This window comes from Salinigranum sp., from assembly GCF_041641895.1.
Taxonomy (GTDB): domain Archaea; phylum Halobacteriota; class Halobacteria; order Halobacteriales; family Haloferacaceae; genus Salinigranum.
In genome coordinates this window covers 1-55,140 of record NZ_JBEPXO010000006.1, presented here as the reverse complement: position 1 = coordinate 55,140, position 55,140 = coordinate 1, and the positions used below count along the sequence as shown (strand labels likewise).

Genomic DNA, 55,140 nt, shown 5'->3' with positions numbered 1-55,140 from the left:
TGCATCCCGTGTTCGCGGAGGTACGCCATGACGTCCTTGCGGGGTTCAGTGAGCTTCGCCGCGCGCTCTTCGGCCTCGGCGAGCGTGTCGAGCCACTCGTCGTCGAACACCTGTCTTCGAACTTCCTCGGAGATGTTCATCGCGTCGAGGCGCTTGCGGAGGTCCTCCGGCTGGGTGCGGGTCCGCCCCTCGCCGGCCTCCTCGAACGCGCGGTGCTGATCGATGGTGTCCTCGAGAGTGAGGACGGCGTCGATGAACGTCTCGACCTCCTCGCGGTCCACGTCCGGGTCGTTCATGTACGCCGCGATGGCGTCCGCGTGGCGCTCGAGCATCGCCGCCGCGTCGGGGTCGTCGCCCTCGCCCAGGAACAGCCCGAACCACTCGTTGTTGGCGAAGAAGTCCGCGTGCGCCTCGACGTGCGTGATGACCGCCTTCTGGTCCGTGAGGGCGTTCGAGAGCTGGAGGAAGGCGTGAGAGGGGTTGTCGTTGTTGACGATTTCGAACGCCTTGCCCATCCCGAACTGTCCCTGCTTGCGCTGACGGTCGTACGTCATCCCCCACCGCCAGTGGGGGTAGCGGCGCTGGAACCCCCCGTAGGCGATGAGCTCGTTCATCTCGTCGTAGTCGACGATCCAGTAGTTCACCGGGTACGGCTCTAACCCCAGCTTCCGGGCGAGGTTCCCAGCCTCACGGACCGGCTCCTCCAGGGACTGTGCCTCGCGCTGCTTGTCGACTCTGTCTGAGTTGCTCATTCTCCGTCCTCCGTGCTGAGTATCTCGTAGATGGCGTCGACGACGTCCGCCGGCGAGGAGACGTACGTGACGACGACGTTGCCCGTGTCGCCGAGCGCACGGTCGACTTCCTCGGCGTGGGTCGCGTTGATGGCCGTCCCGCCCGGTTGCGTCTCGACGTACGCGTGGAGGTTCGCGGGAATCTCCTCGATGAGCGGGATGACGTTCTCGGTGGTGTCGTTCGACGAGTTCTCCGAGTCACCCGCCGCGAACACGTAGCGGTTCCACTCGCTCCAGGGGTACTCCTCCTCCAGCACCTCCTTCGCGAGTTCGTACGCGCTGGAGATCTTCGTCCCGCCGCCCGACCTGATGCCGAAGAACTCCTCGCGTTCGACCCGCCACGCCTCCGCGTCGTGGGCGATGTAGACGAACTCCGCGTTGTCGTACTTCCCGGTGAGATACCAGTCGAGCGGGGTGAACGTCCGTTCCACGAGTTCGCGCTTCTTCTCGCGCATCGACCCGGAGACGTCGCGGATGTTCACCACGACGACGTTCTTCTCCTTCTTCTCGATGATCTCGGGGTGGCGGTACCGCTCGTCTTCCCGTCTGAACGGGACCTCCTTGAGGCCGTCGCGGCGGATACGCTGTATCGCGGTGGTGCGTTCGACGTTCTCCTCGATCTCCTCGAAGGAGGCCCATTTGCCGCGTTCGTCCGCGACCTCCTCGAAGGCGTCTTCGACCCACGGGAGGCTGACGAGGATGTGCTGCTCGCGGCACCACTGGAAGACGTCGCGAGCGTCCACGCCGGCGACCTTGCACGCCTCGCGGACGTAGTCCTCGTCGAAGTCCATCGAGAGCTTCCGCTTCAACCCCTCTTTGAACAGCTTCTCGAAGTCCAGCGTCGAGTTGGGACCCGACCGCGTGATGTCGGTGAAGTCGCCCTCGATCTCCTCGATCACCTGCTTCCCCTTGGGCTCGAGTTCGAGGCCGAGTTCCTCGTCGAGTTCCTCGGCGAACTCCTCGGGGTCCATCTCGTAGTACTCGTGCTCCGCTCCCTCTTCTCCGGGTTCGCCGTCCTCGTCACCGTCGCCGTCCCCGTCTCCGGGCTGTGGCTGGCCGACCGGCTGGCCCACGTCGGGCGTGCCGCCCTGGCCCTGGCCGACGCCCCCCTTGTCGAGCTGGTCGTACTCGAACGACGGGAGGTCGACGACCTTGATGGGTATCTTGATGCTGTTGGGGCCGCTCCCCCCGAGGTCACCGTAGGTGATGAACTCCTTGAGGTCCTCACGGCGCTCCTCGCCGACCTCGCGGAACCGTTCGACGTCGTCTCTCAGTCCCATTGGTAGCTCACCTCTCGCATCACGTCACGACTCACGAGCTCGGCCGACGCCGGCGTGTATCCGTTCTCGGTCATGTGTTCGATGGTCCGGGCTTTGATCTCCTCCGTCTCGGTGTTCGCCGGCGGGTCGGCCCACTGGTTCGGGTCGAGGTCCGGAAACAGCCTGCGGACGTCCTCCCAGTCGTGGGTCTCGAGCACCGCACGGATGACGGGGATGTCCGAGAAGTCCACGTCGGTGATGGAGAAGTCCTCGTCGCGGTTCTCCCACGCGTAGCGGTTCAGGGCGCTGATGACGCGCTCGCGGCGGAACTCGACGACTTCCTCCGACGGGTCGTTCCCCGCGTAGTCGTCCTCGCGGAAGCGACCGAGGTGTTCCGTCTCGAACAGTCGCATCAGGAGCGGGTCGGGGTCGACCGGCCCGCGCTCGGTTTCCAGTTGGTCGTCGCTAGCCCACGCGTACACGTGTTCGATGTACTCCTCGACCGTCTCGGCCTCGACGCCCTTGTCGGCCAGCAGCGCGTCGAGGACGTCCGCCTCCTGGCGCTCGTAGACGTGGTCCTTGACGATGGCCAGTCGCGACTCGTACTCCGTGGTCTCCGCGCGGGAGAAGACGGGCGCGTCGGCCAGGCCGCTCGCCATCGCGTCGAGGACGTCCATCGACGTGATGACGCGCTCGACGGGGAGCGACTCGTGGCGCCGCCCGGTGTCCTCGTGGAGGAGGTCAGCGATGACGTCGCGCGTGAAGGTGACGGGGATACCGTGGGTCCCGTCGCCCGTCCCGACGAAGTCGAACGCGTCGGCGTCGACCCGCTCGTCCCCCTGCTGGAGGTAGCCCTGGTCGTACAGCAGCGCCTTGTCTACTAGGTCGAGGCCGGCCGAGAGGTCCTCGGCGTCCAGTCGGGAGACGACGGAGTACATCGCCGCGGCCTCGACGGCGTGCGGGGCGAGTTCGCGGTCGGTGAGTTCGCCGGCGCTGTCGCGCACCTCGATGACGAGGCCCTCGCGGATTCGGTCGGCGACCTCTTCTTCGGACTCACTGTCCCACACGGTCGTCTCGTTCGTCAGTTCGCGGCGGATGAGCTCCGCCTCCAGCGAGTAGTTCGTCAGGTAGCGGAACTCGTGTTTGTTCAGCCGCCGTTTGAGCGCCTTCAGCGGGTCGCGCCCGTTGCGGTCGGCGTACTTGTCGAGTTCGGCGTCGAGGTCCGGGTTCGAGATGATGACCAGCTGCGTGTCGATGTCCATCCCGATGCCCTTGTCGAGTTTGACGTGTCCCTCGTCGGGCACGTTCAGCAGCTTCTGGAGCAGGTCGGCGTGCTGGGCGGCGTCCTCGACGATGGTCAGCAGGCTGTTACCCTGTGAGAGCACGCCGTCGTAGGAGAACGCCTGCGGGTTCTTCCGCCCCCGCGAGTCGAGTTCGCGGAGCATGCCGGGCATCCACGACCCCACGAGTCGTTCCTTGGGCGAGCCGTCGTCCTCGGAGTGGAGGATGCCGATTCCCTTCCCGACGTCGACGACGTAGTTCTTCACCCGCAGGTGCCGCTCGTCGGTCACCTCGCTGAAGAGGTTCTGCTTGCCCGCGCGGCGATACTGCTCTTCGAGGTGGGTGTACGCCTCGCGGCAGAACGGGTCGAGGTCCTCGTCGACCGAGAGCGGGATGTGGTCGCCCGAGGCGTCGTTGAGCGCGCGGACCACGTCGCGACGCACCTCCAGCGGGAAGACCGTGAGTGGGTGTGCCTGCACCGGCGACTCGTACCAGTCCTCCTCGTGGTCCACCTCGTCGCCGTACGACAGCCCCCGCGTGTCGGAGACGTTCGCGATGTTCCACTCGACCGTGTAGCGACGACCGGCGTCGGTCTTCGAGTACTCGCGGAGGCCGTTGACGAGACACCGCTTGAGTTCTGACTTGCCGGTCGCGGTGGGGCCGTCGAACCAGATGAGCTTCTCGGCTTTGCCCCGGTCGGCGGCGATGGTTCTGAGGTCGTCGACGAAGTCGTTCAGAATCTCGGTGTTGCCGAGGACGGCGTGTTCGCCGTCGTTCGCGGGGTCGTCGAAGAACCGGTAGCGCTCGCGCTCCTCCCCTTCCTCGACCACCGTGCGCGTCCCCATCGACTCGATGGCCTCGAGGAGATACTTCGAGGCGTGCGAGGCGATGGAGGGGTGCTCGAACGCCCGGTCGAGGTAGGTCTCGAGGCTCATCGGCTCCTCGTACGTCCCCCGGAGTTCCTCGTCCGCGGCGCGGACGAAGTCGGGTCGTTCGGGCGGAGTGTTCTGGCGCATTCGCTTCAGGTCACTCCTTCTCGAGTTCGCTCTTGGCCACCTCGGCACCGGCGAACTCGAGGACCTCCCTCGCACCTTCGCGCGAGTAGCCCTGGTCGACGAGTGCGTCGATCCACGCGTTGCGTTCGTCGTCGTCCAGTTCGTTCGCGCTCACCAGCGCCGAGAAGTTGATGTTGTGCTTCTTGTCCTCCCACAGTTTGCGTTCGAGGGCGCGGCGGAGCCGGTCGTTGTCCTGCGGGTTGAACGACGTTCCCTCCCGGGCGCGCCGCGACACCCAGTTCGACACCTCCTGCCGGAAGTCGTCCTTGCGGTCCTCGGGGATGGAGAGTTTCTCCTCGACGGAGCGGAGGAACTTCTCGTCGGGTTCCTGCTCTCTCCCGGTCAGTTCGTCCTCGACAGTCGCGTCGTCGATGTACGCCATGACGTGGTCCATATACTTCTCGCCCTGTCGCTGAATCTCGTCGAGGTCGTACGCCAGCGCGTGGCGGACGTCCTCGATGGCGCGCTCCTTGTACTCCTCGCGCACCATCTCGAGGTAGCGGTGGTAGCGCTCGATGTTCTCTTCGAGGATGGAGCCGTGCGACTCGAGGTTGCGCTCGAAGTGGTTGAACACCGTCAGCGGCGAGAGGTAGTCGCGCCCCCGGTGGGTCGAGTCCATGATGGCCTCCGCGATCTCGTCGCCGATGAAGCGCGCCGAGACGCCGTCCATCCCCTCGGCGATGTCGGCTTTCGCCTCGCCCTCCTCGCGGAGTTTCTTCACGTCCAGGTCGTCGCCATCGTCGACTTCGCCGTTGTACGCCTTGGCCTTCTGGACGAGGGTGACGTTGCCGCCGTCGGGTTCCGTGATGCGCGTGAGGACGCCGAACAGCCCCGCCATCTCCATCGCGTGGGGTTCGATGTGCATGTCGGGGACGTCCGCGTTCCGGAGCATCTTGCGGTAGATTTCCGCCTCCTGCTCGTACTCGAGGACGTACGGGAAGTCGATGCGCTTCGTCCGGTCGTTGAACGCCTCCATCTTCTCGTCGCCCTTCTTGTCCCGGTACTCGGGCATGTTCGTCCGGCCGACGATGACCTGGTCGATGTCGATGCGCGGGTTGTTCTTCGGCTTGATCGTCTGTTCCTGCGACGCGTGCAGGAAGTCGTAGAGGAACTCGCGCTGGAGTTTCAGCAGTTCCTCGCCTGAGAACAACCCTCTGTTCGCGTTGCAGAACGCGCCGGAGTAGTCGAACGCGCGCGGGTCAGACTCGCCGTAGACGGCGAGTTTCGAGTAGTTGACGTCGCCCGTGAGTTCGGTCTCGTCCTGGTTCTTCTTGTCCTTCGGCTCGAACGTCTCGATGCACTGGCGCTTGTTCTCGCTGGCGACGAGACGGACGATCTCGATGTGGTTCTCCATCACCGACTGGAGGTCGTCGTCGTAGTGCGCCAGCAGTTTGTCCATGTAGAACTCGCTGGCGGGGTCGAGCGACTGCTCGTTGCGGATGGTGTACGGCGCTTTGAGGTCGCCGTTCAGGCGTTCGAGGACGATGTCGCGCTGTTCCTGCGGGAGGAGCACGATGGGGTCCTGGTGCATCGGCGAGGTGACCGTGTCGTCGGCGGGGTCCTGGTCGCGGATGACGTCGCCGAGGTTGGTCCACCGGAAGGTGTACATCCGGCCCTCGTCGCGCATGGTGTAGTCCTCGAAGTAGCGGCGGACCATCCAGTCGAAGTGAGACTTCCCGGAGCCGACGGGCCCCAGGAGGAGTTTGATACGTTTCTCCGGGCCGAGTCCACGAGCGCCCGACTTCACCTTGTTGACGAACTCGTGGATTGACTCGTGGACCTCCCGGCCGTAGAAGACGTTCTCGCCGTCGTGCAGCGGGTCTTCGGAGGCCATGAGGTACTCCACGATGCCGGCGTCCTCGTCGTAGGTGGTCCCGTAGTGGTCGAACATGTCCGCGACGCGCTGGTGAGCGTTGCGGGCGACCTTCGGGTCGTCGTACACCTCCGAGAGGTACCAGTCGAAGCTCTTCGCCTCGCGGAGGTCCGCGGGCACGGAGTCTTGGTAATGCTTGCTCAGGTCTGCTAGGGTCTCGAGTTCACTGCTCATTGTTCGATGTCGGAGTTTCCGGACCTCGTGCGCCGAGAACGGGGAACTGTGCGCGGCGAGCGCCGAGCGCGGCCGTCAGTGGGAGTGTGGGGTCTGTTCGTGGCATGCGTTTTCATACCACCCGTTCCGCGCGGCGACACGAGTCTTCGGCGGTTCCTGCGAGAACGACGGTACCAGCTGACAGTGCACGGGGGCGGCGACTCGGTCCGATATCCGAGGCTACTTGAGTGGTGAGGTTCCGATACAAATAAGCCTTCCCCTAAAGTGTGATACGAGCGCCATGTTTTCGACGCACGGCGACGCCTCGCCTGCGTCGGCACCGACGGGACCGTCGCGCTCTTCACGCCGGGCATCCTCCCCGGACGCATGAGCTACGACGCCCTGCCGGAAGGGTGGCAGGTGTGGGCCGACGAACACGAGGGGCGGAGCGTCCTCACCTTCCGTCCGGACGTGTTCAACACGAAGGACTTCCCCGCGCCCTGTCTCCCGACTATCTACGTCACGAACGGGTCGCGGAAGCGACGCCCCGGCGCCTCCCAGGTGCCGACCGACACCTGGCACGTGTCGCTGTTCCTCGAACCGGAGGTCGAAGGGCCGGTCGAGAAGTACGACTCGCGCGAGGACGCCGTCGCGGGCGCGACAGACCTCGCCGACCGGTTCGTCCGGGGTGACGTCGACTACCGTGGCCTGTATCAGGTCCCGCGGGAGGCGTATCTGGCTCGCCTCGACGAACTGGTCGGCGGGGACGGGGTGGACGACTGACGCGAGCTGTCGGGGACGGGTCCGGCACGTGACCGGAGGCTCGGTGTCGGGCGTTCGAGGCGACGAGGAGCCGGGCTCGGTCATCGTATCGGGTCGGTGAGGGTGTTCGATAGCGGGAGACGGGACGCCACGCGACCACCGCCTTCTCCGAGCTACCCACGGAGCTGTACAGGTCACGCCCGCCTGATTGCGAACTCGCTGTTCGTCACGACGAGACACCCCCGGGCTCTCACGACCCGCCGGCGCGACACTTAACCGACGCCGCGGCGAATCTGGAGCCATGTCACAGGTCACGCTCGTCGGTTCCCGGCTCGCGACGGAGGGCCAGGAGTTCGTCTACGAGGGGGAGTCGACTGCGTGCGAGGGCTGTCCCTACCGACAACAGTGTCTCAACCTCTCCGAGGGGACCCGCTACCGAATCACCGACGTCCGCGAGAACGCCCAGACGCTCGACTGTGCCGTCCACGACGTCGGCGTCCGCGCCGTCGAGGTCGAACCCGCGTCGATTACGGTGAACGTCGCCTCGAAGGGCGCCTACGCGGGGAGCAAGGCGAAGCTCTCCGGTCCGTGTCCACACACGGAGTGTCCCAGCCACGCGTACTGCGTCCCCGACGGTGCGGAGTTCGACACCGAGTACCGCATCCAGACGGTCCACGGCGACCCCCCGCACGACTTCTGCTTCCTCGACCGGTCGCTCACCCTCGTCGAAATCGAACCGCCGGAGGAATGAGCGGGGAGTCGGCCTAAACCGTCCGACCGACGCGGCCTACGAGAGCGTCCCGACGCGCTCGGCGACGTAGCCGAAGATGTCCTCGTAGCCGTACGCCGAGAGCAACACGGGGTAGAAGTCTCGGTCGGCGACCAGGGGTGACCCGTCGGTCGCGGCGAATGACTCGCCCGCCGCGACCGGCTGGAAGTTCGCCGCGAACACCTCGTGTTCCCCCGTCGGCGTCTTCGGGATTGGCTCGAGGAGTCGGTAGACCATCACGTCCTCGTCGTCGTGGGTCGTCGCGCGCGACGCGCCCGGGAGTCGTTCGTCGTCGGCGTCGAGGACGTCCGTGGCGTCGAGGAACGCGCGGACGAGGTCGTACGCGTTCTCGGCCGCCTCGTCGCTCCCCTGCAGGCCACACTCGACCTCGACGGTGTGGGCGTGTTCGATGAGGCGACCGCCGGTGAACCGGTCCGTCTCAACTACGACGCTGACTGGGAGGCGCGGACAGATACGGCGAGTGACGTCGTCGACCCGGTCGACGAGGGCGAACGGTTCGGCGAACGACTGCGTCGAGTGCAGCGAGAGCGTCGTACAGTCGCGGACCTCGCACGTGAGGCGCGCGGCCAGTCGTCGTTCGTGGGAGTCGGCGTCGGGGTCCCCCGGGAACGCGCGGTTGAGGTCCTCGTCGAGGTAGCGGTCGCCCGCGTCGAGCGCCTCCTCGTTGGCCACGACGAGTTTCACCGGACGGCGGACCGGCGGGGACTCGGCGACGAGTCGCTCGATGGCCACCGGGCCACAGGGCTCGTCGCCGTGGATTCCACCGACGACCGCGACCTCGGGCGTCCCCTCCCCGAGTTCGTTGATTCGCATCGTCACACGGTGCGTGTCGAGAACGGAAATCGGTTCGGAATCGGAGACGAACGGCCGCTCAGGTGCGGACGGCCGGGAGCGCGGCGACGACCAGCATCGAGAGCGCACAGACCACGGCCCACAGCGTCGGCGAGAGGAGTTCGAAGCCCGGAACGCCGGCGACACCGGCGAGTGCGGCCACGCCGACGCCGGCCAGTGCGGACGACTCGACCGGGACACCGGTCGTCTCGTCGCCGTCCGCCGCCACCGTCCCGGTGGTGCCGACGTCTGCCTCGGTGGTCCGGGCGGCGTTCTCCTCGGCGTCGAGGTACGGGTAGAGCTGTGCGGCGAGGTCGTTCAGCTGGATGGTCCCGCGATTCTTGTCGTAGTCGACGACGCCCGCCTCGGCCATCTTCGGGAGGTGACACTGGTAGAGGCCGATGTAGACCCGCTTGCGCTGCTTCGAGTTGATGCCCTCCAGAGGCAGGTCGTTCTCCTTCGCCGCGATGTGCTCGGCCATGTCCGACAGCGTCGCCCATCCGTCGTTCGCCTTCAGGTATTCGAGGGCGTCGCGGCGGCGCTGGTTCTTCAACAGCTCGAAGAGCGTGTCCCGCGCCAGTTCGGGTTCGACGTCGTCGGGGACCACCGCCACGACCGACTCCGTCTCGTTCTGTGGTTCGGGGGCGGCGACGACCGTCGCGTCTCGCTCGATCCCGTCCGCGTCTCCGAGGGTCTCGGTGAATGTCTCGCCAGTCATGATTGTATCCGAACGGAGCACGGTTCGCAGCGACTGTCTCACCGACCCGGTCGCGGACGCGAACGTGTGTCCCTGATCAGTTTATCAATTACGTCCCAAACATATAAAACTTTCAGATATTGTAAATTTACAAATAATCGTGTATGTAAGAATATCCCGTCGGCGGGCGAGACCGGCGGACGGGGGCCTCAGTGGTCGTGTTCGAGGTGTTCGACGTAGTCGTAGTCGGCGGGGTACGCCTCGGGACGGTGGTCGTCGAGCGTGATCTGCCAGCCGTCGAGGGCCGACGGGTCCGACAGCGCCGCCCCGAGCGTCTCGCGCACGTCGACGACGTCGACGCCGTAGAAGTCGCGCGGCGTCCCCCGCAGGTACGAGAGCGCCGTCTCGAACAGCGACCGCATGCCGTCGTCGTCCTCGAAGTCGACGTGTTTGTACGCGCCGGCGGCGACCTGGACCATCCCGTGGAGGAACGCGCTCTCCGTCGTCCCCGACCCGTAGTTGTACCACTCGTCCTCGAAGCAGTCGTGCGCCTCGTGGTACTCGCCGGCGTTGAACAGGCGCACGCCGTGTTCGGTGGCACGCCGGAGCGTCGCGTGCTCCCACTGCCGCCGGTCGCGGTGCCACCCCGTCGGGTTGCCGAGTGGCGGCGCGACGCTCGGGTCCCGTGTGTGGTCGTCCATTCGACCGATACTACTGTCGACCACGGCCTGAACCTGTCGGTCACGCGGGCGTCGCGGGCAGGGCGGGATGGGACGAAATCGGTGATTTAAACCCGCACGGGGGGTACTACTCTACCGCGCGAGGGTGGCCGAGTCTGGAAAAGGCGGCGGACTCAAGATCCGCTCTCGTAGGAGTCCGTGGGTTCAAATCCCTCCCCTCGCATCGCTTCTGCGAACGTCAGTGAGCAGAGCGACGCGGACGGAGGATTCGAACGGCACCCGGTGGGTTGCGCGGATGTAACGAGCACGACGGTCGCCCGCCTACCGTATCACTGCTGAGAACCGGGTGCCCACGCTTTTACCGCCGCACCGTGGGGGCTCATACATCGATTCACCGTGAGCCGTATTCAGGACCGCCGAGACGTCGAGACGTGCCGCGTCCTCCACGTCGACGACAACCCCGACTACCTCGCGCTGGCAGCGGAGTTCCTCGGGCGCGTGGCTCCACTGGACGTCGTCTCGGAGACGGACACCGAGGCGGCGCTCGAGCGGGTGCGAGACGGAGCGGTCGACTGTGTCGTCTCTGACTTCGACATGCCGGAGACGGACGGTCTCGACTTCTTCGCGCAGGTCCGTGCCGTCGACTCCGCGGTGCCGTTCATCCTGTTCACGGGCAAGGGGAGCGAGGAGATTGCCGCCGAGGCTATCTCCGAGGGTGTCACCGACTACGTCCAGAAACGCGGCGGCCGCGAACAGTACGAGGTCCTCGCGAACCGGATCGAGAACGCCGTCGAACGGGCGCGGGCCGCCGCGAGGAGTCGCGACACCGTCGACCGCCTCCACGAGACGTTCGACCGTATCACCGACTCCTTTCTCGCCGTCGACACCGACTGGCGTATCACGTACGTCAACGACCGCGGCGCCTCGTTCCTCGGCGAGTCGGTCGACGACCTCCTGGGCCGTGACCTCCGCACGCTGCCGGCGAACGGGGCCGCGCGGTTCCACGAGGAGTACCAGCAGGCGTTTCGGACACGGGAGCCAGTGTCGTTCGAGGCGGAGTCGCTCACCAACCCGGGCCGGTGGCTCGACATCCGTGCGTACCCCGCGGCGGACGGCCTCTCCATCTACTGGCGCGACGTCACGACGCTTCGCCAGCGCGAACGAGTGCTCGCGGCCCTCTACACCGGCGCGCGCGACCTCCTCTCGTGCGAGACGGCCGAAGACCTCGCCGCGCACGCAGTCGAGTTGACCGAGACGGTGCTCGGCTTCGACGAGGCGGCGCTGTACACCCGCTCCGAGGGGGAGGAGACGAGCGCCCGGGCGACCACGATGTCGGCCGGCACGGTGCCGACAGCGACAGACGCGGGACTGCACGCGCTGGCAGACCGTGTCGAGGCGGCCGACGGGCCGGTCGTCGTCGACGACCGGGAGTCTGCTGGCGTAGACGTCGCGCCCGGCGTCTACGTCGCGGTCGGCGAGGACCGACTGCTCGCGGCACGGGACGTTGCAGCTGGCTTCGACGAGTTCGAGGTCCGCTGCGTCCAGTGGCTGGCGGCGACGGTAGAGACGGCCCTCTCCCGAACCCGACGCGAACGAGAACTGGAGGCGAACCGCAACGTCGTCCGCGCGCTCCACGGGTCGGTGATGAAGTTTCAGACCTGCGAGAACGTCGACGAGGTCCTCGACGTCGCCGTCCGCTGTGCCCGGGACATCGTCTCCTTCGACCGGTGTCTCTTCGCACAGCACCGAGACGGCAGGCTGGAACGGGTCGCTCAGTCGAACGTCCTCCCGGGCGTCGATCGGAGCCTGTCGACCGACGTCGGCGTCTCTGGACGGGCCTACCGTACCGGGGAGACGCTCGTCGTCGACGACGCCCGGCAGAACGACGAGGTCCGCCGCCCCTGCCCGTTCCGGTCGCTCCTCACCGTCCCGCTCGACGGCTGGGGGGTGTTCCAGGCAGTCGCGGAGGGCCCGAACGCGTTCGACGCGACGGACGGCGAGCTGGCCGAACTGCTCGCGATGCACACTCGGGCGGCGCTCTCGCGGGTCGCGTCCGACGAGCGCCTCCGGCGGGAACGCGACCTCCTCGCCGCCTTCTTCGAGAGTTCGGGCGAACCGGTCGTCCGCGTCCACTTCGACGACGACCACGCCCGCGCCCGCATCGACCGAGTCAACCCCGCGTTCGAGCGCGTGTTCGGACTCGACGCGGCAGCCGTCGAGGGCGAGGTGCTCGACGACCACATCGTCCCACCGGACGAACGCGAGACGGCCCAGCAGTTCAACGAGCACTCGAACGCCGGCGAACCCGTCGAGGCGGAGGTCCGCCGGCTGACTGCCGACGGCCCGCGCGAGTTCCTCTTCCGGTCCGTGCCGTTCCGGGGCGACGACGACTCCCCGATGGCGTACGGCATCTACGTGGACATCACGCCGCGGAAGCGCCGCGAGCGTGACCTCGAACGGTACCGGACTATCGTCGAGAGCACGGGCGACCCGGTGTACACCCTCGACGCGGAGGGGTACATCACCTATGTCAACGAGGCGTTCGGGGCGATGACCGGCTACGACACCGAGGAACTCGTCGGCGAACACATGGGACTACTCGTCCCCGGAGCCGACGTCGAGCGGAGCGAGGCGCTCATCCGTGACCTTCTGTGCGACGAGGGGCGGACGAACGACACCGTCGAACTCGACCTCGTGCGCGCCGACGGCACGCGGGTCCGCTGTGAGAACCACATCGCGCTGCTTCCGTTCGACGAGGAGTTCCAGGGGACCGCAGGGGCCATCCGTGACATCACGGACCGAAAGCAGCGCAAGCGCGAACTGAAGGCACGGAACGAGCGGCTCGACCAGTTCGCCTCGGTCGTCTCGCACGACCTGCGCAACCCGCTCCAGGTCGCCCAGGGTCACCTCGAACTGGCGCGTGAACGCTTCGGCGACGACGAGTCGCTCGACCGTATCGAGGGTGCGCTCGGCCGAATCGACGCCATCGTCGACGACGTGTTGACGCTCGCCCGGGAGGGGATGGGGTCGCCGGACGTGTCCGAAACCGCCGTCGCCGCCGTCGCCCGACGCGCGTGGGACTCCGTCGACACTGCCGACGCGCGCCTCGTGGTCGAGACGAGCGTCGTCGTCGACGCGGACGAGGGGCGACTCCAGCGACTGTTCGAGAACCTGTTTCGAAATAGTGTGGAACACGGTTCGACGGGAGACGACCCCGAGGCCGACGAGTCGTCGGTGACCGTCCGGGTCGGCCACGTCGAGAACGGTGAGCGAGGGACGTTCTTCGTCGAGGACGACGGGTCGGGAATCGCGCCGGACGAACGCGACCGAGTGTTCGAGAGCGGGTACTCGACGAGTAGCGACGGCACGGGGTTTGGTCTCGACATCGTCAGCGCCATCGCCACCTCCCACGGGTGGGACGTCAGCCTCTCCGACGGGACCCTTGGCGGCGTCCGGTTCACCGTACACACCGGGGACTGACCGTCGAAGGCGTGAGAGCCACTCGACTCGGCGGGCCGGGCGGCCGAGACGGGAGATTTCGCGAGCGTCCGAGCGGCCGCGGTACGGTGTTACTCGACAGAAACGTTTATGTGAATTGGTACCGTATTTGAAGGTCCGCGAGAAGCGGCAAGGGCTCACCGGACGACCGGACCCATCGAACAGATGGATACGGTGTCGGCGCAACAACCGAGCGTCCCGTAACAGGGAGTCGAGGTCAACGCACCGACGGAGAACCGAAGGGGTCCAGCACCGTCCCACGAACGGTGAGAAGGCCAAGTAGCGAGGAACGCGAAAGCGGGCCGAGCGAACTCGACGGCAGTCGAACTGGCCGTAAGGACTGGGGAACACACAACCAGTCCGCATCCGTTCAGCGAGCGGCGGAAGGCCAAGTAGCGGGCCACGTGAGAACGAGGTCCGTGAACTCGACGGCAGTCGAACTGGCCGAGAGGGTCGGGGAAAACACCCAACCGAACCGACCCGAATCCGTCTCCGACAGCGGGACAAGGCCAAGTACCGGGCCACGCGCGAGCGGGGTCCGGGAAGTCGGCGGCAGCCGAACGGGCCGTAAGGAGCGTGGACAACACGCAGACCGAAGCGCTCCGAAACCGCTCACGGAACGGGAGAAGACCAAGTACCGGGGTCACGCGAGAGCGGGACCCGTGAAGTCGGCCCTCCGGGGTCGAGAAAGGTCGTGAGGTCCGGGGAAAACACCAACCGAACCGGGCCGAATCCGAGCGCAGAACGGCGGAAGACCGAGTACCGGGGTCACGCGAGAGCGGGTCCCGCGAAGTCGGCCCTCCGGGGTCGAGAAAGGTCGTGAGGCCCGGGGAAAACACCAACCGAACCGGGCCGAAGACGTTCGAAAGGGACGGCGAGAAGGCCAACTACCGGACGACGCGAAAGCGGGGTTCGGGAAATCGACGTACCCGGATATCCGGAATCCGGGGCAAGTCGAACGGGCCGTACGGACCGTGGACAACGTCTCCCGGCCGGGTCCAAATTGCGGCTTTTCGTTTCCTGCAGTACGAGACGAGCGACAGCGTCGTCCACGTCGTCTACTGCCGTTTCCTCACTCGGTGGTTCCTCTACTCGCCGACCTGCGGGAGCGACGCGCCTCAGGTCGCCTCGACGAGTCGCTCCATCGCCTCGAGGTACTCCGCCGCGACGAGCGGTTCGTCGTCGGCGAGTCGCTCCACCCGTCGGCAGCCGTAGAGCAGTCGTTCGCGGACGAACCCCGCCGGGACCTTGTTCCGGGTGACCGTCTCGACGGTGTCGACGATGGCGGTGACGTCGTCGACGTCGCGCCCGTCTCCGCTGCCGTCCCCGCCCGAATCTGACACGTCCAGGACCTCTCCTCCGGGGAACAAAAAAGCCGACGCCTATACCTGGGTGGGGTGAGGCACGACCGTATGGACACGGACACGGAGTCGGACTCCGACGCGGCGGCGCGTGCGCACGTCGCCGAACAGGCCGCTCGCGTCGGCGCTGCCGTCGCCGCCGGCGGGTTCCGACGGGGCATCCCCGTCGAGACGAAGGGCGAGAAGACCGACGTGGTCACGCAGGCCGACCGGGACGCACAGGCGCGAGTCATCGACTGTATCCACTCGACGTACGCGGCGAACGCCATCGTCGGCGAGGAGGAGGACGAACTCAAGTCGGTCCCCGACGAGGGGCCGACGTGGGTCATCGACCCGATCGACGGCACGAACAACTTCGTCAGAGGGTTCCAGGTGTGGTGTACCGCCGTCGCGGCAGTCTGCGACGGTGACCCGGTGGCCGCAGCCATCGCGGCACCGGAACTCGGCGACGTCTACGTCGGCGACGACGAGACGGCGACGCGGAACGGCGACTCTCTCGCGGTCAGCGCCCGGACGGACCCCGAGGCGTGTTCGGTAGTCCCGACGATGTGGTGGGGCCGCGACCGGCGCGACGAGTACGCCGTCGCCTGCCGCGAAATCGTCGAACGGTTCGGCGACCTTCGACGGGTGGGGAGCGCCCAGGTGACGCTGGCGATGCTCGCGGCCGGGGCCGTCGACGGCGTCGTCACGAACGTCTACGCGAACCCGTGGGACACGGTGGCCGGCGTGCACCTGATCCGGCTCGCCGGCGGGACCGTCACGGACGTCCACGGCGACCCCTGGCGTCACGACTCTCACGGGCTGGTCGCGTCGAACGGCGAGATTCACGACGAACTGCTCGAGGTCGCTGCGGAGACGGAGGCGGTGGCCCGTGACTGACGTCGACATCGACCTCGACGACACCGACCGGGCCATTCTCCGCGCACTGCAGGAGGATGCACGGACGCCGTTCAGCGAAATCGCCCGGCAGATCGATATGTCGTCCGCGACCGTCCACGACCGGGTCTCCCGGCTGAAGGAGGCGGGCGTCATCGAGGGGTACCACGCGAAGGTGAACCCACAGGCGGTCGGCTACAGCGCGTCGGCGTTCGTCGGTCTCCGCATCGAACAGAGCCGGGACGACGCCGTCGAAGGGTTCGTCGACCACCTCAAGCAGGTCGAGGGCGTCCAGGAGGTTCACCTCACCACGGGCGACTGGGACGTGCTCATCCGGGTGTACGCCGAGGACACCGACGGCCTCAGGGAACTGCTGTTCGACAACGTCGCCGGAGTCGAGGGGTTCGGGCGGTCGTACACGATGGTCGTCCTAGGGACCGAACACGACGACCCCGCGTTGCCGGTCTGAACTACACCATCTCGACCGTCGCCGTCCACGGCCCCCACGAGTGGACGTTGAAGTAGCCCACCTCACTTTCGGGGAAGTGCACCGCCGACTGCGTCAGCGGGGCGGTTTCGACGCTGTTGAGCAGGCGCGGCCCTGCCTCGCCTGTCGCGTCGGTGGGAACGACCCGGTAGTTGTACACCGCCGGGTCGCCCGTCGCGCCGAGCTGCGGGGCCGAGGCCTCGACGGTCACCCGGACGGGTCCGTCGAATCGCACTGGTCCGACGACGTCGCCGTCGAACCCCTCGACGGCGAGCGGGACGGACGCGCCGCTCGTTGAGACGCCAGGCTGTTCGACGACGGCCTCCCAGTCACCGTCGCCGTACGGACCCCCGGCGTGAGTCACGTCGAGGAAGTAGTCACCCGGTTCGAAACGTGTCACGAACCGTAGACGGTAGGTTCCGGGATCGTCCTCGACGCGCGTCTCCTGGAACACCTCGTTGACGGCGAGGACAGGAGGGAACACCTCCTCGCCCGTGGCGTCGACAGCCCGGACGACGAAGTTCGAGTTCGTCATCCCGGTATAGTCGAACGACAGGGTGACGAGGACGGGGCCACCGAGCGCGGTGAACCGGTTCGAGAGTCCTTTGCCCGTCCCCGACGAGCTGACGGGGTCGCCCGATAGAGTTCCGGCCGCGTCGGCGAACTCCTGTTCGGGAACCGTCGTGGGTGTCGACGTGGGGTCGGGCTCCGAGGTGACCCCCGTCTGTCCGCTCTCTGTGTCGCCTCCGTCACCCCCACCGTTTCCGGTACAGCCGGCCACCGCGCCGAACCCGACCGCCGTCGCTCCGAGGAACCGCCGTCTGTGCATGACATCGTAACGACACCAGCTGAAATAACGATATCCATCGTCTGACAGGACCGCGAGAACGTCTGGCCGATCAGACCGGTTCGACGGTCAGTCGCCACGGCAGCCGCGACCCGGTGACCACCAGGTATCCCACGTCGAACCGCGACCCGTCGAACACGTTCGTGTACGTCTGTGGCCCGGCATCGAGTTCGTTGATCACGATGAGCGGCGTCCCCCGACGCTGGTCGACGAACCGAACGATATGATTCGAATCGAGGGCGGAGCCGCTCTGTGCGTACCGCGTCCCGAACGTCTCGAGCGTCGCCCGGGTCGCACCGGAGAGCGAGAGCGGCCCCACGACATCGACGTGTTCCCCTTCGTAGGTGAGAGGGGCAGCCGTTCCTGTCTGGGCAAGGCCGGGTTGTTCGATGGTGACTTCCCACTCGAGGTCCCCTCGCGCGCCGCCAGCCCTGACACTGAGTTTGTACTCGTCGGGGGGCAGCCAGCGAACGACCCGCCCCTGCACCACGTCGAGTTCCTCGACGAACGACTCGGCGACGATTGGCGTCGTCTGCCCGATCCCCCCGTCACCGACTACACTCAGGGAGAACGTGGCGGCGAGCATCCCCTCGCCGTTCGCCGAGACCCGGAACAGCACCGGTCCGCCTTTGGTGGTGACGTACCCCGCCTCGCTCGCGTTGCCGACGCCGGACACCGACACCATCTCTGCGGTGAGGTCCGGCAACGACTGCGCCGACGCGAACTCCTGTTCTGGCGGCTCGTCGGCTCCGCTGTCTGTCTCACGCTGCCCGCCGGCACCGCGCTGTGAGTCGGGTGTCGCCGTCGGTCCGGGTATGCCTGTCGGAACCGGTGTCGCCGCCCGCGCTTCGCCTGTGTTCGAGCGACCCCCGGTGCAACCGGCGAACCCGGCGATTCCGACTGCTGTCACCCCGACGAACGTCCGTCTGTGCATGCGTCCATTGAACGTCGGATGATATATTAAATCTGTAACATAACTGTCCAGCATGGTTGAAGATACCGGTTCCAGGGGTGTCTACCGACCCAGATGCAGCCCAAGCGCACGAGACCAGAAGGGTATTAATCGGCGGGTGCCGGACTCCATCACATGGCAACGGTCGCAGACCGCGTCGGACTCGACCCTGAACGACTGTGGGGCGTGCTGGTAGCGGTCCTCACCGTCGCGCTCGTCGGCGGTTCGGTGGCGTTCCCCCGTGCCGTCTACGACAGATTCGTCTGGCAGTACTTCTGGGGGCCGGTCGAAGCCGACGCGCAGTCGGCGTTCTGTGCGGTTCGGACCGCGGCCGGGACGGAGTACCTCGGGAGCGCCTCCGCGTGCGAGACCGCGACCGGTGTGGTCGCGTACCCCGGCTACACGCTCGTCTCCGAAGTCGGCTACATGATCGTCCTGCTCATCGCGCTCGCGGGCGTCGTGTTTCTCATGCGCCGCCTCGATATCGGGCGCGAGCGGCGGTTCTTCTACGCGCTCATCCCGTTCGTCTTCTTCGGCGGTGCCCTCCGCGTCGTCGAGGACGCCAACGACACGCCCGGCACCGCGGACGCGCTCCTTTCCTACCCGCTGAACACGCTCTTCATCAGCCCCGTCATCTACTTCACCGTCTTCTTCGTGACGCTCGCCGCCGTCGTCCTCGCTGTCGTCCTCGAACGACGTGGTTCGGTCGACGACTATCAGGACCCGCTCTTCGGCGTGGGACTCGTCGTCCTCGTCGCCACCCTCGGCTACCTCGGGTTCCTGGCTGCGACGGGCAGGAACAGCGTGACGTTCTACCCGCAGGTCATCGTCACCATGCTCGTCGGGGCGACAGTCGCCGCGCTCGTCACCTGGGCGCTCGTCGAGCGGTTCGCGCCTCAGGTCAACGCCGGCACGGGACTCATCGGCCTCGTCATCATCTGGGGCCACGCAGTCGACGGCGTCGCCAACGTCATCGGTCTCGACTGGATGACCGCACTCGGGGCCGGACCGAACCTCGTGCCCAAACATCCCGTCAACCAGTTCGTCGTCGACTTCACCGCGGCGACGCTCCCTCCCTCGGTGCTGGCCGTGACGGGCGACGCGTGGCCGTTCCTCCTCGTGAAACTGGTCGCCGCGACGTTCGTCGTCTGGGTGTTCGAAGACGGTGTCTTCGAGGAGTCGCCCCGGTACACGATGCTGCTGCTCGTCGCCGTCCTCGCGGTGGGCCTCGGCCCGGGGACGCGCGACATGCTCCGGGCGACGATCGGGGTCTAGTCGGACCGCCAGAACGGCCGTGTCCCCCGTCTCCAGTTCGGGACCCCGTCGGTCACTATATGTACGATGACGCGGCCAGGCGGGGTGTGCGGTGAGAGCGACCGGGGGGCGTCACGCGGCAGTGCGGCACACCGCCTCCCGACGACCGGAGACGAGCGGGTGCCGCCTGTCCGCCTCCGTCGTCACGGGTAGGGGTGGTACTCCCTCTCGAGACGCGGGTCGAACCCCAGCTCCCTCGGCACCGACTCGGCCCGTTCGGCGAAGAACGGCTCGCCCGTGAAGAGCGGCTGTGCCTCCGGAATCAGGACGCGAACGGCCTCGAAGCCCAGACCCGCGACGTCGCGCGTAGTCGTCCGCGCGGCGTAGGCGTCGAGGCCGGCCTCGGTCACACGGTCGACGACTGCGGCCAGTTCTGTCTCGCCGTCGGGCAGCGGTTCGGGACCGACTGACGCCGCGGGGACGGTGACGTCGACGTCGACGAATCGCTGTGCGTGCGGGGGGAACGCGGCGTAGTTGCCGATGGCGGCCTTCTCCTCCGCGGCCTGCTCGGGTCCCATCGCCCGCAACTCCATCCAGTTCTGGAGCGCCTCGGCGAGGGCGCTCCGCGCGGCGTCGACCGGGTCGAGGCTGGCCCCCGACCCCATCGCGAAACGGGGCCAGGCGTCGTCGGACGACCGTTCGGGGTCGCGATGGACCGCGACACCGACTACGGGGACGTCGACGTCCTGCGTCACCAGTAACGGCGTCACGGTCAACTCCTCGGCCCGTGCGCGCTTGACGAGCGTCTCGAACCGGTCGTCGTCGACGGCGAGTCCGAGCGGTTCGAACGTCGAGTACCACGCGAGCATCGTCGCGTCGCGTTCGACGACCTCGTACAGACCCGAGAGCAGCGCCTCGACGCCCGAGTTGCCGAGGCCCAGCCCCGTCGTGATGGCCGGTTTGTGTCGTTCTTCCGGGGGTGGGTAGTGGACGAACTCCGCCGGCAGGGAGACCTCCTCGCCCGTCACGAGGTGTTCGCCCTCGACCCAGGGGATCGGTTCCTCGCGGTCGACCTGTCGGTACCCGTCCGGACGGGCGAACCGCGCGGGGGAGACGGGTCGTGCCCGGTTCGTCTCCGGCGCGACGACGAACTCGGACTGTCGGTAGACGCCAGCACAGTACCGTTCGAGGCCCTCGCCGAGTGCCTTCACGAACGCCCGGTCCCAGTCGGGGTCGGCGCCGGCGGCGAACGCCGCCGCGCGGGCGTCGCTGTACCTCGTCGTATCGGCGGTTCGGGCCAGGTAGTACGGGATGGGGAACGACTCGCGTTCACCGACCTGCGTGAGCAGGCCGACCCGGGCGTCCAGGGCCTGCTCCGCACGGGCGAGCGCGTCGTTGAGGGGGACAGACCGCCACGAGCGGTCGAGGGTCCGGTCGCGTCGACCGTCGGGAACCGGGAAGAACTGTCGCTCCTCCCCCGGCACCTCGACGACGGTCCCACCGAGCGGGTCGCCGGCGAGGAGCCGAACTGCACGCCGTCCCGCGACGGCCCCCGCGAACCGAACGGCGCTTCGGTCGCCGGACGGACGAGACGCCGTCTCGTCGACGGTCGAAGCGACGCGGAGCGAGAGGTCCGCGAACCGAGCCGACTCCGACGTGTACACTGACACGGCCGCGTCGACGCCTCCGAGCGGGTGGCCGCCGACGCCGCCGATTTCGCAGGCGACGAGCCGATCGCACACGTCGTCGGCCTGTGTGAACTGTTCGGCGCCGGTGGGAGCGACGACGACGCCGAGGTCCGTCTCGGACAGTGCCTCGGGGTCGGTCGTCACAGTCGCGTCGACGTCCGAGAGGGCGGCCCGGGCCGCCTCGGCGGCGGGTCCCGAACCGACGAGTCCGACGTTCATACGCGAACGTCGGGGGAGGGGGGGAAAAGCGCGGGGGTTCCGTCTACGTCAGGAGGCTCTGGGCGACGCCGGCGAGCTGGTCGGCGTCCGCCTGCCGGAGCCGGTCGTCGCCGAGTTTCAGCCGGAGTCGCGGACGACCGACGTCGATGGGCACTTTCTCGGTGTCGACGAGGCCGAGGTCCTCGAGCTTCGTCTTCGTGCGCGAGAACGTCGCCTTCGACGCGATTCCGACGTCCTCGCCCCACTTCGAGATGTCGTAGAGGAGGATGTCGTTCTTCGCGGCGACGAGGAGACTGATGGTCACCTCGTCGAGGCCCTGGCCGTCACCGCGTGCGGTCTGCAGCGACGAGAGCACGGTGTCGAAGTCCGTCCGGACGCCCTCGGAGAGTTCAGTCTCGAGCGACTCTCGGACGACGGAGATGGAGGGCGTCCGGAGCTTGAACTCCGGCGCCTCCTCCCAGGCCGTGGTGTACGTGTCGTACGCCGAGGTGACGAACTCCTCGTCGTCGGTCACCAGTGCCGCGACGCGCTCACCGGTTGTCACCAGCGACAGCACGGCGCGTTCCGTGACGATGAGCGACGTCTGACCGTCCGCGTCTCCGGTCGTGAGCGAGAGGGTTCCCTCCTCGACCAGGTCGGCGGCGTTGCTCGCCACGATGAAGTCGTCGACGACGTCCTTCAACAGGGACTCGTCGGCGATGACCCGGACCGTCGGGAGTTCGTCGTCGGACTGTGTCGCGACGGAGACGAGCGACTCGAGGACGTCCGCCGTCGGGTTGACTACGAGTAGTTCGGACTCTCCCTCCGAGAGTACCTCACCCAGGATATCCTCAATCCCCTCCGCGATTAAATTTGAGGCAATAACCATATTAGAAATATCGTTCTGGACCTATTTAATCTTACCGCATACAGAGTATCACGGTACGGCGGCGTACGGGTATTTCAATGCCCCTGAGTGCTAAATACAATTTTGCTGTTTCAGAAATCATACCATTAAATATCAGGGCAATTTTTAACCCGATATCTGACCGACGAGGTCCGTCGACCACTGGATGTCTCCGTCGAAGATGACGGGGAGGTCTACCTGCCGGACGAACCGCTCCGTGTCGGCCGCGGAGAGCGTCACCTCCGACTCCGCACCGAACAGTCGAGGCTGTCCGTCGAGTGGTTCTGGCAGGCGGAAGACGTCGCCGGTGACCCGAGGTGAGGACGCGTCGAACGTCACCCGGTACGACTCGCCCTCGTCGACAGGGGCGATGGTCGCCGCCAGCGGGACTGTCTCGGGTGCCCCGCTGAGCTTGTGCGTGCCGTCCCCGACGACGGTGTAGTCGTGCCCCATGATGATGCGGCGGCGGGCCAGATTGAGCGCACGCTCGATGCTGAACCCGTTGACCAGGAGTCGGACGAACGTCGTCCCGACCCGGGCCGCGTGGCCGTCGAGTACATTCTCGAACGTAACCGCACCGGAGACGCTCCCCTTCTGCACGAGGTTGATGCCCTCGTAGTAGGAGCCGCAAGCGTTGAGGAAGAACGTCTCCGCGCCGGACCGTTCGAGCGTCGCCGTCGAGAGGGCCCCGTCACGACACTGGAGGCCGTTCTCCTCGCAGTGACCGACGAAGTGAACGAAGTCGTGGTCGGACTCGAACACCGTCGCGAGTTCGGCCCGACTGAGCTGTTCACGGACGGAGACCTCGATGTCGAGGTCGGCCGTCCCGCGGCGGTAGATGTCCGCCGCGTCGTCGTGTTCCGAGGACATCTCCGCGTCGTTGAGCACGGCGACGACCGACGTCGACTGCGCGCTCGGCTTCTCGGCCGAGCGGTGTTCGTACGCCTCCGGCAGCGTCTTGAACACGTCGATGGGGATGCCGTCCGCGAGCCACCCGTGTGCTCGTCCCGGTCCCAGAATCGGTTTGACCGGCTCGATTCGGGCCGACTCGTCCGTGGCCGTCCGGTAGAAGTCGTCGAGCGAGCGGCGCAGCCGTTCGTTCCCCTCCAGGGGCTGAGACTCCGGCGTGAAGACGTGCGGGAGGTTCGAGACGACGTGCGGGAGCGTCTGGACGTGGTCGTACGACGGCTCGATGTACATCGACAGGTGCCACTCGGGGAGGTCCGGCGAGATGAGGTCGAACGGAACGTCCAGATACGTCTCGACGCGCTCGCCGATGAGTGCCGTCGCGACGTCGTCGGGGTCCAGCGGGAGCCGTTCGAGCAGGTGGTGTTCGGCCAGACGGTCGTTCCCCGGCACCGCCTCACGGACGAGACAGTCGAGGAGGAAGACGCGTCGGAGCAGTTCCGCCGTCTCGTACTGGAACCCTGGCATCGTGTCCAGCCGACGCTCCACGGCGGCGGTACGCAGCGTGGGCGTCGCGTCCGCTTCCACCTCGACCGTCGCGTCGAGGTAGTGTGCGAGCGACGACGCGGTGAAGACGTAGCGCAGCGACGGGGGAACGGTGATGCTGACGTCGCTCTGTCCCCGGCGCCGCGCGAACTCCGCCGGGATGTGCGTCTCCTCGGCGAACTCGACGAGTGGTGGGTGGCGACGCATCCGCGAGTGCGAACGGGCGGCCGTCGTCGTCAGCGTCGCCGCCGACAGCGTCGACACGGCCTTCGCGGCGCCCTCGGGCGTCCGAGGGACGGTGATGGTTCCCGGTGGGCGGTCGTCCCGTTCGGTGAAGCCGACGCGAACGGGCGTCGCCGCGGGAAACGAGAGCCTCGCTGCCTCCGGCGACTTCGACACGCGAGCGGCAGACCTGAACGAGACCCAGGCCTCGACGACCGAGTCGACTCGAACCTCGTACGCGCCGGGGGGGAGCGAGTCGTCGCCCGCAACCTCCCTGGACCGACCGGTGTCGCGACGGGTGACGGTCACCCGTCCGGGCGGGAGTTCCAGCGCCGTCGCTCTCCCGACGACGCTGTCGGCGACCGATTCACGAATCGACGGGGGGTCGTCCCCCGGTGGTGGGCCGTCGCCCACCCGCCAGTCCGCCGCGCGGACGGTGACGGACGGGCGCAACCGGCCGACGGCAGCGACACCGTCGTCCGTGGCCTCCGCACGGAGCATTCAGATTCGACAGGATTCGCTCACGTATATATCTGTCGTGAAAGTGAGTAATTACCTTTTGTTTACCGAACTTTTGGCGGTAATTTGTGGTGGAAGCGTCGTGAGATGAGCCGGCTGAGTGGTTGAATTTAGCACGTTCGACCGCCGTCGATGAGACACGGGACGGACCCGAGGCGACCACTGCGACGGAGTGAACAGGCTTATGTCCGACTCACCCGGGAAGTCAGATATGAACGACGAACACGTCCGGGCGGTCGACCCCGCGGTGGCCGACGCCCTGGCTGGCGAGGAGGAGCGACAGGAGCGGACGCTCGCGATGATCGCGAGCGAGAACCACGCCTCGAAGGCCGTCCTCGAGGCGCAGGGGTCGGCGCTCACGAACAAGTACGCCGAGGGGTACCCCGGGTCGCGCTACTACGCGGGCTGTGAACACGCCGACGAGGTAGAGGAACTGGCCATCGAACGCGCGAAGGAACTGTGGGGCGCCGAACACGTCAACGTCCAGCCGCACTCGGGGACCCAGGCGAACATGGGCGTCTACCTCGCGATGCTCGACCCCGGCGACAAGGTCCTGTCGCTGGAACTGAACCACGGCGGCCACCTCTCCCACGGCCACCCCGCGAACTTCGCCGGGCAACTGTTCGAGGTCGAACAGTACCAGGTCGACCCCGAGACGGGCTACATCGACTACGAGTCGCTGGAAGAGACGGCCGAGGCGTTCGAACCGGACATCGTCGTGTCGGGGTACTCCGCCTACCCGCGGGCCGTCGACTGGGAGCGCATCCAGGCTGCCGCCGACAGCGTCGGTGCGTACCACCTCGCCGACATCGCCCACATCACGGGCCTCGTCGCCGCCGGTGTCCACCCCTCGCCCGTCGGAATCGCGGACTTCGTCACGGGGTCGACCCACAAGACCATCCGGGCGGGTCGGGGCGGCATCATCATGACGCAGGAGGAGTACGCCTCCGAAATCGACAAGGCCGTCTTCCCCGGCGCGCAGGGCGGCCCCCTCATGCACAACATCGCGGGCAAGGCCGTCGGGTTCAAGGAGGCGCTCGAACCCGAGTTCACCGAGTACGCCGAACAGGTCGTCTCGAACGCGGAGACGCTCGCCGACACGTTCGCCAACCACGGCCTCGAAGTCGTCTCCGGCGGCACGGACACCCACCTCGTCCTCGTCGACCTCCGCCCCTCCCACCCCGACCTCACTGGCGGGACTGCGGAGGAGGCGCTCGAACGGACCGGTATCGTGCTCAACGCGAACACCGTCCCCGGCGAGACGCGCTCGCCGTTCAACCCCTCGGGTATCCGGGCCGGCACGGCCGCGCTCACGACCCGCGGGTTCGGCAACAGCGAGGTCAGAGAGGTCGGCGAACACATCGTCCGCGTCGTCGACAACCCCGACGACGAGGGCGTCCTCGGCGAGGTGAGCGACCGGGTGACCGAACTCTGCGCGGCACACCCGCTCTACCGGGAGTAGGCGCGAGACCCCGGTGGCGCCGGGCGTCTACCGCGCACGACCGCCGGCGGACTTATTCGGCGGGCGACACACGAGGTCGGTATGTCGTCCGTACCGTCGCGTCGACGCGTGCTCTCGGGACTCCTCCTCGCCCTCGTCGCTGGCTGTAGCGGGGCGCCGAGCGGAACGGAGAGCGAGTCAGGCGACACCGCGGCGGGGCCCACCGAGACAGCCGCGACGGGTGCGCGAACGTCCACGCCCGACGCGACGAGGACTACCACACCCAGTCCCGACTCCGCGTCGTCGCCAGCGGCCGACACGAGGACCACGACCGAGGCGGCGACGTCCGGGGACACCGACCTCGACCTGCGCGAGGCGAACGTGGTCGATGTCGCGTTCGAAGGCTCGGGTGGCTCCTACCGGTTCGACGTGACGCTCTACCACGACGACGACGGGGAGTCCGGCTACGCTGACTGGTGGCAGGTCGAGACGCTCGACGGGGAGCAACTGGGCCGCCGCACGCTGTTGCACGCCCACAGCACGGCCCCGTTCACCCGGTCAGAGACGGTCTCGGTCCCCGAGGGAGTGCGGTACGTCGTCGTCCGCGGCCACGACCAGACCCACGGCTACGGCGGGCAGGCGATGGTCGTCGACCTGGAGACGGGTGCGCCCGAACCGGTCCGACAGGGACCGGAGCCACGGGAGTTCTCGGGATACGAACCGGACGGCTGAGTCTCACCTGTGAGACCGCGTCCCGACCGAAGCGGTCGGGGGTCCGACAGGATATTGTCACCCGGGGGTGTAGGCCGGGACATGGCATCCATCCGCCGGCTCGTCCTCGACGTGTTGAAACCCGTCGAGGTGCCGACCGTCTCGTTCGCCCAGGAGTTGAGTGACCTCGACGGCGCCGACGCCGCGGTCGTTCGACTCGTCGAGACCGACCGCGAGGTCCAGAACGTCGTCCTCGTCGTCGAGGGCGAGAACGTCGACTTCGAGCGCGTCGAGGAGTCCATCGAGTCGCTCGGCGGGACGCTGCACTCCGTCGACGAGGTGGCCTGTGGCGCGTTCGTCCCCGAGAGAGACCGGGCTCCCACGGATGCCACGTGGCTTCGTTGAGCGGCTCCGGGCGGTCGAGTTCGGGGCCCTCTCGCGGCGCTACTTCGTCTCGAACGGGTTCGACGGCGCGCTGACCTGCGTCGGTCTCGTGGTCGGGGCGTTCCTCTCGGGCGTCACGGACGGGGTGACCGTCGTCCGCGTCGGTGCCGGTGCGGCCGTGGGGCTGGCGACGTCGGGCGTCTGGAGTGTCTGGGAAATCGAACGCGCCGAGAAGCGCGCCGAACTCGAACAGCTGGAGGCGGCGATGCTCGCCGACCTGGAGGGGACGGGGCCCGACCACCGACGGCGGCGCGAGCGGGTGGTGAACGCCGTCGCCAGCGGCGCGGGTCCCGTCCTCGGCGTGCTGGTCCCCCTCGTCCCGTTCCTCCTCGAGGGCCCCGTCCTCACGATGACCGAGGCGACGCTCGTCGCCGTCGCGACGGCCGTCGCCATCCTGTTCGGTTTCGGCGCGTTCCTCTCCCGGGAGTCAGACCAGTGGTGGGTCGTCGCGGGCCTGCGGATGGGCGCCGCGGGACTGTTCGTCGCGCTGCTCACGCTCGTCCTCCCCGGATGAGGCGAGTCCGAGCGTGCGCGGCCGTGTCGTCTCCTCGCTGTCTCGCCCATCAGTCACCCTCGAATCCGAACCGTTGAAGTCCCGGCCGCTCCCCCCTCCCGACGTGACCAACATCATCGACGGCAACGCCGTCGCGAGCGAGGTCAGAGACGGCCTCGGCGACGCCATCGAGACGCTGACCGATGCGGGCGTGACGCCCGGTCTCGCCACCGTGCTGATGAGCGAAGACCCGGCCAGCGAGACGTACGTCTCGATGAAACAGCGCGACTGCGCCGAGGTCGGAATCGAGGCGTTCGACTACGAACTCGACCCCGACACCCCCGCCGAGGAACTGTACGACCTCATCGACGAGTTGAACGGGCGCGAGGAAGTCCACGGCATCCTCGTCCAGATGCCCGTCCCCGACCACGTCGACTCGCGCGGCGTCCTCCGCCGAATCGACCCCGCGAAAGACGTCGACGGCTTCCACCCCGAGAACGTCGGGCGACTCGTCGCCGGCGACGCACGCTTCAAGCCGTGTACGCCCCACGGCATCCAGAAGCTGCTCGAAGCCACGGGGGTCGACCCCGAGGGGAAGGAGGCAGTCGTCGTCGGGCGTTCGGACATCGTCGGCAAGCCGATGGCCAACCTCCTCGTCCAGAAAGCGCCGGGCGGGAACGCCACCGTGACCGTCTGTCACTCCCGGACGGGTGACCTCGGCGAGCACACGCGCCGCGCGGACATCGTCGTCGCCGCCTGCGGCGTGCCCGAACTGGTCACGGGTGACATGCTCACCGAGGGAACCGTCGTCGTCGACGTCGGGGTGAACCGCGTCGAGGCGGACACCGAGAAGGGGTACGAACTGGTCGGCGACGTCGAGTTCGAGTCGGCGAAGGAGAAAGCCAGCGCCATCACGCCCGTCCCGGGTGGCGTCGGTCCGATGACTCGCGCGATGCTGCTGTGGAATACCGTCAAGTCCGCCGCCGAGGCCGAGGACGTCGACGTCACCCTCCCCTGACGCGCCGGGTCAGTCCTCGTCGGCGTCGTGTGTGAAGAGCAGCAGTCGCTCGTCGGCGTGGGCCACACAGAACCCCACGGGCCGAGAGGGGCGGAACGACTGCGCCTCGCGCGTCGCGTAGAACTCGTCGAACGGGTCACCACAGACCGGACACGCGACGGCGTCGCGGTTCTCGTACAGCACCGACACCCCCGTGTCTGTGACGAGTTTCAGTCGGTGCCGCACCGCGTGTTCGTCGAACGTCGTCATCGGAGCCGCGAGAGTCGGTCGGTCGCCGTCGCCAGTGCCGTCTCGTCGTCGTCTCTGAGTGCCCGGGAGACGTCCTGCGTCGCCACGAGGAGCGCCTCGCTCTCTTCGAGGGGGACGTCACCGCCGAGCGCACGCGTCCGCTTGACGCGCTCCGAGACGGTGCCCAGAACCTGCCGTGCCCCGGGGTCCGGGTTGTCGTCGAGCCACGCCAACACCTCTCGGCGGTACTCGTCGACAGCCTCCGCGAGCGCCAGCCCCCGTGCCGCCCGCATCGACCGGGGGACCGTGTCGACGTCGGGCCGGTCGCCGACGTCCGCGCCACGCAGGAGCGAGAGCAGGTAGAGTTCCTCGTCGTCGGTCCGGTCACCGGCGCGGACCAGCACGTCGACAACGTGGAGGAGTTCGGTCGCCGCGAGGTAGGTGGCGTCGAGCGGCAGGAGGTCACCCCCCCGGATGAACCCCCGTTTCGTTCGATAGCGCCGGAGGTCACGCTTGAGGTCGTCAGCGGCGTCGGCGAGGTCACCAGCGTCGACGGCGCGCCGGTGTGGAGAGAGGTCGAGCGACGTCGGCGTGTCGGTGTGCTGCGTCCGGTCGTCGACGCCGACGCTCCGGAGGCTCCCGCAGGCGGGACAGTCGACCGCGCCCGTCTCGTAGTACGACCACTGGTGGCCGCAGTCGCGACACTCCCGTCGGCCTCTGACTCTCATGCCACCTCGTAGGAGAGGGGCGGAAAAAAGCACGGCGGAGCGGTGAAGACGCTCGCGTCCGAAGGGGGTGCATGCGCTCCGAAGCGGAGATCAGAGAGCAGTACGAGTTTCTCGCAGAACAGCTCGACTCCGAGGAGATGCGACACGAGGGCGTCCGCGAGATGTTCACCTACTACCGACGCGCGCTCGGCTGGGTGCTCGAAGAAGAACACATGTGACGACCCGGAGAGAGACACCCCTCTCGAGTTGCCCTCCCGGAGTGTGACCGAACCGGTCACGATTTCCACGCTTCGAGCGGACCAGTCACGAATCGACGACACTGTCACGCGTGCCCATCCCGGTCAGTGTTCGGAACGTTTAAGTGAAAGACGTGGCTACGTGGGAGTGACGCTTCGCTTTGGAGGGCCGAAGCGTCAGCGGGGACCAATTCAGGGCGGCAAGCATCACGCGATTTTCGCGTGGCTTGCTTTCCTTTTCGACGCTACGACACGTCGAGCGACGAGTCCGTGTCGCTCGCGCCTTCGTCCCACTCGAGTTCGAGTTCGAGGCTCAGTTCTGCCGCACCACTCGACGACGTCTCGCGTTCGACTTTGACCTCGAAGACGGGCCGTGCGGGCACCGAGAGCGTCTGTGACTGCTCCCCCGCCGAGAGCGTGACCTCCCCGTCGGCGTCGAGGCGGTCGGCGACGGTTCGGAGGTAGGTTGCGATCTCTGCGCGCGACTGTGCCGATTCGGACTTGAACAGGGTCTCTTCCATGTCCGTGTAGACGCGTCGACAGGTGAAGTGTCCTCCGGTGCCGGCACCCGTCACCCATCCGACATTGGTCTGTCAGGGGTGTCACTCGTGGGTCGGTCCGCTTCGACCCCTCGTCACCGCCGGACGTGCGATGTCAATCGTCCGTGATATACCAGAAATTCGATACACTTATTCGTCTCGCACTCGAAGTATAATATCGAAGATAATAATGTACGATCTGACAGGGTTCCAGCGTGACCTCCTCTACGTGATTGCCGGGCTGGACGAGCCCCACGGACTCGCCATCAAGGAGGAACTCGAGGACTACTACGAGAAGGAGATACACCACGGACGGCTCTATCCGAATCTCGACACCCTGGTCGAGAAGGGTCTCGTCGAGAAAGGTCAGCGAGACAGACGGACGAACTTCTACACGTTGACACGCCGTGGTCGCCGGGAGATTCGCGCCCGGAAGGACTGGGAAGCCCAGTACGTCGACGAATCCTTCGGCGAGTGACCTACCCGGTCACGGAAGCGTCACCCGTCGGACTCGCCAGTCCGGTCTGACCCGTCTCGCTTGTCCCCGTTCTCGCCACCGCGCTCCTCCGTGTCGGTAGCGTCGTCGACGTCGCTGCCGACGCCCTCACCGTCCGCCGACACCGTCGCATCCGCCGGCAGCGACGACTGTCCGACCACCGGGTCGACCGCCGGGTCGAGCGCGAACGGCTGGATGTCCCGTCCCTGGACCAGTTCCGGCAGGACGATACGGGCGAAGTGGAAGACGAGGACGAGGAGCATCGGCATGAGGAAGATGCCGTACCACCCGAACAGGAGCGGGCCGAACGTGTACGCGATCATCACGCTCCCGACGTGGAGGCTCCGGCCCGAGACGTACGGGCGGAGGACGAGGTCCGGGATGGTGTCGACCACGACGAAGGAGATGACGACGAAGGCGGCGACGAACCACAGCAGCTGTGGGTCGACGAGGAGCGTGACGACGGCCATGTAGAGCGCGACGGGGACGTAGACGAGCTTCATCCCCACCACGGGGATGATGCTGGCGACGCCGGCGAGGAGGCCGACCAGCGCCGCCGCCGGGACGGTCACTTCCGGTGCCGGCGAGAACACGTTGAGCAGGGTGTACGCGATGACGCCGATGGTCCCCGTGAGGACGGCGTTGAGGATGTTGCCGAAGAAGATGGCCTTGAGGTCGTGGTCGACGGCGGCCCCGTACGCGAGGACGACGCCCCGCTCGTCGCCGAACGTCGAGAGCGCCCAGTTCGTCAGCCGGCGGTCGTCGCGGAGCAGGTAGAACGCCAGCGCGATCATCACGAACAGGTGGACCGCGCCGATGCCGAAGAACGCGAGGGTGTCGACCGCCGACGAGAGCGACCGGGTGAGCTGGCCGACGACTTCGGCGGAGAGATACGACGAGGGGTCGACCTCGAGGAGTCGCTCCGGGTCCGTGATGGCGTTCAGCAGCTCCTGGTCGATGGGGTACTGCGAGAGGTCGAGCAGGCCGCTGTTGGTGTATCTGACGGCCTGCTGGACCACGATGGCGAGGGCGTACAGGACCAAGAGAATCGCCGGCAGCGCGAGCGCGAACAACGAGACTGCCGCGGCGAGGCTCGCCGGGCGGATGCGCCGACTGAGTCGGCGGTAGATGGGCCGTGTCGCGTAGTAGAGGAACAGGCCGAAGACGAAGGTGCCGACGAACGCGTGGACCACGAAGACGACTGCAGTCGCGAGCACGACGCCGAGCAACCACCACCCGAGTCGCGCTCGCTCGAGACCGAGGAGGGACATCGTTCTCACTCCACCAGCGCGTCACTTGAAGCTACCTCCGCTCGCACCTGCCGCTGGTCGGTCAGACGGCGGCGGGGAACAGTATATACTCTACTGTGATGAGTGTACTCATATGTTCACCCCGGCGCAGGTCGACATCGTGGTGGAGGAGTTGCTGGTCCAGCCGGCGGTGCTCCTCATCCTCGCCGCCCTGCTCGGACTGTTCCTCGGTCTCGAACGGGAGTGGTCGGACATCGACGCGGGGATGCGGACGTTCTCGCTCACCGGCCTCGCCGGCGGCGTCTTCACCCTCGTCGCCCGTGAGACGGGGTTCGAGGGGGCCTTCCTCGTCGGAGGGCTGTTCGTCGTCGTCCAGGCCGCGTCGCTGTCGCTCGCCGCTCTCCGTGAGGAGGGGTCGCTCCACCTCACGACGGCCGCCTCGCTCCTCGTCGCGTACGGCGTCGGGGCACTCGTGCTCATGGAGTTCGTCCTGGCCGGTGTCACCGTCGCCGTCGTCTCGTCGTTGCTCCTCGTGCTGAAGCGTGAACTCCACGACTTCGCCGGGGCGCTCACGCGGGACGAACTCCGCTCGGTCTCCGAGTTCGCCATCCTCGCGTTCGTCGTCTTCCCGCTCCTCCCCGCCGGCGACATCACCGTCCAGAGCGTCACGCTCGAACCGCGCATCGCGTGGCTCATGGTCGTCACCGTCGCCGGCATCGGCTTCGTCAACTACACCGTCGTCCGGACCTACGGCGGCATCGGCGTCGTCGTGACGGGCTTCTTCGGCGGCCTCGCCTCCTCCACTGCGGTGGTCGGGAGCACCCTCGACCACGTCCGGCGTCGACCCGAACTCGAAGCGTTCGCCGTCGCGGCCGTCCTCCTCGCCGACGCGGCGATGGCCGTCCGTAACCTCGTCATCACGCTGGCGTTCTCGCTGCCGTCGCCGCTGTTCGCGGCCGTGGTCCCGCTGGGCACGTTCGTCCTCGGGGCGGTCCTCGTCGCGCTGTTGACGGCGAACCGACACGAGTCGGTCGAACTGGACTTCGGGAGCCCCTTCTCGCTCCGGAACGCGCTGGGCTTCGGTGCCGTCTTCCTCCTCATCCTCGCCGCGGGAACGGCCGCCCAGACGGCGTTCGGGACGGCCGGCCTGTACGTGAGTTCGTTCGTCTCGGGACTGGTCTCCTCTGCGGGCGCGACGACGACGGCGGTCCTCCTCTACCGTGGAGGGAGCGTCACCGGACAGAGCGCGGTGGTCGCCGTCCTCCTGGCCACGACGGCGAGCGTGCTAGTCAAGACGGCGCTGGCTCTGGCCGGGCCGGACTCGTTCACCCGTGCCGTCGCCTGGTGGTCGGTCGTCCTGCTCGTCGCCAGCGGGGTGGCAACCGCGCTCGTGACGCTCGTGTGACCGAAGGGAGGTGAGGACCGCCCAGCGAACCGCTTTTGAACACCCTGGGCGTAGCACGGCCATGAATCGAGAGACGGCGGAGCCGCGGGTGGACGGGTTCCCCGGCACGCGTGCGGCGGAGTGGGTCGACTACCACCAGTCGACGGCCGCGCTCAGTACCTACGTGTACGACTTCGTCTGGGACCGAACCGCCCCCGCCGAGGGCCCGTTCTGCACCGACGTCGACGGCAACGTCCTCATGGACTTCACCAGCCACGTCGCGGCCGCCCCCCTCGGCTACAACAACCCCGACCTCCTAAACAGACTCCGCGAGTTCGACCTCGTCGACCCCCTGAAAGTCGCGGGACAGGACTTCTACGTCGCCGGCGGCCACCACCTCCCGGACGAGCAGGACGTCCCCGGGCCGGCCGGGTTGATGGACCGCCTCACGCGTCTCACCGACCAGTACGGGATGGACACCGTGTTCCTCTCGAACTCGGGAGCGGAAGCGATCGAGAACGCCATCAAGGTCGCCTACGACGACTCGGGCGGGGCGAAACACGGCGTCACGTTCGAGGGAGCCTTCCACGGTCGGACGCTCGGGGCGCTCTCGCTCAACCGCTCGAAAGAGAAGTACCGCCGGCACTTCCCCGAAGTGGCCGGGGTCGTCGACGTCCCCTTCTGCGACGACCGGACGTGCACGCCCGAGACGTGTTCGTGTGGGTTCTTCGTCGAGGAGGGGGAGACGTCGCGGCTGCGCCGGAAACTCGACCCCGACCGGGGACACCTCCCCCCGGAGGAAGTCGCGTACGTCGTCCTCGAACCCGTCCAGGGAGAGGGCGGCTACCGCTTCCCGAGCGAGGCGTTCACCGACGAGGTGGCTGCCCTCGTCGAGGAACACGACGTCACCCTCGTCGCCGACGAGATACAGACCGGCCTCGGCCGGACCGGGGAGTGGTGGGCCTCGGATCACTCGGCGCTCGAACCGGACCTCCTCTGCTCGGCCAAGGCGCTCCGGGTCGGGGCGACCGTCGGTCGAGAGGAACTGTTCCCCGACGAGGAGGGCCGCCTCTCGTCGACGTGGGGTGCGGGTGACCTCGTCGCCGCCGCACAGGGAGCGCTCACCATCGACGTCATCGAGGACCGCGACCTCCTCTCGAACGCCACTGCCCGGGGCACCCAGTTCGTCGAACTGCTCGCGGACGCCGACCGGTCCGTCGTCGAGGACGTCCGGGGACTGGGACTGCTGCTCGCTGTCGAGTTCGACACGGCCGAGCGACGCGACGCGGTGCAGGAGGCAGCGCTGGCCCGCGGCCTCCTCACCCTCGGCTGTGGCTACAAGACGCTCCGTGTCCTCCCACCGCTCGACGTGACCGAACGGGAGGTCGACCTCGGTGCGAACCTCGTCCTCGACGCCATCGACGACGTCTCCTGACCCCGTCCCGGCGACTCGGCGCGTCGATTCGTCACATCTCAGCCGACGGGAAGCGGTCGTTCGTGTTTTGTGGCCGGCTGTCGTACGGGCGTTCGCGATGTACCAGACTATCCTCCTGCCCACCGACGGGAGCGCCGGGTCCGAACTGGCCGTCGACCACGCGCTCGACCTCGCGGAACGGTACGACGCGACCCTCCACTTGCTCTACGTGGTCGACACGGACATCGTGAACCACTACGCGGGTATCGACGCCATCGAGGGCGTCGAACACGCCCTCGAGTCGCACGGCACGAGGGCGCTCGAAACGGCCGCCGCCCGCGCCACCGACGGGGGTGTCCCCGTCGAACAGCACGTCGTCGAGGGGTCGCCGCACGAGGCTATCCTCGACGCGATTCCGGTGGTCGGCGCGGACCTCGTCGTGATGGGGACCGAGCGGCGGGACGACGAGTACCGCCGTCTCGTCGGGAGCGTGACCGAGCGCGTCGTCCGCATGGCCGACGTCCCCGTCCACGTGGTGAAGGCCGCGGTCTGACGCGTCGCGTCGCGACTCAGGTCCAGCGGTCGAGACCAGTCTGGACGAGCGACTCCTCGATTCGCTCGAACCCCGTCTGGACCTCGCTCGCGTCGACCGCCCACTCCTCGACGACGTAGCGTCGGGCGGCCTCGACGTCGGGGTCGATGTCGACGTCGTACGCGTAGTCGTCAGTCACCGGCGGGTCCAAGAAGAGGTCGCGGACGCGGTCCGCGTTCGGGATGTGGTCGCCACGCGCGTCGAGGACGCCCCAGAGGTCGCCGTGTTCCCTGACCGCCTTCACCGCCGTCTTCGGTCCGACGCCTCTGATGCCCTGGTTGAAGTCGGTGCCACAGAGGATTGCCACGTCCACGAGTTGCTCCCACGTGAGGTCGTTCTCCTCGAGAGTGGCCTCGAGGCTCATCAACTCGGGGACGCCCTTGCTCGTCAGGCCGCGGAGGGTGTAGGGTGCGCCGAACAGCAGGGTGTCGTAGTCCTCGCTCCCCACGTAGTCGACGTCACCCGTCCGCGCCATGTACGACGCCTGCGCCTCGCCCTCGGCGGGCGCTTCGATGTACGGCACGTCGAGGAGCGAGAGGAGTTCGCGCGTCGTCTCCTGGATGACGGGGGTGAGCCGCTGGGTCCGGGCTTCGAGGCGGGCCGCCTCGACGGTGTCGCCGCGTTTTCTGGCGTCTTCGAGTCGCTCTCGGGCCTTCTCCTTCGCCTCCCGACGCTTCTCCACCTCGTCGTCCTTCAAGTCGGTGACGCCGCCGTCGAAGACGAAGACGGGCACGAGGTCGTGTTCGAAGAACTTGGGCAGGCCCTGGACGAGACCGACGAGGTTCGCCACCTCCTCGCCCTCGTCTGTCGTGTACACCTCGTCGCGGGTCCACTTGACCGTCGTCGTCAGATACCGGTAGAGCCAGTTGTGCGCGTCGACGGCGACCACACTCCCCGAGATGTCGTCCCACGCGACGTCCGTGAGGGCTGCGAGGCTGCGGAGGTCTGCGTTTCCCATTGTCGGGGTGTCGAGGCGGAACGTCTTAACGACACGGCGTCGCGGCCGTCGGCGGCGGGACTGACCTCAGACCGTCCTCCGGTCGGGGTCGTCGCGCTGCCAGCGGTAGACGACGACGGCGAGCAGGCCGCCGAAGAACGTCAGATACGTCAGCGCGCCGACGGCGAGCGCCCAGAACGCCGCGTCGTCTTCGCCGCGTCGCTCGGCGTCGGTGTAGACCCAGTACGCCAGGACGAACGGGACGACCAGGAGGAGCAGGCCGAGTAGCAGGAGTTCGGGACCGCCGGGGAGACCGAACTGGAGGGGGACCATGCCCGGATGGCTTCACGGCTCGCGCAGAAACCTCACTCGTCGCCCTCGCCGAGAGCGCCGACGCCTTCCGGTGGGCCCGCTCCCTCCCGCGACGCCAGGAAGGTCCGCTCTTCGGCACTCAGGTCCCGGGCACGGAAGACGTCCAGGCCGCGCTGGTAGGTGTCGGCGTCGACGCCGCTCCCGTCGAAGTCGCGGTCCAGCACGAGTTCGGCCAGGCCGGTCTCCCGGCCCGTGTAGGCGAACCCGACCTTCGAGAGCGCCTCGTAGGAGAAGACGTTGTTCACGGCGATGCGACACCGCTCGTAGCCGCGTTCGCGGGCCCGGTCGCAGACGAACGCGACGAGTCGCGGCCCGAGTTCCTCTCCCCGGCGGTCCGTCCGGACGGTGACGTACCGGAGCCACAGCGTCTCAGCGTCCGTCCGGTCCTCGTTGAACGCGACGGCGGCGACGACCGTCGGGTCGCCGATCTGTGGGGGTCCGTCCACCCCCACGTCGACGTCGAGTGGGTCCGTCGGGTCGCGGACGACCGCCACACCCGTCGACGAGGTGACGAACTTGCCGGCGTAGGCGAACCCGCGGTAGTCGAGTCGGAGTCGCGACCCGTCTTCTCCCCCTCCTCCGTGACCGTCGTGCCAGCCGAGGAACGCGTACTCCATACCGAGCACAGCACGACGAGCGGCCTGTGTCTTTCCCTCGGTCACCCAAACCCGACGGACCTGCCGGCAGCCTCCCGTGGGGACGGTCCATCACGACCCCGCCTGGCCCAGCGTGCGAGTGGCGGCGGCGCGAAGCGCGTGGGACGGCACCGTGGGAGGACCGAGACGAGGGGGTTGTGGGCGTCTTTCACGTTCGCTCGATACTGACTGTCTGCTTGAAATATATGATTGCCGATAATAACGAGGGTGATTTAAAAGAGGAGAGAGACGGCCATTCCACCACGCGCAGTGGGCGGTCCTCACGCATGATACGTAGTCGCACCCCTATCGTCGCCGGACTCGTCGTCACGCTCGTCGTACTCTCGGCGTTCAGCCCTCCGAGCGTCGCGTCGTCCGGTTCTACGACGTCCCTCGCACAGGTCGACACCGTCGAGCCGACGGCGACTGCCACGGCGACACCGACCGAGACGCCGACGGCGACCCCCACGGAGACGCCCACCCCGACCCCGACGCCGGCACCGACAGCGACGCCAACTCCGACAGCGACACCGACAGCGACGCCAACTCCGACAGCGACGGCGACCCTCACCGAGGACCCGACGTCGTCGGAGACTCCGACCGAGACGCCGACGCAGACGGCCACACCGACCGAGACGCCGACGGCGACTCCGACCGGGACACCGACGTCGTCGGAGACCCCGACCGAGGCACCGACCGAAGAACCGGCCGAAGAGCCGACCACGAGTCCGACGTCGACGCGGACGGAGACGCCGACGCAGACGGCCACACCGACCGAGACACCGACGAACGGGACGACCGGAACGCAGACGACGACCCCCACGCCGACAGCGACGTCAAGCGACCCGTCGGACGACGACGGCGGGAGTAGCGGCGGTGGTGGCGGCGGTGGCGGTAGCGGTGGTGGCGTGTTCGACCTCTTCGAGGACGAGGAGACCGAAACGCCCACCTCCACGGCCACACCGACCCCACCCCCGTCCGCGACGTCGACACCGACGCCGGAGCCGAACTCCAGTTCCGTCGTGAAGACCGTGACCAGCACTGCGGACACCGACGACCTGACCGGCGACGACACCGTGGTGACCGACGTCGAGGCCCGGCCGTCCCGAATCACCACGAACAGGCAAGCGACTATCCTGGTGACCGTGTCGAACCCACAGTCGGAAGCCGACACCGACACGGTCGAACTCGAACTGTTCGGCGAGGTGGTCAACACCCGGAACGTCACCGTCCCGGCCGGCGGTGAGACGGTCGTCGAGTTCGTCTACAACATCGTCCAGCCCGGCACGTACACGGCCCGCGTCGACGACCGGACCGCGACCATCACCGTCGTCGAACCGGCCAGCTCCGCCACGTCGACCTCCCCGATGTCGACGTCGACGCGGTTCCCCGGCTTCGGTCTCGGCGTGACCCTCGTCGCGCTCACTCTCGCAGTCCTCGTCGTGCTCCGTCGGGAGTAGACCGGGGCCACTCCTCCTGTCCCGTCCACCCCGTCGGAGGAGCGGCCACCTCCCCCGTCCCGCACGCGACCCTCCCCAGCCATCGGGGTATCGACCGGACCGGACGGGGCAAAGCTTCTCCTCGCTCGCCCTCGACTCGCCGGTATGCTCGACCACGGACCCGGCGACGTCCGGTTCTTCGACCGCGTCGCCCCACTGTACGACCGCCTGATGCCGCCCGGGAACGGGGCGGCGCTGTCGGACGCCCTGTCGCTGTCACACCGTCCGGTCGGGACGGTCCTCGACGTCGCCGGCGGGACCGGACGAATCGCACGGGCGCTGTCGGGCGTCGTCACATCCGGCGACGACGAACACGGCGTCGTCGTCGTCGACCGGTCGGTGGGGATGCTCGACGTCGCCCGGAGACGGGGACACGCGTGTCTCGCGGCGGACGCGACCAGACTCCCGGTCGAGACGGACGCCGTCGACGCCGTCGTCGTCGCCGACGCGCTCCACCACGTCCGCGACCAGCGTGCGCTCGTCGCCGAGGCACGGCGTGTCGTCGCACCCGGTGGCGTGGTCGTCGTCTCCGACTTCGACCCCTCGACGCTCCGGGGTCGGGCGCTCGTCGGCCTCGAACACGCGGTGGGCTTCGACTCGACGTTCTCGACGCCGGACGACCTGGCACGCTTTCTCGAACGGGAGGGTCTCTCGGCGCGCGTCGTCCGCGGCGGGTTCGGCTACGTCGTCGCCGGCCGGGTGCCCGAGTCGCCAGACTGAACCGGGGAAGCCAAGAGGCACCCCACAGAAGAACCGCGTATGGCAACCTCGACAGGGTCGTTCCTGGACGGGCGCATCGTCACGGCCGCGTTGCCCCTGGCCGTTGGGGACGTACTGGTACTCGCGCTGTTGTTGTCGTTCGGGACGGCACGACACAACGGCGTCGCGTACCTCACGGAGAACCCGGTCGGACTCGCACTGACGCTTCTTCCCTTCCTCGTCGGCTGGGTCGTCGCCGCGCCACTCGTGGGCGCGTACTCGGCGGGGGCCGCGGAGTCGGCCAAAGCCGCCATCCCGCTCGCGATACGGTCGTGGGTCGTCGCCGACGTCATCGGCATCGTGCTCCGAGTGGCACTCCCGTTCGACTCCAACGGCCCCCTGATGGGGCGACTCGTCCCGCTCGCCGTCTTCTTCGGCGTCACGCTCGTCGTCGGCGTCGTCGGCCTGAGCGTCTGGCGCTGGCTCTACTTCAAACTCCGCTGACCGGTCGAAACCAGGCTTTTTACTCGTCGGGGGCGTGGAGCGGTCGTGAACGTTCGCGGTCGAATCCTCGAGGTCGGCGACGTGAAGACGGTGAACACGCAGTACGGCGAGAGCGACCTCGTCGAACTCACCGTCCGGCCCGACGACCGCGACTCGCTCGGCGTGACGCTCTGGGGCAAGTGGACGGAGACGGCCGACTACGCCGAACCGGGGATGGACCTCCTGGTGACGGACGCCGACGAGAAGGAGTTCCGCGGGGAGACGACCTACTCGACGTCGGGCGACTCGTACGTCGTGCTCGAACCGGACTTCCTCGTCGACGTGACCGACGTCCGCTCGTGGGTACAGTGCCCGCGGATGTACTACCTGAACAAGCTCTCAGGCGTCCCGCTGAACTACCCCGTCGTCAAGGGGACCATCGTCCACGAGGTGTTCGGGGACCTCCTCCGCGGCGTCGACCTGGAGGAGTCGATTCGAGAGCGCGTCGCGGAAGCGGGCCTCGACATCGGCCTGCTCGGCAGGGACGCGACCAAGGTGGCGGACGAGGTGCGGCGCAACGCCGCCGCCATCGAGGGGTGGCTGGCACAGGGGACGCTCTCGGAGGAGGACGAGTGGCGCTCGGAGTACACGCTCATCTCGCCGACGTTCGGCATGAAGGGTCGGGCCGACGCCATCCGGCGCGGGTCGCCCGTAGAGCTGAAGACGGGCAAGAACCTCAAGCGCGACCCACGCTTCCAGGACAAGATTCAGGCCGCTGCCTACGCGCTGATGCTCGCCGACTCCGGCGAGGAGGCTCCCGACACGGGGACGCTCCTCTACACCAAGAACACGGCACTCGAACGCACCGAGGAGAGCGGCGACCTCTCGCCGGCGAAGGACTTCTCCATCGGTCCCGGCCTCCTGAAGTACGTCGTGCGGACACGGAACGAGATCGCCGCGATGGAGCACGCGACTGGCGTCCCCACCGGCTACGAGGCCAACGCGAAGTGCGAGTACTGTTTCGAGCAGGACACCTGCATGGTCGTCTCGGGCCGTCTCGACCAGGAGTCGAAGGCGGGGCAGGTCGGGTCCGCGATTCCCGACGAGGAACTCGCGTACTTCGACCGGACCTACGCCGACCTGGAGGCCGAGCGCCGGGCAGTCCACCGCGAGTACCGGAAACTGTGGGAGCAGAGCGGGGAGGAACGGGCGGCCGACGACCGGGCGCTCGTGGACCTCGACCCGCTCGGCGAGCGCGAGCGCGACGACGGCCGGTGGGAACTCCGCGCCCGGAAGGCAAGCGACGCCGTCTCGAAACTCCGCGAGGGGGACGTCGCGCTCGCCTCCGACGGCGACCCCGTCCGCGGCCACGCCGAACTCTGTCGCATCGAGCGACTCGGGAGCGAGGTGGTCGTGACGACGGACGAACCCGTCGAACTCCGACGGCTGGACGTCTACCCCTCCGAAATCACCATCTCGCGGCTCCTCACCGCACTCCACGACGCCCTGCTGAAGGGTGACGAGCGCCGGAAGGACGTCCTCTTCGGACGAACCGACCCCGAGTTCCGCGACGACGAGCGGACCTACGTCGACAACAACGACTCGCAGAACGCGGCCGTGAACCGCGCGGTGAACGCCGAGGACCTCGCGCTCGTCCACGGCCCGCCCGGTACCGGAAAGACATACACCATCGCCCGGACCGTCCGCGCCTTCGTCGAGCGCGGCGACCGGGTCCTCCTGTCGGCGTTCACCAACCGCGCGGTCGACAACGCGCTCGAAGCCCTCCGCGACCAGGGGTTCGAGGACGCGGTTCGGGTGGGGAGCGAGACGGGCGTCCGCGAGGACATGCACGACATCCGACTCGAGCGGCGTGGCGACCCCGACGAACTCGCGGCGGCCTTCCGAGACGCCCCGGTGGTCGCGGCGACCACCGCCGCCTGCGGGTCGCGTGCGCTCCGCGAGCAGGCGTTCGACGTCGCACTCGTCGACGAGGCGTCGCAGTTGACCGAACCCGGGACGCTCGCCGCCATCAACCTCGCCGACCGGTTCGTCCTCGTCGGCGACCACAAGCAACTGCCGCCGGTGGTCCGCGCCGAGACGGAGTTGCAGACGTCGCTCTTCCAGCGTCTCGTCGAGCGCTACCCCGAGGCGTCGGTGATGCTCGACCGGCAGTACCGGATGGCCCAGCGCATCCAGGCGTTCTCGTCGAAGCAGTTCTACGACAATCAGCTACGTCCGGCCTCGGGGGCCGTCGCCGCCCAGCGCCTCGCGGACCTGCCGGGGGTCGACCCCGGCCGCCTCCCGCCGGCACTCCGGGACCGGGTGTCGTTCGTCGACCCCGGCGGCCGCCGCGAGGGGAACGCGAACCCCGTCGAGGCTGACCGCGTCGCCGAAGTGGTCGAGTCGTTCCTCGACAGCGGGGTCGACCCGGACGACATCGGCGTCATCGCCCCGTTCCGTGCGCAGGTGGCGGAGATCAGCCGACGGGTGGACGTGACCGTCGACACCGTCGACCGGTTCCAGGGCTCTGCGAAGGAAGTCGTCGTCATCTCGTTCGTCGCGAGCGGGACGCTCGACGGACCCATCTTCGAGGACCACCGGCGGGTGAACGTCGCGCTCACGCGCGCGAAGAAGGCACTCGTCCTCGTCGGCGACGCAAACGCGCTCTCCTCGGAGCCGTTCTACGCGGAGATGCTCGCGTGGGCGCGCGCGAGTCAGCACGTCGAACGGGCGGACTGACGAGAGAGAGCACTGAAGGCGGACGGGGACGTTCGGCGACTATGACCGAGGCCGACGCTTCGCTCGTCGAGCGGTGTGCGAGAGAGGTCGACGAACTCCACGCCTTCTTCGAACTGTGGTTCGTCGGCGAACTCCCTCAGCGACGCGAGGAACTGTCACGGTTCGTCGACGTGCTCGCGGACGACTTCCGGATGGTCCAGCCGTCGGGGCTGACCCGGACGCGCGACGGCATCGCGACCGACGTCTTCGAAGCCCACGGCGCCCACGACGACGTCACGGTGGAGACGTCGGCGTTCGAACCGCGACACGTCGGCGAGGAGAGCTGTCTGGGGACGTACGAGGAGTGGCAGTCGATGGGAGACGAACGGACCGGACGCGTCGCGACGGTGCTGTTCCGCCGCGCCGCGGAGACGCCGAACGGGGTCGAGTGGGTCCACCTCCACGAGACCTGGCTCGAGTCCTGAGCGGCGACACCGGTCAGGTGGCCGTCCGGCGGATGCGCTGGCCGATTTCCGCCTTCAGCGCCTCACGGTCGCCGAACGCGGCGGCCCGCCCCGAGACCAGTTCGAGGAGGTCGTACTCGGTGAGGACGTTCCGCGCCGTCTCCTGGTCGAGTTCGAGGGCGCGCTGGACGTCGTAGAGCGTGTTCGCCTCCTCGACGGCGGCCTGGAGCTCCTCGGTCGAGAGCGACCCCGGGAGGTCGAGGTCCGGGAGCCTGTCGGCGACGGGGGTGTCGTCGTCGGTGTCGAGCGACGCGTCCGTCTCGCAGTCGCGCGGTGCCGACGCCGACGGGTCGGGGGCGTGGGCGTCGCCCTCACCCTCACCCTCGTCGGCTGCGTCACTGTCAGGGCGCTCGTCGACGCTGTCGGCGTCCGCATCACTGTTCGGGTCGCCCGACCCCGGTTCGTGGATGCCGTGCCGGATCATCTGCTTGCGGACCGCCTGCGCCCCGACGTCGACGTCGAGCGCCTCCGTCATCTCCGCGAACGTCTCGTGCTCGTCGTAGACGCGTGCGAGTGCCTCGGGGTCGCGGTGGACGGTCTGGCCCCCCGTGTCGGCGAGTTCGGAGAGCGAGTGGGCCTTCGTCCGGTGAATCTTCATCCCGCGCTCCGTGTCGAACGTCCGCTCGCAGTCGGGGTGCGTACACGGGACGGCAGTGTCGTCCACGGAGGTGTCCTCCCCCGCGGCCTCGACCTGGTCGTCGTCGGCCGTGTCGGTGACGGCTGCCGCCGTTGCCGTGGCCTGCGTCTCGTGAGCCGTGTCGGTGGCTGTCCCTCCACCGGCGGCGTCGACGTCGGCCCCTTCGTCTCGGTCGGTCCCGTGGCTGTCGGGGTCAGGGCGTCCACTCGCGTCGTCGCGGTGGGTCGTGGCGCCCCCGTCGACGATGGGGTGGACGTCCCCGTCCGCCGTCTCGGTGTCCGCCGCGGCCAGATTGACGCCGACCGGCCCTCTCGCCGGGGACTCCGGCGACGGGACCGACCTCTCGGCGCTCTCGGGCCGGCCGACGGGGAACGGGTCGACGGTGTCGTCGGCCGGGAGTTCGACGCGCAACTGGACCGCGAACCCGCCGTCGGACGCGTCCATGTCCTCCCCGTTGTCGAGTGGTTCGGCCTGCTGTACGCTGATCCCGTGCGACTCGAGCGTATCGATGAGAGCCGCGAGCTGTCGATACCGGTTGCTAAGTGCCATGTCTCGAATCTCCCCTCGTCCCCGGAGGCTTCGGTTCGTCAGGAGAACGGTATCTCGGAGAGTCACATAACGCTTTGGTCTAGTACATCACGTTCGATACGTACGGACAGAATCCCACGGAGTCACGACAGTCGTTCGGGGAGCGACACCGAGACGTTGATACCGAGACCTGCCGAACGTCGGAGACATGGGACTGAAGTCAACCTGGCAGGACAATCAACAGGTCCGGCGCGCCGTGATGGGGGCCATCGCGGGTTCCATCGCGGGTATCACTGCGGCGAGCCTCGACGGCGGACTCTTCTACCGCTACGGCGTCGCGGTCTTCATCGGAATCGTCGTCTTCGTCGCGCTGAAACTCCTCCTCGAGTAGGCCGAGGCTAGTCCTGCTCCAGTTCGCTCACGCTCGTGTCCGCCGGGTCGTCGGCGTCGCCGACGTCGTCGAGGGCGGCCAACACCCGCTCGTGGAACTCCTGGAGCACCTGACTCTCGTCCTCGGCGAGGACGACGTCGCTCGCCATGAGCGTCGCCAGGCCGAACGCCCGCGGGGAGGGCGTCTCCGACTCCCGGGCCTCGACCGACACCTCGTCGCCCTGGACGGCCGTCAGGAAGTCGACGATAGCGTCGAGGTTCAGTTTGTCGTCGAGTATCTCGCGGTACGTCTCCTCCATCACCGCGAACGACTCGAGCTCTTGGGCGAACGACAGCAGCATCTCGCTCGACACCTGCTGTTGGGCCGCGCTCTTCTCGTACCCCTTGTACCGCTTGAGTATCATCAGCGAGCGCGTCGCGTTGATGCGGAAGTAGCGTTTGAGGAGGTCCGTCCCCTCCAGCGCCGCCCGGAGGTCCGACTCGACCTGGTCGGGGTCGAGGCTCTCGACGAGTCCCGCGACGTCGACCTTCCGGTTGAGCGGCATCGACACGGTGAACCCGTTGTCGGCGACGGTGACCTGGACGTTGGCGTTCGCCCGCCGCGAACAGTGGTACGCCACGAGCCGGGAGAGGCCGTCGTTGAACCGCCGGCCGTAGAGCGAGTGGACGTGGTAGTGCCGGCGGTACTCTCCTCTGTCTTTCACCTCCTCGACGCTGAGTCGCGCGTCGGTCGAGACGGACTCGGGACCGGCGTACCGGACCTGTTCGTCGAACATCCGGGCGACGGCCCGCACCGAGTTCTCGTCGAGCGGGAACTCTCGGAGCCACTCGCGGACGGCGGGCCGACCGCCGCTCGCGAGTCGTTCGAGCAGTTCGCCCTGGAACGACGCGAGCTCCCGCCCCAAGTCGTACGACAGCGGCAGGCGCTCGGAGAACCACGAGGGGACCGTCGGACGTTTCGAGGTGGGGTCGACGTACACCTTCGACCCGCGGCGGTAGCGGTACTCGTAGTTCGACCCGCCGAGGACGAACACGTCGCCCTTCTCGAGCGTGTCGAGGTAGTTCTCGTCGAGGCTCCCTACCCACTCGTCGCTGCCGCGGACGAGGACGTCACAGGAGAACGAGTCGGGGATGGTCCCGAGGTTCGTCATGTAGATGACGCGGGCCATCCGCCCCCGCTTGCCGACGAGCGGTTCTCCCACGGGGAACTCCTCGTAGTGGTGGTCGCCGTCGGGGGGGTCGTTGGTGTCGCGCCACACCTTCGCGTAGACGTTCTTCTCCTCCAGTCCCTCGTAGTCGGCCGTGAGGTAGCTCATGAGACGCTCCCACTCCTCGTCGGTGAAGTCTCGGTAGGGGTACGCGCGCCGGAGCGTCTCCTTCACGTCCGCCTCGCGTCGCACTCCGTTGATGGCCATGCCGTACACGTGCTGTGCGGCGACGTCCTGTGCGTTCTCCGGGACGAAGACGCGGTCGACGAACCCCTCGGTCGCCTTCCGCAGCATGACCGTACACTCGACCAGTTCGTCCCGGTCGAGGGCGACGACGCGGCCCTCGACGACCTGGCCGAGTCGGTGTCCCGCGCGGCCGACCCGCTGGAGGAGGCTCGCGACCGACTTCGGCGACCCCACCTGCACCACGAGGTCGATGTGGGGCATGTCGATGCCCAGTTCCAGCGACGTCGACGTGGTGACGACGTCGAGGTCACCGCTCTTCAACCGCTGTTCCACCGCCTGTCGGCGCTCCTTCGAGAGGGAGCCGTGGTGACAGCCCGAGTTCTCCTCGTCGTAGCCGTACTCGGCTCTGAGCGTGTGCAACACCCGCTCCGCGCCCGACCGGGTGTTCGTGAACACCAGCGTGTTCGTGTGGCTGGAGACGAGTTCGTGCAGACGGTCGTAGAAGCGCCCGTGGACCTCGCCCGAGGGGGTGTGGATGAGGTCGTCCGTCGGACACTCGAGGCGGAGGTCGAAGTCGCGAACGAACCGCGTGTCGACGATTTCGCAGTCCCGCGGCTCGCCGCCCTCGCGGCCGACGAGGAAGTCCGCCATCGCCTCCAGCGGCTCGACCGTGGCCGAACAGCCGATGCGCGTCGGCGACTCGTGGGCGAGGTCCTCCAGCCGCTCGAGCGACACCGAGAGGTGCGTCCCGCGTTTGTTGTCCGCCAGCGAGTGAATCTCGTCGACGACGACGTACTCGACGGTCCGGAGCTTCTCCTTGAACTTCGGCGAGTTCAGGAGGATGGCGAGGGTCTCGGGGGTGGTGTTGAGGATGTGGGGCGTCTCCGACAGCATCTTCTGTCGCTCGGCAGAGTCGGTGTCGCCGTGGCGGATGGCGTGGCGGATGTCGCACGTCTCCCCTCGTTCTCCCAGTCGGTCGGCGATACCGTCAAGCGGTTCGGTGAGGTTGCGGTGGATGTCGTTCGCGAGCGACTTCAGCGGCGAGACGTACAGGCAGTACACCGAGTTCTTCAGCCCCTCGGCGCGCTCGCGGTCACGGCGGAAGAGTTCGTTGATGATGGCGGTGAAGGAGGCGAGCGTCTTGCCCGACCCCGTCGGCGCACAGATGAGTGCGTTCTTCCGCTCGTGGATGAACGGCACCGCCTCCCGCTGTGGCGGGGTGAAGAAGCCGCCGTTCTGTGGGACGAACGCGCCGAACTGGTCGACCCACCACTCGCGGACGGCAGGTTCGAGGAGCGAGAGCACGTCGCCGTCGGCGACGTCGACGACCCCGGGGTCGAACGCGAACGTCGTGTCGGCGTCGTGCAGCAGCGCCCGTCCCGACTCCCACTCTCCGTCGCTCATTGTGAGGGGGTAGGACTGGGCGGGTAAGTCGGTTACGGGGGCGTCACGACGCCCGCGGTCGGTTCACAGCTGGACGATGTCGAACGAGAGTCGGACGTGCGTGCCCCCGTCGTCCATGTCGATTCGGAACCACGACTCGCCGGTGTCGCGCGAGTACCCGCTCTGCGTCGGCTCCTGGTTCAGGAACCACCGCGTGTTCGGCGCCCAGTTCTCCAGCGTGTCGTCTCCGTTGGCACCCTTGTCGGCCTCGTAGAAACTCGGCTCGATGGCGATGTACGCCGCCTCCCGGTCGACACCCGCCGGGAACTCCACCACGGGGTCGAACACCGGCGTCAGCGAGCGGCCGTTCCCCTCGCCGATTTCGACGTAGTCGTTCGAGCTTCGGTCCCAGATTTCGCGGAGGCCGGCGGTCGGTTCGACGTCTGCGGCCCCGTCGTTGCCGTACACGTCGATGCTCCCGTACAGTTCCTCGGTGTCGGGCGAGTCGAAGACGCCGTCGTTCGCGCTCACCACGTACAGGTGGAAGTTCTCCAGTCGGTACCGGAGCGGGCCGGGCGTCGGCGTCACCACGTCCGCGACGACGTACCGCGGTTCGGGTTCTGCCGTCACGATGACGTACTCCGCTTCCGGCGTCGGAGTCGGCGTGGCCGTCGGCGTCGCTGTCGGTGTCGCGGTGGCTGTCGGTGTCGTCGTCGCCGTCTGTGGTGTCGTCGTCGCCGTCTGTGGTGCCGTCGTCGACTGGCCCGACCCGCCGTCCCCCCCGACGTTGACGTTGAACGTACAGCCCGTGAGCGCGGCCAGCGACGCGCTGGCGAGGAACGCCCGTCTGCTCCGGACTGGCCGTGACCGGTCCGGTTCCCCTCCGTTTGTTCCGGAATTCATGAAAATCGTCTGTTGGGGAACGTAATCAACCTTGCTCTCCACCAGAACGCCTTTCGGGGCGCCCGCAGACCGACCCGTATGCGCGTCACCTTCCTCGGTACCGGGAGCGCGATGCCGACGCCCGAACGGGTCCAGACGGGCCTCCTCGTCGAGTCGGACCCCGTCGCCGGCGACGGAGAGAACGGCGATGCCGACGACGAGAGCGACGAGGGGCGGCGACGACGCCTCCTCCTCGACTGTGGGAGCGGCGTCCTCAACCGCCTCTCTGCCACCGACACCGGCTACGAGTCCGTCTCGACGGTGCTTCTCACCCACCACCACCTCGACCACGTCGCGGACCTCCTCCCCCTCCTGAAGGCGCGGTGGCTGGCGGGAGAGGAGCATCTCGAAGTGGTCGGCCCCGTCGGGACGAAGGCGCTCGTCGACGGCCTGCTGGACGTCCACGATTACCTCGACGGGCGGGTGGCCCTCCGCGTCCGAGAGGTCGGTGCCGAGTCGTTCTCCGTCGCGGGATTCGACGTCGAGGGGTTGGAGACGCGCCACTCGATGCCGTGTCTCGCCTACCGCTTCGGCGACGAGTTCGTCTTCAGCGGCGACAGCGAGGCGTTCCCCGGACTGGTGAACTTCGCCTCGGGGGCGAAGATGCTCGCACACGACTGCTCGTTCCCCGACGAGGTGGACGTCTCGAACCACCCGACGCCGACGCAGTTGGGCGAGGCGCTCTCGGGGGCCGACGTCGGCCGCGTCTACCTCACACACCTCTACCCGCACACGCGCGGGAAGCACAGCGAGATGATACAGCGCGTCGAGCAGTACTTCGACGGCGACGTCCGGATGGCTTCGGACGGCCTCCGCGTCGACATCTGACCGCGCTACGCGTCGGTCTCCTCGCCACTCGGCCCCTCGATACGCGTCCCGGCGTCGTCGCCGCGGAGGAACAGTCCCAGTTCCTCCGGGCCGAACACGAACGCGGGCGCGCCGAGGGCCAGGAGCGCCCGGACCTTCGCGGCCATCCCGCCGGTGACGTCAGTCGTCTCCGACCCGCCCAGGGCGTCGGCCGCATCGTCGAACGCCCGGATGCGGGGGATCACGTCCCCCGTGTCGTCCAGGACGCCCGGGACCGTCGAGCACATCCCGACCCGGTCGGCGTCGAGGCTCCGCGCGAGCGACGTGACGAGTTCGTCGCCGGAGACGACGGTCACTCCCTCGCCCGCGTGGGCGACCAGGTCGCCGTGGAGGACGGGGACGAACTCCTCATCGAGGAGGGTCCGGACCGACTCGACCGGGAGCGCCAGCGCCCCGTCGCCGTCGCGGGCACCGACTGACAGCGGGTGGACGGGGACGGCTGGGACGTCCCGCGCGAGCAGCGCGTCGACCACACGGCGGTTGAGCGTCTTCATCGCCCCGTGGATGTCTGCGACTGCGCCGGGGTCGTGCGTCCCGTCGGTCGTCGAGACGCCGTGGGTCGCGGCGTGGTGGTGGCCGAACGACCCGCCACCGTGGACGGCGACCAACCGATCGACGCCACTGGCGGCGACGGCGTCCGCGGCCCACGCGAGGGCGGCCTCGTCCACCTGCTCGGGTTCGTCCTTCTCGGTGACGACGCTCCCGCCGAGTTTGAGAACCGTCGTCATCGGCGCTCCCCGTCGCTCCCGGCCGCGTCGTCGTCCTCCGCCCGCACGCCCGCTCTCGCCAACTCGGCCCGGAACGCGTCCTCACACCCCGGCGTGAACCGGAGCGCCGTCCGCGTCTCGGGCGTCGGGTCGAGCGCGACGATACAGCCCCCGCCGCCGGCCCCGGTGAGTTTCGCGCCGTGCGCGCCGGCGTCGCGTGCGGCCCACACCATCGCGTCGAGCGACCGCGAGGAGACGCCCAGCGCCTCGAGGAGGCCGTGGTCGAAGTCCATGAGGCGGCCGAGTTCGGTCAGGAGTTCCTCCGTCGGGGGCTCGGTCGGGTCCGACCCCTCCAAGAGTTCCTCGCCGCGGCGGACGATGTCGCCGATGCTCTCGACGGTGTCGGCGGCGAAGTCGTACTCCTCGCGCAGCGCGCGGACGCCGGCCACCAGTTCACCGGTGTCGCCCGCACCGCCGTCGAACCCGACGACGAACGGGAGCGCGGGGGTGTCGATGGCCCGACAGTCGTCTCCCTCGACGCGGACCGCCCCACCCATCGCCGAGCAGAACGTGTCCGCGCGGGAGGCCTGTCCCTCCTGCACCTCGTACTCCGCCCGGAACGCGCGGTCGGCCAGTTCTTCGGGCGGGAGCCGGTGGCCGAGTTCGCGCGTCGCGGCGTCGATGCCGGCGACGACCACCGCGGCGGAGGAACCGAGACCCGCTCCCAGCGGGATGTCGCTCTCGACGACGATGTCGAACCCCGCGTCGGGCGCGTCAGCCGCGTCGCGCGCCTGGTCGACGGCCGCGTCGACGTACCCCATCGCCGCGTCGACGAGCGACCGGTCCACGTCGACGTCCGGCCGGTCGTCCGTGGAGCCGTGGTACTCGACGGTGAAGCCGTCGAGGCTCAGGTCCGTCGCCTGCACGCGGACGTGGTCGTCGTCGCGCGACTCGACGCGGACACGCGCCCGTCGCTCGATCGCGCACGGGACGGCCGGTTCGCCGTAGACGACGGCGTGCTCCCCGAAGAGGTACACCTTGCCCGGGGCGCTCGAGAGAGTCATGTGCCGAGGTTGCGGGCAGCGGATAAAAATGGTGTCCGATGCGGCCGGTCAGTCGACGCGCTCTGGCGGGTGAATCTCGGCCGTCGCGTGCGAGGCGACGAACTGAGCGTACACCCGCGGGCGGAGGCCGAGGTCCCTGAGGAGCGTCGCGTAGCGTCCGCGCCCTCGCGCGAGCGAGACCCCCTCGGCAGTCTGTGAGAACCGGACCTCGGCGTCGAGGTCGACCGGGACCGCGACCAGGTCGTCGCCGAGATAGGTGAAGGCGGTGAGTCGCTGGCGGAGCCGCCGGGCCCGGGCGGTGCCCGGAGCGACGGCGAGTTCGACGTCCCGGGTGCCCGCGTCGGTCAGCGTGACCGAGAGGTCGCCCGGGGTGCCGTCGAGTTCGATACCCGTCACGGACTTCGGGAAGCCCCACACCTCGTCGCCGAGCGCGCGGGCCGGTTCGGTCGTCACCGGCAGGTCGACGACGTAGCCGCCGAGACCGGCGAACGAGGTGGGAACGCCGGCGACGCCGTCCGTCGAGACGGGGACGACGACGGCCACCTCGCGGTAGGGCTCGAGCGTCCCCGCGCGCCGGTAGTCGATGCCGACGACGGCGACGGCGCCACGGCGCGCGCCGACCCGGAGCGGCGTCAGGTCCGGCGGCAGCGTCGCGCGGAGCGGCGCCCAGTCCGCGGCGAAGACTGCGCCGCCGAGTCGCGCCCGACACTGGAGGGGGAGCGCGACGTCGTGACCCGTCGAGAGCCGCCGTGTGGACGCCGAACCAGGCCCCATCCGCTCAGATTTCGGCTTCCTCTTCGTCGGGGGCCTCGCTAAAGTCGTCGAGTTCGGCGATTTCAAGGTCGGCGTCGGAGCCCTTGAACTTCCGGAGCGCGATGGCGAGGACGGCGAGGGCGACGACGCCGAGGAGCAGGGCCGCCGGCCCAACGCTCCGGCCCGACGACTCGTCGGTGCCGGCGTCGGCGTCCTCCTCCGTCTCGTCGTCGACGACGTCCGCCAGTTCCGCGTACTCCTCGTCGTCCTCGTCCGCCGACCGGCCGATGGCGGGGGCGGTGTTCGTCGCGCTGAACTCCATGCCGTCGTGGACGTGCAACTCGAACAGGGTGAACTTGTCCATGGGAGATAGACGACGACGAGCAGTATCAACGTTGTGACGGCTTCGGGGGGACAACGTATTTCGTCACCGTCGTACGACACGGCGTATGGACGACACGCCACGGCAGTTCCTCACGGACCTCCTGCGGACGCACAGCCCCTCGGGGTTCGAGACGCGCGGTCAGCGCGTCTGGCTCGACTACGTCTCCGACGTCGCCGACGAGGTGTGGACGGACGCGTACGGCAACGCCGTCGCCGTCGTCGAGGGGAGCGGGTCGGGGCCGGAACTCGCGTTCACCGGCCACGTCGACGAAATCGGGTTCATCGTCCGCGACGTCACTGACGACGGCTTCCTCCGCGTCGGGCCCATCGGCGGCGCGGACCGCACCGTCTCGAAGGGCCAGCACGTGACCGTCCACACCGACGACGGGGGCGTGCAGGGCGTCGTCGGGCAGACGGCAATCCACCTGCGCGACCACGGCGCCGAGGAGTACGAGGACATCGAGGCGCAGTTCGTCGACGTCGGCGCGGACGACGAGGAGACGGCGCGGGAACTGGTCCAGGTCGGCGACCCGGTGACGTTCACCAGCGGCCTGCACGAACTCCACGGGACCAGACTCGCCGCCCGGGGAGTCGACAACCGCGTGGGCGTGTGGGCCGCCGCGGAGGGACTCCGCCGCGTGGCCGAAACGGAGCACGAGGCAACGGTGTACGCCGTCTCCACGGTGCAGGAAGAAGTGGGCCTGCAGGGTGCGCGCATGGTGGGCTACGACCTCGACCCCGACGCGGTGGTCGCGCTGGACGTCACCCACGCGACCGACTCACCGGCCGTGTCGGGCGAGAAGAACACCCCGGTAAAACTCGGGGAGGGGCCGGTCGTCTCCCGGGGGAGTACCAACCACCCCGTCCTCGTCGACATTCTCCGTGCGGCCGCCGACGAGGCCGGCGTCGACTCACAGCTCCAGGCCACCGGGGTCAGGACGGGCACCGACGCCGACGCGTTCTACACGACGCGTTCGGGCATCCCGGCCGTGAACGTGGGCATTCCCAACCGCTACATGCACACGCCGGTGGAGGTGGTCGACACCGACGACCTGGACGCGACGGTCGACCTCCTGGCCGCGTTCGCCGTCCGGGCCGGGGGGTACGACGACTTCTCCGTGACGCTCTGAGGAGCTAGGAGTACCGGACGGGGCCGTGCGCCCGCGCGTCGCGGCTGTACCCCAGCCAGACGCCGAGGACACACGCGACGAGGAGCAGGTACGGCGGGAGGACGACGACGCTCAGCAGGACGAGTTCGGGGAGGGTCAGGACCCCGGCCCAGAGACAGGCGCCCATCGCCACGCAGGCGAGGAGGGCGGCGGCGAGAGAACCGAGGTTGAACGCTCGTGTCGAGGCCGGACCGGGTTTGAATCGGACTGTCGTCATTCGGGCTACGTTCGGTCCTCGGCGGAGACGAGTAAGAAACTCACCCTCCGGCTCTCAGACCCGATAGTCGGCGAGAGCGTGGCGCGAGAGCCAAGGACTTTCGGGGGTCACGCCGAACGACGCCCATGCGGTGGCTCCAGAGCGGACTCCGACGCGACATCTGCGTGATCGTCGCGGGGCTCGACGACCCGACCGGGCAGCAGGCGAAGGCGGCGCTCGAACGACACTACGACGACCGGATCAGGCCGAAGACGTTCCACGGCGCGCTCGAAGCACTGGTGACGGACGGCTTCCTCTCACGGCGACAGGACGGCCTCGCGGACAGATACGCGCTCACCGACGCGGGCGAGCAGCACCTCCGCGCGCACCACGAGTGGGTGGGGGCGAACCTCCCGTCCGACGGTGTCGGCGAGGGCGGCGGGGACGGCGCGGGAAGTGACGGCGAGGCGCCGGTGGCTGCCGACGACGTCAGCACGCGTGCCTCGGGCTCACACGGTGGCGACGGGAAAGAAAACCGTTAAAGGTCGCTGGAGGGTCGAAATAGACATGGCCGGAACTATCGAAGTGCTCGTTCCCGGCGGCGAGGCCAACCCCGGCCCGCCGCTCGGACCCGAGCTCGGACCGACGCCCGTCAACGTCCAGGACGTCGTCAGCGAAATCAACGACCAGACCGCCGCGTTCGACGGCATGGAGGTCCCCGTCACCGTCGAGTACGACGACGACGGCTCCTTCACCATCGAGGTCGGCGTCCCGCCGACGGCCGCGCTCATCAAGGACGAGGCCGGGTTCGAGACGGGGTCGGGCGAACCCCAGAAGGAGTTCGTCGCCGACCTCTCGGTCGAACAGGTCCAGAAAATCGCGAAGCAGAAGCAGTCCGACCTGCTCTCGTACGACCTGAAGAACGCCGCGAAGGAGGTCGTCGGTACCTGCACCTCGCTCGGCGTCACCATCGAGGGGAACGACCCCCGCGAGTTCAAGGAGCGACTCGACGACGGCGAGTACGACGAGCTCTTCACCGAGGAAGCGACGGCGTAAGCCGTCGGTGACGAGGGAAGGCTCGGAGGCGAGTGAAACGAGTCTCCGGTGTGTTCGTCGCCTACGCTTCCGCTTCGGCGACGAACGCTCGAAAACGAACGAAGTGGGTTTTCGGTGTGTTCACCGAGGAGGCGGCGGCGTAGCCTCCGACGCTCCAACCGCGAACGAGCAGTTTTCCGTCCCGACTTCCCGACCAGCGAGCCACAGCCACAGCCACGGTCACGGCCGTCGTCGTAGCCGCGGCCGTGGCCGTGGTTACGACCGAGCCGACGGGTCGCTCCGGCAGTGTTACACGACACCGAGCCCCTGTGAGTCGCTGTCACGGCCCGTACCGGCCGAAATCGGGTTTTTCGCGCGCCACAGCTTCGACGGGTTTAAGTCTCGCATCCACCTCGT

Annotated in this window: 54 protein-coding genes and 1 tRNA gene (1 of these 55 only partly in view); 27 read left to right on the top strand and 28 right to left on the bottom strand. The window is 68.1% G+C overall.

Features of this window, described 5'->3' with window-relative positions; translation table 11 throughout:
* The 4 genes in view from ACESK5_RS02300 to ACESK5_RS02285 are tightly spaced (at most 10 nt apart) and all read right to left on the bottom strand, a layout consistent with a single transcriptional unit that may run on beyond the window.
* Positions 1–752, bottom strand: partial view of a SpoVR family protein gene (locus ACESK5_RS02300; RefSeq protein ID WP_372909931.1) — the start only. 1,258 nt of this gene lie to the left of the window's left edge; 752 of the gene's 2,010 nt are visible here — the first part of the coding sequence; the start codon lies at positions 750–752; its stop codon lies off the left edge, out of view.
* Positions 749–2,071 (bottom strand): DUF444 family protein, encoded by a 1,323-nt coding sequence (locus ACESK5_RS02295; protein WP_372909930.1) that lies wholly within the window; start codon positions 2,069–2,071, stop codon positions 749–751. Before ACESK5_RS02295 ends, ACESK5_RS02300 begins: the two co-directional genes overlap by 4 nt.
* The gene (locus ACESK5_RS02290) at positions 2,062–4,347 is read right to left on the bottom strand and encodes a PrkA family serine protein kinase (RefSeq protein WP_372909929.1); all 2,286 of its coding nucleotides are present in this window, start codon (positions 4,345–4,347) and stop codon (positions 2,062–2,064) included. Before ACESK5_RS02290 ends, ACESK5_RS02295 begins: the two co-directional genes overlap by 10 nt.
* 10 nt (positions 4,348–4,357) lie before the next feature.
* A complete protein-coding gene (locus tag ACESK5_RS02285; RefSeq protein WP_372909928.1) occupies positions 4,358–6,433 on the bottom strand; it encodes a PrkA family serine protein kinase in 2,076 nt (691 codons plus the stop codon).
* Between the two features lie 366 nt (positions 6,434–6,799).
* Between ACESK5_RS02285 and ACESK5_RS02280 the strand changes: the two genes are divergently transcribed.
* On the top strand, positions 6,800–7,195 hold the full coding sequence (locus ACESK5_RS02280; protein WP_372909927.1) for a DUF5820 family protein: 396 nt from the start codon (positions 6,800–6,802) through the stop codon (positions 7,193–7,195).
* Between the two features lie 280 nt (positions 7,196–7,475).
* On the top strand, positions 7,476–7,925 hold the full coding sequence (locus ACESK5_RS02275) for a UPF0179 family protein (protein ID WP_372909926.1): 450 nt from the start codon (positions 7,476–7,478) through the stop codon (positions 7,923–7,925).
* 36 nt (positions 7,926–7,961) lie between these two features.
* Here ACESK5_RS02275 and ACESK5_RS02270 read toward each other — a convergent pair whose 3' ends face one another.
* The 3 genes from ACESK5_RS02270 to ACESK5_RS02260 form a co-directional block, all read right to left on the bottom strand.
* A complete protein-coding gene (locus ACESK5_RS02270; protein ID WP_372909925.1) occupies positions 7,962–8,777 on the bottom strand; it encodes a succinylglutamate desuccinylase/aspartoacylase family protein in 816 nt (271 codons plus the stop codon).
* A gap of 58 nt (positions 8,778–8,835) precedes the next feature.
* A complete protein-coding gene (locus tag ACESK5_RS02265) occupies positions 8,836–9,513 on the bottom strand; it encodes a hypothetical protein (protein WP_372909924.1) in 678 nt (225 codons plus the stop codon).
* 188 nt (positions 9,514–9,701) lie between these two features.
* The gene (locus ACESK5_RS02260) at positions 9,702–10,193 is read right to left on the bottom strand and encodes a DUF309 domain-containing protein (protein ID WP_372909923.1); all 492 of its coding nucleotides are present in this window, start codon (positions 10,191–10,193) and stop codon (positions 9,702–9,704) included.
* A 118-nt stretch (positions 10,194–10,311) separates the two neighbouring features.
* On the opposite strand from ACESK5_RS02260, the gene ACESK5_RS02255 reads away from it, so the two are divergent.
* A tRNA-Leu gene (locus ACESK5_RS02255) sits at positions 10,312–10,395 on the top strand.
* Between the two features lie 173 nt (positions 10,396–10,568).
* Positions 10,569–13,652: a PAS domain S-box protein gene (locus ACESK5_RS02250; protein WP_372909922.1), complete on the top strand. Its 3,084-nt coding sequence runs from the start codon at positions 10,569–10,571 to the stop codon at positions 13,650–13,652.
* A 1,136-nt stretch (positions 13,653–14,788) separates the two neighbouring features.
* Here ACESK5_RS02250 and ACESK5_RS02245 read toward each other — a convergent pair.
* Positions 14,789–15,013 carry a hypothetical protein gene (locus tag ACESK5_RS02245; RefSeq protein WP_372909921.1) on the bottom strand — a complete coding sequence of 75 codons (225 nt, stop codon included), beginning with the start codon at positions 15,011–15,013 and terminating at the stop codon, positions 14,789–14,791.
* 69 nt (positions 15,014–15,082) lie between these two features.
* Between ACESK5_RS02245 and ACESK5_RS02240 the strand changes: the two genes are divergently transcribed.
* On the top strand, positions 15,083–15,910 hold the full coding sequence (locus tag ACESK5_RS02240) for an inositol monophosphatase (protein WP_372909920.1): 828 nt from the start codon (positions 15,083–15,085) through the stop codon (positions 15,908–15,910).
* Between the two features lie 7 nt (positions 15,911–15,917).
* Entirely contained in the window at positions 15,918–16,376 is a 459-nt protein-coding gene (locus tag ACESK5_RS02235) for an Lrp/AsnC family transcriptional regulator (RefSeq protein ID WP_372909944.1), read from the top strand.
* 1 nt (position 16,377) lies between these two features.
* On the opposite strand, the gene ACESK5_RS02230 is transcribed toward ACESK5_RS02235, so the two are convergent.
* The gene (locus tag ACESK5_RS02230; RefSeq protein ID WP_372909919.1) at positions 16,378–17,223 is read right to left on the bottom strand and encodes a hypothetical protein; all 846 of its coding nucleotides are present in this window, start codon (positions 17,221–17,223) and stop codon (positions 16,378–16,380) included.
* A gap of 70 nt (positions 17,224–17,293) precedes the next feature.
* Positions 17,294–18,175, bottom strand: a complete 882-nt coding sequence (locus ACESK5_RS02225) for a hypothetical protein (protein WP_372909918.1) — start codon at positions 18,173–18,175, stop codon at positions 17,294–17,296.
* 153 nt (positions 18,176–18,328) lie between these two features.
* On the opposite strand from ACESK5_RS02225, the gene ACESK5_RS02220 reads away from it, so the two are divergent.
* Positions 18,329–19,468 (top strand): DUF63 family protein, encoded by a 1,140-nt coding sequence (locus tag ACESK5_RS02220; RefSeq protein WP_372909917.1) that lies wholly within the window; start codon positions 18,329–18,331, stop codon positions 19,466–19,468.
* A 182-nt stretch (positions 19,469–19,650) separates the two neighbouring features.
* Here ACESK5_RS02220 and ACESK5_RS02215 read toward each other — a convergent pair whose 3' ends face one another.
* The 3 genes from ACESK5_RS02215 to ACESK5_RS02205 all read right to left on the bottom strand — a co-directional run bounded on the left by ACESK5_RS02215 (position 19,651) and on the right by ACESK5_RS02205 (position 24,415).
* On the bottom strand, positions 19,651–21,354 hold the full coding sequence (locus ACESK5_RS02215; RefSeq protein ID WP_372909916.1) for a YcaO-like family protein: 1,704 nt from the start codon (positions 21,352–21,354) through the stop codon (positions 19,651–19,653).
* Between the two features lie 43 nt (positions 21,355–21,397).
* Positions 21,398–22,222 carry a transcriptional regulator TbsP gene (tbsP, locus tag ACESK5_RS02210; RefSeq protein ID WP_372909915.1) on the bottom strand — a complete coding sequence of 275 codons (825 nt, stop codon included), beginning with the start codon at positions 22,220–22,222 and terminating at the stop codon, positions 21,398–21,400.
* Between the two features lie 144 nt (positions 22,223–22,366).
* On the bottom strand, positions 22,367–24,415 hold the full coding sequence (locus ACESK5_RS02205; RefSeq protein WP_372909914.1) for a hypothetical protein: 2,049 nt from the start codon (positions 24,413–24,415) through the stop codon (positions 22,367–22,369).
* A 229-nt stretch (positions 24,416–24,644) separates the two neighbouring features.
* On the opposite strand from ACESK5_RS02205, the gene glyA reads away from it, so the two are divergent.
* The 5 genes from glyA to folD all read left to right on the top strand — a co-directional run bounded on the left by glyA (position 24,645) and on the right by folD (position 28,540).
* A complete protein-coding gene (glyA, locus tag ACESK5_RS02200) occupies positions 24,645–25,895 on the top strand; it encodes a serine hydroxymethyltransferase (protein WP_372909913.1) in 1,251 nt (416 codons plus the stop codon).
* 81 nt (positions 25,896–25,976) lie between these two features.
* On the top strand, positions 25,977–26,606 hold the full coding sequence (locus tag ACESK5_RS02195; protein ID WP_372909912.1) for a hypothetical protein: 630 nt from the start codon (positions 25,977–25,979) through the stop codon (positions 26,604–26,606).
* 81 nt (positions 26,607–26,687) lie between these two features.
* A complete protein-coding gene (locus ACESK5_RS02190; protein ID WP_372909911.1) occupies positions 26,688–26,990 on the top strand; it encodes a DUF211 domain-containing protein in 303 nt (100 codons plus the stop codon).
* Positions 26,971–27,543, top strand: a complete 573-nt coding sequence (locus ACESK5_RS02185) for a VIT1/CCC1 transporter family protein (RefSeq protein ID WP_372909910.1) — start codon at positions 26,971–26,973, stop codon at positions 27,541–27,543. The genes ACESK5_RS02190 and ACESK5_RS02185 overlap by 20 nt, the downstream gene beginning before the upstream one ends.
* Positions 27,544–27,646: 103 nt before the next feature.
* Positions 27,647–28,540, top strand: a complete 894-nt coding sequence (gene folD, locus ACESK5_RS02180; RefSeq protein ID WP_372909909.1) for a bifunctional methylenetetrahydrofolate dehydrogenase/methenyltetrahydrofolate cyclohydrolase FolD — start codon at positions 27,647–27,649, stop codon at positions 28,538–28,540.
* A 9-nt stretch (positions 28,541–28,549) separates the two neighbouring features.
* Here folD and ACESK5_RS02175 read toward each other — a convergent pair whose 3' ends face one another.
* Positions 28,550–28,789: a flagella cluster protein gene (locus ACESK5_RS02175; protein ID WP_372909908.1), complete on the bottom strand. Its 240-nt coding sequence runs from the start codon at positions 28,787–28,789 to the stop codon at positions 28,550–28,552.
* Positions 28,786–29,496 carry a hypothetical protein gene (locus ACESK5_RS02170; RefSeq protein WP_372909907.1) on the bottom strand — a complete coding sequence of 237 codons (711 nt, stop codon included), beginning with the start codon at positions 29,494–29,496 and terminating at the stop codon, positions 28,786–28,788. The genes ACESK5_RS02175 and ACESK5_RS02170 overlap by 4 nt, the downstream gene beginning before the upstream one ends.
* A 71-nt stretch (positions 29,497–29,567) precedes the next feature.
* Here ACESK5_RS02170 and ACESK5_RS02165 point away from each other — a divergent pair, with 71 nt between their 5' ends.
* Entirely contained in the window at positions 29,568–29,714 is a 147-nt protein-coding gene (locus tag ACESK5_RS02165) for a hypothetical protein (RefSeq protein WP_372909906.1), read from the top strand.
* A 263-nt stretch (positions 29,715–29,977) separates the two neighbouring features.
* Here ACESK5_RS02165 and ACESK5_RS02160 read toward each other — a convergent pair whose 3' ends face one another.
* Positions 29,978–30,253 (bottom strand): amphi-Trp domain-containing protein, encoded by a 276-nt coding sequence (locus ACESK5_RS02160; protein ID WP_372909905.1) that lies wholly within the window; start codon positions 30,251–30,253, stop codon positions 29,978–29,980.
* Between the two features lie 208 nt (positions 30,254–30,461).
* On the opposite strand from ACESK5_RS02160, the gene ACESK5_RS02155 reads away from it, so the two are divergent.
* The gene (locus ACESK5_RS02155; protein WP_372909904.1) at positions 30,462–30,749 is read left to right on the top strand and encodes a helix-turn-helix transcriptional regulator; all 288 of its coding nucleotides are present in this window, start codon (positions 30,462–30,464) and stop codon (positions 30,747–30,749) included.
* A gap of 20 nt (positions 30,750–30,769) precedes the next feature.
* Here the strand turns inward: ACESK5_RS02155 and ACESK5_RS02150 are convergent, their stop codons facing one another.
* Complete coding sequence (locus tag ACESK5_RS02150; protein WP_372909903.1) at positions 30,770–32,038, bottom strand: AI-2E family transporter; 1,269 nt, start codon at positions 32,036–32,038, stop codon at positions 30,770–30,772.
* A gap of 112 nt (positions 32,039–32,150) precedes the next feature.
* On the opposite strand from ACESK5_RS02150, the gene ACESK5_RS02145 reads away from it, so the two are divergent.
* From ACESK5_RS02145 to ACESK5_RS02135, 3 genes are all read left to right on the top strand, one after another.
* Complete coding sequence (locus ACESK5_RS02145; RefSeq protein ID WP_372909902.1) at positions 32,151–33,422, top strand: MgtC/SapB family protein; 1,272 nt, start codon at positions 32,151–32,153, stop codon at positions 33,420–33,422.
* A 61-nt stretch (positions 33,423–33,483) separates the two neighbouring features.
* On the top strand, positions 33,484–34,836 hold the full coding sequence (locus ACESK5_RS02140; protein ID WP_372909901.1) for an aspartate aminotransferase family protein: 1,353 nt from the start codon (positions 33,484–33,486) through the stop codon (positions 34,834–34,836).
* 97 nt (positions 34,837–34,933) lie between these two features.
* Positions 34,934–35,368, top strand: coding sequence for a universal stress protein (locus ACESK5_RS02135; RefSeq protein ID WP_372909900.1), 435 nt, complete (start codon positions 34,934–34,936; stop codon positions 35,366–35,368).
* Between the two features lie 16 nt (positions 35,369–35,384).
* Here the strand turns inward: ACESK5_RS02135 and fen are convergent, their stop codons facing one another.
* From fen to ACESK5_RS02120, 3 genes are all read right to left on the bottom strand, one after another.
* Entirely contained in the window at positions 35,385–36,365 is a 981-nt protein-coding gene (fen, locus tag ACESK5_RS02130; RefSeq protein WP_372909899.1) for a flap endonuclease-1, read from the bottom strand.
* Positions 36,366–36,431: 66 nt separating this feature from the next.
* Positions 36,432–36,677 carry a hypothetical protein gene (locus tag ACESK5_RS02125; protein WP_372909898.1) on the bottom strand — a complete coding sequence of 82 codons (246 nt, stop codon included), beginning with the start codon at positions 36,675–36,677 and terminating at the stop codon, positions 36,432–36,434.
* Between the two features lie 32 nt (positions 36,678–36,709).
* Complete coding sequence (locus ACESK5_RS02120) at positions 36,710–37,333, bottom strand: GNAT family N-acetyltransferase (protein WP_372909897.1); 624 nt, start codon at positions 37,331–37,333, stop codon at positions 36,710–36,712.
* 305 nt (positions 37,334–37,638) lie between these two features.
* Here ACESK5_RS02120 and ACESK5_RS02115 point away from each other — a divergent pair, with 305 nt between their 5' ends.
* The 5 genes from ACESK5_RS02115 (at position 37,639) to ACESK5_RS02095 (ending at position 43,235) form a co-directional block, all read left to right on the top strand.
* A complete protein-coding gene (locus tag ACESK5_RS02115) occupies positions 37,639–38,811 on the top strand; it encodes a hypothetical protein (RefSeq protein WP_372909896.1) in 1,173 nt (390 codons plus the stop codon).
* Positions 38,812–38,955: 144 nt separating this feature from the next.
* Entirely contained in the window at positions 38,956–39,570 is a 615-nt protein-coding gene (locus tag ACESK5_RS02110; protein WP_372909895.1) for a methyltransferase domain-containing protein, read from the top strand.
* Positions 39,571–39,609: 39 nt separating this feature from the next.
* On the top strand, positions 39,610–40,053 hold the full coding sequence (locus ACESK5_RS02105) for a DUF3054 domain-containing protein (protein WP_372909894.1): 444 nt from the start codon (positions 39,610–39,612) through the stop codon (positions 40,051–40,053).
* A 45-nt stretch (positions 40,054–40,098) separates the two neighbouring features.
* Positions 40,099–42,771 carry an AAA domain-containing protein gene (locus tag ACESK5_RS02100; RefSeq protein ID WP_372909893.1) on the top strand — a complete coding sequence of 891 codons (2,673 nt, stop codon included), beginning with the start codon at positions 40,099–40,101 and terminating at the stop codon, positions 42,769–42,771.
* 41 nt (positions 42,772–42,812) lie between these two features.
* The gene (locus tag ACESK5_RS02095) at positions 42,813–43,235 is read left to right on the top strand and encodes a hypothetical protein (RefSeq protein ID WP_372909892.1); all 423 of its coding nucleotides are present in this window, start codon (positions 42,813–42,815) and stop codon (positions 43,233–43,235) included.
* A 13-nt stretch (positions 43,236–43,248) separates the two neighbouring features.
* On the opposite strand, the gene ACESK5_RS02090 is transcribed toward ACESK5_RS02095, so the two are convergent.
* Complete coding sequence (locus ACESK5_RS02090; RefSeq protein WP_372909891.1) at positions 43,249–44,460, bottom strand: hypothetical protein; 1,212 nt, start codon at positions 44,458–44,460, stop codon at positions 43,249–43,251.
* A 187-nt stretch (positions 44,461–44,647) separates the two neighbouring features.
* On the opposite strand from ACESK5_RS02090, the gene ACESK5_RS02085 reads away from it, so the two are divergent.
* Positions 44,648–44,830, top strand: coding sequence for a hypothetical protein (locus ACESK5_RS02085; RefSeq protein ID WP_372909890.1), 183 nt, complete (start codon positions 44,648–44,650; stop codon positions 44,828–44,830).
* A 7-nt stretch (positions 44,831–44,837) separates the two neighbouring features.
* On the opposite strand, the gene ACESK5_RS02080 is transcribed toward ACESK5_RS02085, so the two are convergent.
* Together ACESK5_RS02080 and ACESK5_RS02075 are read right to left on the bottom strand one after the other, a co-directional pair.
* Positions 44,838–47,627 (bottom strand): ATP-dependent helicase, encoded by a 2,790-nt coding sequence (locus ACESK5_RS02080; RefSeq protein ID WP_372909889.1) that lies wholly within the window; start codon positions 47,625–47,627, stop codon positions 44,838–44,840.
* Between the two features lie 63 nt (positions 47,628–47,690).
* Positions 47,691–48,509 carry a hypothetical protein gene (locus tag ACESK5_RS02075; RefSeq protein WP_372909888.1) on the bottom strand — a complete coding sequence of 273 codons (819 nt, stop codon included), beginning with the start codon at positions 48,507–48,509 and terminating at the stop codon, positions 47,691–47,693.
* A gap of 78 nt (positions 48,510–48,587) precedes the next feature.
* Here ACESK5_RS02075 and ACESK5_RS02070 point away from each other — a divergent pair, with 78 nt between their 5' ends.
* Entirely contained in the window at positions 48,588–49,376 is a 789-nt protein-coding gene (locus tag ACESK5_RS02070; protein WP_372909887.1) for an MBL fold metallo-hydrolase, read from the top strand.
* Positions 49,377–49,381: 5 nt separating this feature from the next.
* On the opposite strand, the gene ACESK5_RS02065 is transcribed toward ACESK5_RS02070, so the two are convergent.
* Genes ACESK5_RS02065 through ACESK5_RS02050 form a run of 4 tightly spaced genes read right to left on the bottom strand, consistent with a single transcriptional unit; the run spans position 49,382 to position 52,303 of the window.
* Entirely contained in the window at positions 49,382–50,143 is a 762-nt protein-coding gene (locus tag ACESK5_RS02065) for an isopentenyl phosphate kinase (RefSeq protein ID WP_372909886.1), read from the bottom strand.
* Positions 50,140–51,186: a mevalonate kinase gene (mvk, locus tag ACESK5_RS02060; protein ID WP_372909885.1), complete on the bottom strand. Its 1,047-nt coding sequence runs from the start codon at positions 51,184–51,186 to the stop codon at positions 50,140–50,142. The genes ACESK5_RS02065 and mvk overlap by 4 nt, the downstream gene beginning before the upstream one ends.
* A 48-nt stretch (positions 51,187–51,234) precedes the next feature.
* Positions 51,235–51,960 carry an acetoacetate decarboxylase family protein gene (locus ACESK5_RS02055; RefSeq protein WP_372909884.1) on the bottom strand — a complete coding sequence of 242 codons (726 nt, stop codon included), beginning with the start codon at positions 51,958–51,960 and terminating at the stop codon, positions 51,235–51,237.
* Positions 51,961–51,964: 4 nt separating this feature from the next.
* Positions 51,965–52,303 carry a hypothetical protein gene (locus ACESK5_RS02050; RefSeq protein WP_372909883.1) on the bottom strand — a complete coding sequence of 113 codons (339 nt, stop codon included), beginning with the start codon at positions 52,301–52,303 and terminating at the stop codon, positions 51,965–51,967.
* An 85-nt stretch (positions 52,304–52,388) separates the two neighbouring features.
* Between ACESK5_RS02050 and ACESK5_RS02045 the strand changes: the two genes are divergently transcribed.
* Entirely contained in the window at positions 52,389–53,453 is a 1,065-nt protein-coding gene (locus ACESK5_RS02045) for a M20/M25/M40 family metallo-hydrolase (protein WP_372909882.1), read from the top strand.
* A gap of 4 nt (positions 53,454–53,457) precedes the next feature.
* On the opposite strand, the gene ACESK5_RS02040 is transcribed toward ACESK5_RS02045, so the two are convergent.
* Positions 53,458–53,709, bottom strand: coding sequence for a hypothetical protein (locus ACESK5_RS02040; protein ID WP_372909881.1), 252 nt, complete (start codon positions 53,707–53,709; stop codon positions 53,458–53,460).
* A 125-nt stretch (positions 53,710–53,834) separates the two neighbouring features.
* Here ACESK5_RS02040 and ACESK5_RS02035 point away from each other — a divergent pair, with 125 nt between their 5' ends.
* Positions 53,835–54,230 (top strand): PadR family transcriptional regulator, encoded by a 396-nt coding sequence (locus ACESK5_RS02035; RefSeq protein WP_372909880.1) that lies wholly within the window; start codon positions 53,835–53,837, stop codon positions 54,228–54,230.
* Between the two features lie 25 nt (positions 54,231–54,255).
* A complete protein-coding gene (locus ACESK5_RS02030; protein ID WP_372909879.1) occupies positions 54,256–54,744 on the top strand; it encodes a 50S ribosomal protein L11 in 489 nt (162 codons plus the stop codon).
* Positions 54,745–55,140 lie beyond the last annotated feature (396 nt).

What these genes read in the sequence shown, in the direction of transcription:
- glyA (WP_372909913.1), top strand. Translation starts at nt 24,645, where the DNA reads ATGAACGACGAACACGTCCGGGCGGTCGACCCCGCGGTGGCCGACGCC.
- ACESK5_RS02055 (WP_372909884.1), bottom strand. Translation starts at nt 51,960, where the DNA reads ATGGGGCCTGGTTCGGCGTCCACACGGCGGCTCTCGACGGGTCACGAC.
- ACESK5_RS02280 (WP_372909927.1), top strand. Translation starts at nt 6,800, where the DNA reads ATGAGCTACGACGCCCTGCCGGAAGGGTGGCAGGTGTGGGCCGACGAA.
- ACESK5_RS02045 (WP_372909882.1), top strand. Translation starts at nt 52,389, where the DNA reads ATGGACGACACGCCACGGCAGTTCCTCACGGACCTCCTGCGGACGCAC.
- ACESK5_RS02120 (WP_372909897.1), bottom strand. Translation starts at nt 37,333, where the DNA reads ATGGAGTACGCGTTCCTCGGCTGGCACGACGGTCACGGAGGAGGGGGA.
- ACESK5_RS02290 (WP_372909929.1), bottom strand. Translation starts at nt 4,347, where the DNA reads ATGCGCCAGAACACTCCGCCCGAACGACCCGACTTCGTCCGCGCCGCG.
- ACESK5_RS02275 (WP_372909926.1), top strand. Translation starts at nt 7,476, where the DNA reads ATGTCACAGGTCACGCTCGTCGGTTCCCGGCTCGCGACGGAGGGCCAG.
- ACESK5_RS02105 (WP_372909894.1), top strand. Translation starts at nt 39,610, where the DNA reads ATGGCAACCTCGACAGGGTCGTTCCTGGACGGGCGCATCGTCACGGCC.
- ACESK5_RS02215 (WP_372909916.1), bottom strand. Translation starts at nt 21,354, where the DNA reads ATGAACGTCGGACTCGTCGGTTCGGGACCCGCCGCCGAGGCGGCCCGG.
- ACESK5_RS02175 (WP_372909908.1), bottom strand. Translation starts at nt 28,789, where the DNA reads ATGACGACGTTCGACGAACACGCGGTGCGGCACCGACTGAAACTCGTC.
- ACESK5_RS02030 (WP_372909879.1), top strand. Translation starts at nt 54,256, where the DNA reads ATGGCCGGAACTATCGAAGTGCTCGTTCCCGGCGGCGAGGCCAACCCC.
- ACESK5_RS02190 (WP_372909911.1), top strand. Translation starts at nt 26,688, where the DNA reads ATGGCATCCATCCGCCGGCTCGTCCTCGACGTGTTGAAACCCGTCGAG.
- ACESK5_RS02185 (WP_372909910.1), top strand. Translation starts at nt 26,971, where the DNA reads ATGCCACGTGGCTTCGTTGAGCGGCTCCGGGCGGTCGAGTTCGGGGCC.
- ACESK5_RS02220 (WP_372909917.1), top strand. Translation starts at nt 18,329, where the DNA reads ATGGCAACGGTCGCAGACCGCGTCGGACTCGACCCTGAACGACTGTGG.
- ACESK5_RS02065 (WP_372909886.1), bottom strand. Translation starts at nt 50,143, where the DNA reads ATGACGACGGTTCTCAAACTCGGCGGGAGCGTCGTCACCGAGAAGGAC.
- ACESK5_RS02125 (WP_372909898.1), bottom strand. Translation starts at nt 36,677, where the DNA reads ATGGTCCCCCTCCAGTTCGGTCTCCCCGGCGGTCCCGAACTCCTGCTA.
- ACESK5_RS02155 (WP_372909904.1), top strand. Translation starts at nt 30,462, where the DNA reads ATGTACGATCTGACAGGGTTCCAGCGTGACCTCCTCTACGTGATTGCC.
- ACESK5_RS02050 (WP_372909883.1), bottom strand. Translation starts at nt 52,303, where the DNA reads ATGGACAAGTTCACCCTGTTCGAGTTGCACGTCCACGACGGCATGGAG.
- ACESK5_RS02075 (WP_372909888.1), bottom strand. Translation starts at nt 48,509, where the DNA reads ATGAATTCCGGAACAAACGGAGGGGAACCGGACCGGTCACGGCCAGTC.
- ACESK5_RS02260 (WP_372909923.1), bottom strand. Translation starts at nt 10,193, where the DNA reads ATGGACGACCACACACGGGACCCGAGCGTCGCGCCGCCACTCGGCAAC.
- ACESK5_RS02165 (WP_372909906.1), top strand. Translation starts at nt 29,568, where the DNA reads ATGCGCTCCGAAGCGGAGATCAGAGAGCAGTACGAGTTTCTCGCAGAA.
- ACESK5_RS02295 (WP_372909930.1), bottom strand. Translation starts at nt 2,071, where the DNA reads ATGGGACTGAGAGACGACGTCGAACGGTTCCGCGAGGTCGGCGAGGAG.
- ACESK5_RS02240 (WP_372909920.1), top strand. Translation starts at nt 15,083, where the DNA reads ATGGACACGGACACGGAGTCGGACTCCGACGCGGCGGCGCGTGCGCAC.
- ACESK5_RS02150 (WP_372909903.1), bottom strand. Translation starts at nt 32,038, where the DNA reads ATGTCCCTCCTCGGTCTCGAGCGAGCGCGACTCGGGTGGTGGTTGCTC.
- ACESK5_RS02145 (WP_372909902.1), top strand. Translation starts at nt 32,151, where the DNA reads ATGTTCACCCCGGCGCAGGTCGACATCGTGGTGGAGGAGTTGCTGGTC.
- ACESK5_RS02080 (WP_372909889.1), bottom strand. Translation starts at nt 47,627, where the DNA reads ATGAGCGACGGAGAGTGGGAGTCGGGACGGGCGCTGCTGCACGACGCC.
- ACESK5_RS02085 (WP_372909890.1), top strand. Translation starts at nt 44,648, where the DNA reads ATGGGACTGAAGTCAACCTGGCAGGACAATCAACAGGTCCGGCGCGCC.
- mvk (WP_372909885.1), bottom strand. Translation starts at nt 51,186, where the DNA reads ATGACTCTCTCGAGCGCCCCGGGCAAGGTGTACCTCTTCGGGGAGCAC.
- ACESK5_RS02170 (WP_372909907.1), bottom strand. Translation starts at nt 29,496, where the DNA reads ATGAGAGTCAGAGGCCGACGGGAGTGTCGCGACTGCGGCCACCAGTGG.
- ACESK5_RS02265 (WP_372909924.1), bottom strand. Translation starts at nt 9,513, where the DNA reads ATGACTGGCGAGACATTCACCGAGACCCTCGGAGACGCGGACGGGATC.
- ACESK5_RS02115 (WP_372909896.1), top strand. Translation starts at nt 37,639, where the DNA reads ATGATACGTAGTCGCACCCCTATCGTCGCCGGACTCGTCGTCACGCTC.
- ACESK5_RS02040 (WP_372909881.1), bottom strand. Translation starts at nt 53,709, where the DNA reads ATGACGACAGTCCGATTCAAACCCGGTCCGGCCTCGACACGAGCGTTC.
- ACESK5_RS02285 (WP_372909928.1), bottom strand. Translation starts at nt 6,433, where the DNA reads ATGAGCAGTGAACTCGAGACCCTAGCAGACCTGAGCAAGCATTACCAA.
- ACESK5_RS02135 (WP_372909900.1), top strand. Translation starts at nt 34,934, where the DNA reads ATGTACCAGACTATCCTCCTGCCCACCGACGGGAGCGCCGGGTCCGAA.
- ACESK5_RS02035 (WP_372909880.1), top strand. Translation starts at nt 53,835, where the DNA reads ATGCGGTGGCTCCAGAGCGGACTCCGACGCGACATCTGCGTGATCGTC.
- ACESK5_RS02205 (WP_372909914.1), bottom strand. Translation starts at nt 24,415, where the DNA reads ATGCTCCGTGCGGAGGCCACGGACGACGGTGTCGCTGCCGTCGGCCGG.
- ACESK5_RS02195 (WP_372909912.1), top strand. Translation starts at nt 25,977, where the DNA reads ATGTCGTCCGTACCGTCGCGTCGACGCGTGCTCTCGGGACTCCTCCTC.
- ACESK5_RS02225 (WP_372909918.1), bottom strand. Translation starts at nt 18,175, where the DNA reads ATGCACAGACGGACGTTCGTCGGGGTGACAGCAGTCGGAATCGCCGGG.
- ACESK5_RS02070 (WP_372909887.1), top strand. Translation starts at nt 48,588, where the DNA reads ATGCGCGTCACCTTCCTCGGTACCGGGAGCGCGATGCCGACGCCCGAA.
- fen (WP_372909899.1), bottom strand. Translation starts at nt 36,365, where the DNA reads ATGGGAAACGCAGACCTCCGCAGCCTCGCAGCCCTCACGGACGTCGCG.
- ACESK5_RS02110 (WP_372909895.1), top strand. Translation starts at nt 38,956, where the DNA reads ATGCTCGACCACGGACCCGGCGACGTCCGGTTCTTCGACCGCGTCGCC.
- tbsP (WP_372909915.1), bottom strand. Translation starts at nt 22,222, where the DNA reads ATGGTTATTGCCTCAAATTTAATCGCGGAGGGGATTGAGGATATCCTG.
- ACESK5_RS02270 (WP_372909925.1), bottom strand. Translation starts at nt 8,777, where the DNA reads ATGCGAATCAACGAACTCGGGGAGGGGACGCCCGAGGTCGCGGTCGTC.
- ACESK5_RS02160 (WP_372909905.1), bottom strand. Translation starts at nt 30,253, where the DNA reads ATGGAAGAGACCCTGTTCAAGTCCGAATCGGCACAGTCGCGCGCAGAG.
- ACESK5_RS02095 (WP_372909892.1), top strand. Translation starts at nt 42,813, where the DNA reads ATGACCGAGGCCGACGCTTCGCTCGTCGAGCGGTGTGCGAGAGAGGTC.
- ACESK5_RS02090 (WP_372909891.1), bottom strand. Translation starts at nt 44,460, where the DNA reads ATGGCACTTAGCAACCGGTATCGACAGCTCGCGGCTCTCATCGATACG.
- ACESK5_RS02140 (WP_372909901.1), top strand. Translation starts at nt 33,484, where the DNA reads ATGAATCGAGAGACGGCGGAGCCGCGGGTGGACGGGTTCCCCGGCACG.
- ACESK5_RS02230 (WP_372909919.1), bottom strand. Translation starts at nt 17,223, where the DNA reads ATGCACAGACGGCGGTTCCTCGGAGCGACGGCGGTCGGGTTCGGCGCG.